This is a genomic window from Oceanobacillus phoenicis, from assembly GCF_047238145.1.
GTDB lineage: Bacteria > Bacillota > Bacilli > Bacillales > Amphibacillaceae > Oceanobacillus.
This window is the reverse complement of sequence record NZ_JBDFME010000001.1, coordinates 173,015-230,685: the sequence shown is the minus strand read 5'-3', so window position 1 is coordinate 230,685 and position 57,671 is coordinate 173,015. Positions and strand designations below refer to the sequence as shown.

The 57,671-nt window shown below is 36.3% G+C and carries 57 protein-coding genes, 1 pseudogene and 1 riboswitch (1 of these 59 cut by a window edge); of the genes and pseudogenes, 28 read left to right on the top strand and 30 right to left on the bottom strand.

Annotated elements, in window-relative coordinates:
* Positions 1-525 carry the 3' portion of an ABC transporter ATP-binding protein gene (locus ABC346_RS01220; RefSeq protein ID WP_413233160.1) on the top strand. The gene continues 1,209 nt to the left of window position 1, outside the view, so only the last 525 of its 1,734 coding nucleotides appear in the window; the start codon falls outside the window, past its left edge; the stop codon is at positions 523-525.
* 163 nt (positions 526-688) lie between these two features.
* Here the strand turns inward: ABC346_RS01220 and ABC346_RS01215 are convergent, their stop codons facing one another.
* The 3 genes from ABC346_RS01215 to ABC346_RS01205 are packed head-to-tail and all read right to left on the bottom strand — an operon-like array spanning position 689 to position 2,582.
* Positions 689-1,387, bottom strand: a complete 699-nt coding sequence (locus tag ABC346_RS01215) for a hypothetical protein (protein WP_413233159.1) — start codon at positions 1,385-1,387, stop codon at positions 689-691.
* Positions 1,384-2,259 carry an ATP-binding cassette domain-containing protein gene (locus ABC346_RS01210; RefSeq protein WP_413233158.1) on the bottom strand — a complete coding sequence of 292 codons (876 nt, stop codon included), beginning with the start codon at positions 2,257-2,259 and terminating at the stop codon, positions 1,384-1,386. The genes ABC346_RS01215 and ABC346_RS01210 overlap by 4 nt, the downstream gene beginning before the upstream one ends.
* Positions 2,256-2,582, bottom strand: a complete 327-nt coding sequence (locus ABC346_RS01205; RefSeq protein ID WP_413236492.1) for a GntR family transcriptional regulator — start codon at positions 2,580-2,582, stop codon at positions 2,256-2,258. The genes ABC346_RS01210 and ABC346_RS01205 overlap by 4 nt, the downstream gene beginning before the upstream one ends.
* 185 nt (positions 2,583-2,767) lie before the next feature.
* Here ABC346_RS01205 and aroD point away from each other — a divergent pair, with 185 nt between their 5' ends.
* From aroD to ABC346_RS01180, 5 genes are all read left to right on the top strand, one after another.
* Entirely contained in the window at positions 2,768-3,541 is a 774-nt protein-coding gene (gene aroD, locus ABC346_RS01200; protein WP_413233157.1) for a type I 3-dehydroquinate dehydratase, read from the top strand.
* Positions 3,542-3,700: 159 nt separating this feature from the next.
* Complete coding sequence (locus tag ABC346_RS01195) at positions 3,701-4,642, top strand: metal ABC transporter solute-binding protein, Zn/Mn family (RefSeq protein WP_413233156.1); 942 nt, start codon at positions 3,701-3,703, stop codon at positions 4,640-4,642.
* Positions 4,635-5,405 (top strand): metal ABC transporter ATP-binding protein, encoded by a 771-nt coding sequence (locus ABC346_RS01190; protein WP_413233155.1) that lies wholly within the window; start codon positions 4,635-4,637, stop codon positions 5,403-5,405. The genes ABC346_RS01195 and ABC346_RS01190 overlap by 8 nt, the downstream gene beginning before the upstream one ends.
* Positions 5,383-6,300, top strand: a complete 918-nt coding sequence (locus ABC346_RS01185) for a metal ABC transporter permease (RefSeq protein WP_413233154.1) — start codon at positions 5,383-5,385, stop codon at positions 6,298-6,300. Before ABC346_RS01190 ends, ABC346_RS01185 begins: the two co-directional genes overlap by 23 nt.
* Positions 6,297-7,181: a metal ABC transporter permease gene (locus ABC346_RS01180; protein ID WP_413233153.1), complete on the top strand. Its 885-nt coding sequence runs from the start codon at positions 6,297-6,299 to the stop codon at positions 7,179-7,181. Before ABC346_RS01185 ends, ABC346_RS01180 begins: the two co-directional genes overlap by 4 nt.
* Positions 7,182-7,635: 454 nt before the next feature.
* Here the strand turns inward: ABC346_RS01180 and ABC346_RS01175 are convergent, their stop codons facing one another.
* Positions 7,636-9,234 carry a catalase gene (locus ABC346_RS01175; protein ID WP_413233152.1) on the bottom strand — a complete coding sequence of 533 codons (1,599 nt, stop codon included), beginning with the start codon at positions 9,232-9,234 and terminating at the stop codon, positions 7,636-7,638.
* Positions 9,235-9,430: 196 nt separating this feature from the next.
* On the opposite strand from ABC346_RS01175, the gene yfkAB reads away from it, so the two are divergent.
* From yfkAB to metA, 3 genes are all read left to right on the top strand, one after another.
* Positions 9,431-10,555 (top strand): radical SAM/CxCxxxxC motif protein YfkAB, encoded by a 1,125-nt coding sequence (gene yfkAB, locus ABC346_RS01170; protein WP_413233151.1) that lies wholly within the window; start codon positions 9,431-9,433, stop codon positions 10,553-10,555.
* Positions 10,556-10,704: 149 nt separating this feature from the next.
* Positions 10,705-11,178: an NUDIX hydrolase gene (locus ABC346_RS01165; RefSeq protein ID WP_413233150.1), complete on the top strand. Its 474-nt coding sequence runs from the start codon at positions 10,705-10,707 to the stop codon at positions 11,176-11,178.
* A gap of 363 nt (positions 11,179-11,541) precedes the next feature.
* Complete coding sequence (gene metA / locus ABC346_RS01160) at positions 11,542-12,453, top strand: homoserine O-acetyltransferase MetA (protein WP_413233149.1); 912 nt, start codon at positions 11,542-11,544, stop codon at positions 12,451-12,453.
* Between the two features lie 22 nt (positions 12,454-12,475).
* Here the strand turns inward: metA and ABC346_RS01155 are convergent, their stop codons facing one another.
* On the bottom strand, positions 12,476-13,267 hold the full coding sequence (locus ABC346_RS01155) for a DUF3891 family protein (RefSeq protein ID WP_413233148.1): 792 nt from the start codon (positions 13,265-13,267) through the stop codon (positions 12,476-12,478).
* 75 nt (positions 13,268-13,342) lie between these two features.
* Positions 13,343-13,825, bottom strand: coding sequence for a QueT transporter family protein (locus ABC346_RS01150; protein WP_413233147.1), 483 nt, complete (start codon positions 13,823-13,825; stop codon positions 13,343-13,345).
* Positions 13,826-13,834: 9 nt separating this feature from the next.
* A riboswitch (PreQ1 riboswitch) is annotated at positions 13,835-13,879 on the bottom strand.
* A gap of 379 nt (positions 13,880-14,258) precedes the next feature.
* On the opposite strand from ABC346_RS01150, the gene ABC346_RS01145 reads away from it, so the two are divergent.
* The 3 genes from ABC346_RS01145 (at position 14,259) to ABC346_RS01135 (ending at position 16,805) form a co-directional block, all read left to right on the top strand.
* Positions 14,259-14,696, top strand: a complete 438-nt coding sequence (locus tag ABC346_RS01145) for a VOC family protein (RefSeq protein WP_413233146.1) — start codon at positions 14,259-14,261, stop codon at positions 14,694-14,696.
* 223 nt (positions 14,697-14,919) lie between these two features.
* Positions 14,920-15,780, top strand: coding sequence for a VOC family protein (locus ABC346_RS01140; protein ID WP_413233145.1), 861 nt, complete (start codon positions 14,920-14,922; stop codon positions 15,778-15,780).
* A 68-nt stretch (positions 15,781-15,848) separates the two neighbouring features.
* Positions 15,849-16,805: a calcium/sodium antiporter gene (locus ABC346_RS01135; RefSeq protein ID WP_413233144.1), complete on the top strand. Its 957-nt coding sequence runs from the start codon at positions 15,849-15,851 to the stop codon at positions 16,803-16,805.
* A 213-nt stretch (positions 16,806-17,018) separates the two neighbouring features.
* On the opposite strand, the gene ABC346_RS01130 is transcribed toward ABC346_RS01135, so the two are convergent.
* From ABC346_RS01130 to ABC346_RS01095, 8 genes are all read right to left on the bottom strand, one after another.
* Positions 17,019-17,615 (bottom strand): alpha/beta hydrolase, encoded by a 597-nt coding sequence (locus ABC346_RS01130; RefSeq protein WP_413233143.1) that lies wholly within the window; start codon positions 17,613-17,615, stop codon positions 17,019-17,021.
* A gap of 18 nt (positions 17,616-17,633) precedes the next feature.
* Positions 17,634-18,065, bottom strand: a complete 432-nt coding sequence (locus tag ABC346_RS01125; RefSeq protein WP_413233142.1) for a MarR family winged helix-turn-helix transcriptional regulator — start codon at positions 18,063-18,065, stop codon at positions 17,634-17,636.
* Between the two features lie 203 nt (positions 18,066-18,268).
* On the bottom strand, positions 18,269-19,204 hold the full coding sequence (locus tag ABC346_RS01120; RefSeq protein ID WP_413233141.1) for an aldo/keto reductase: 936 nt from the start codon (positions 19,202-19,204) through the stop codon (positions 18,269-18,271).
* Between the two features lie 286 nt (positions 19,205-19,490).
* A complete protein-coding gene (locus tag ABC346_RS01115; protein WP_413233140.1) occupies positions 19,491-20,258 on the bottom strand; it encodes an ABC transporter permease in 768 nt (255 codons plus the stop codon).
* Positions 20,255-20,995: an ABC transporter ATP-binding protein gene (locus ABC346_RS01110; protein ID WP_413233139.1), complete on the bottom strand. Its 741-nt coding sequence runs from the start codon at positions 20,993-20,995 to the stop codon at positions 20,255-20,257. Before ABC346_RS01110 ends, ABC346_RS01115 begins: the two co-directional genes overlap by 4 nt.
* A gap of 170 nt (positions 20,996-21,165) precedes the next feature.
* Positions 21,166-22,761, bottom strand: coding sequence for a Vga family ABC-F type ribosomal protection protein (locus tag ABC346_RS01105; RefSeq protein WP_413233138.1), 1,596 nt, complete (start codon positions 22,759-22,761; stop codon positions 21,166-21,168).
* Positions 22,762-23,156: 395 nt separating this feature from the next.
* Positions 23,157-23,990: an ABC transporter ATP-binding protein gene (locus ABC346_RS01100; protein ID WP_413233137.1), complete on the bottom strand. Its 834-nt coding sequence runs from the start codon at positions 23,988-23,990 to the stop codon at positions 23,157-23,159.
* A 431-nt stretch (positions 23,991-24,421) separates the two neighbouring features.
* Positions 24,422-25,387: an iron-hydroxamate ABC transporter substrate-binding protein gene (locus tag ABC346_RS01095; protein ID WP_413233136.1), complete on the bottom strand. Its 966-nt coding sequence runs from the start codon at positions 25,385-25,387 to the stop codon at positions 24,422-24,424.
* Between the two features lie 197 nt (positions 25,388-25,584).
* On the opposite strand from ABC346_RS01095, the gene ABC346_RS01090 reads away from it, so the two are divergent.
* On the top strand, positions 25,585-26,598 hold the full coding sequence (locus tag ABC346_RS01090) for a FecCD family ABC transporter permease (protein WP_413233135.1): 1,014 nt from the start codon (positions 25,585-25,587) through the stop codon (positions 26,596-26,598).
* A complete protein-coding gene (locus tag ABC346_RS01085) occupies positions 26,595-27,617 on the top strand; it encodes a FecCD family ABC transporter permease (protein ID WP_413233134.1) in 1,023 nt (340 codons plus the stop codon). The genes ABC346_RS01090 and ABC346_RS01085 overlap by 4 nt, the downstream gene beginning before the upstream one ends.
* Before the next feature lie 122 nt (positions 27,618-27,739).
* Here ABC346_RS01085 and ABC346_RS01080 read toward each other — a convergent pair whose 3' ends face one another.
* Positions 27,740-28,180: a YaiI/YqxD family protein gene (locus ABC346_RS01080; protein ID WP_413233133.1), complete on the bottom strand. Its 441-nt coding sequence runs from the start codon at positions 28,178-28,180 to the stop codon at positions 27,740-27,742.
* A 378-nt stretch (positions 28,181-28,558) separates the two neighbouring features.
* On the opposite strand from ABC346_RS01080, the gene ABC346_RS01075 reads away from it, so the two are divergent.
* From ABC346_RS01075 to ABC346_RS01035, 9 genes are all read left to right on the top strand, one after another.
* Positions 28,559-28,777 carry a GNAT family N-acetyltransferase gene (locus tag ABC346_RS01075; RefSeq protein WP_413233132.1) on the top strand — a complete coding sequence of 73 codons (219 nt, stop codon included), beginning with the start codon at positions 28,559-28,561 and terminating at the stop codon, positions 28,775-28,777.
* Positions 28,778-28,800: 23 nt separating this feature from the next.
* Positions 28,801-29,064 carry a DUF3219 family protein gene (locus ABC346_RS01070; RefSeq protein WP_413236491.1) on the top strand — a complete coding sequence of 88 codons (264 nt, stop codon included), beginning with the start codon at positions 28,801-28,803 and terminating at the stop codon, positions 29,062-29,064.
* Between the two features lie 63 nt (positions 29,065-29,127).
* The gene (locus ABC346_RS01065) at positions 29,128-29,688 is read left to right on the top strand and encodes a GNAT family N-acetyltransferase (RefSeq protein WP_413233131.1); all 561 of its coding nucleotides are present in this window, start codon (positions 29,128-29,130) and stop codon (positions 29,686-29,688) included.
* A gap of 35 nt (positions 29,689-29,723) precedes the next feature.
* Positions 29,724-30,905 (top strand): class I SAM-dependent rRNA methyltransferase, encoded by a 1,182-nt coding sequence (locus ABC346_RS01060; protein ID WP_413233130.1) that lies wholly within the window; start codon positions 29,724-29,726, stop codon positions 30,903-30,905.
* Positions 30,906-30,925: 20 nt separating this feature from the next.
* Positions 30,926-31,375, top strand: coding sequence for a DinB family protein (locus ABC346_RS01055; protein ID WP_413233129.1), 450 nt, complete (start codon positions 30,926-30,928; stop codon positions 31,373-31,375).
* Positions 31,376-31,674: 299 nt separating this feature from the next.
* On the top strand, positions 31,675-32,508 hold the full coding sequence (locus tag ABC346_RS01050; RefSeq protein WP_413233128.1) for an SAM-dependent methyltransferase: 834 nt from the start codon (positions 31,675-31,677) through the stop codon (positions 32,506-32,508).
* 223 nt (positions 32,509-32,731) lie between these two features.
* Positions 32,732-33,700, top strand: a complete 969-nt coding sequence (argF, locus tag ABC346_RS01045) for an ornithine carbamoyltransferase (RefSeq protein ID WP_413233127.1) — start codon at positions 32,732-32,734, stop codon at positions 33,698-33,700.
* A 194-nt stretch (positions 33,701-33,894) separates the two neighbouring features.
* A complete protein-coding gene (locus ABC346_RS01040) occupies positions 33,895-34,758 on the top strand; it encodes an AraC family transcriptional regulator (RefSeq protein WP_413233126.1) in 864 nt (287 codons plus the stop codon).
* Positions 34,759-34,900: 142 nt separating this feature from the next.
* Positions 34,901-36,064, top strand: coding sequence for an ROK family protein (locus ABC346_RS01035; RefSeq protein ID WP_413233125.1), 1,164 nt, complete (start codon positions 34,901-34,903; stop codon positions 36,062-36,064).
* Between the two features lie 52 nt (positions 36,065-36,116).
* On the opposite strand, the gene ABC346_RS01030 is transcribed toward ABC346_RS01035, so the two are convergent.
* From ABC346_RS01030 to ABC346_RS01010, 5 genes are all read right to left on the bottom strand, one after another.
* On the bottom strand, positions 36,117-36,581 hold the full coding sequence (locus ABC346_RS01030) for a DinB family protein (protein ID WP_413233124.1): 465 nt from the start codon (positions 36,579-36,581) through the stop codon (positions 36,117-36,119).
* Positions 36,582-36,641: 60 nt separating this feature from the next.
* Positions 36,642-38,117, bottom strand: coding sequence for a UDP-glucose--hexose-1-phosphate uridylyltransferase (locus ABC346_RS01025; RefSeq protein ID WP_413233123.1), 1,476 nt, complete (start codon positions 38,115-38,117; stop codon positions 36,642-36,644).
* 3 nt (positions 38,118-38,120) lie between these two features.
* Positions 38,121-39,116, bottom strand: coding sequence for a UDP-glucose 4-epimerase GalE (gene galE / locus ABC346_RS01020; RefSeq protein ID WP_413233122.1), 996 nt, complete (start codon positions 39,114-39,116; stop codon positions 38,121-38,123).
* Positions 39,113-40,300 carry a galactokinase gene (locus ABC346_RS01015; RefSeq protein WP_413233121.1) on the bottom strand — a complete coding sequence of 396 codons (1,188 nt, stop codon included), beginning with the start codon at positions 40,298-40,300 and terminating at the stop codon, positions 39,113-39,115. The genes galE and ABC346_RS01015 overlap by 4 nt, the downstream gene beginning before the upstream one ends.
* A gap of 173 nt (positions 40,301-40,473) precedes the next feature.
* The gene (locus tag ABC346_RS01010) at positions 40,474-41,595 is read right to left on the bottom strand and encodes an amidohydrolase (RefSeq protein WP_413233120.1); all 1,122 of its coding nucleotides are present in this window, start codon (positions 41,593-41,595) and stop codon (positions 40,474-40,476) included.
* Positions 41,596-41,723: 128 nt separating this feature from the next.
* Here ABC346_RS01010 and ABC346_RS01005 point away from each other — a divergent pair, with 128 nt between their 5' ends.
* A complete protein-coding gene (locus ABC346_RS01005; protein WP_413233119.1) occupies positions 41,724-43,520 on the top strand; it encodes an alpha/beta fold hydrolase in 1,797 nt (598 codons plus the stop codon).
* 135 nt (positions 43,521-43,655) lie between these two features.
* Entirely contained in the window at positions 43,656-45,245 is a 1,590-nt protein-coding gene (locus ABC346_RS01000; protein WP_413233118.1) for a glutathione ABC transporter substrate-binding protein, read from the top strand.
* Between the two features lie 66 nt (positions 45,246-45,311).
* On the opposite strand, the gene thrB is transcribed toward ABC346_RS01000, so the two are convergent.
* The 3 genes from thrB to ABC346_RS00985 are packed head-to-tail and all read right to left on the bottom strand — an operon-like array spanning position 45,312 to position 48,552.
* On the bottom strand, positions 45,312-46,196 hold the full coding sequence (gene thrB, locus ABC346_RS00995) for a homoserine kinase (protein ID WP_413233117.1): 885 nt from the start codon (positions 46,194-46,196) through the stop codon (positions 45,312-45,314).
* Positions 46,193-47,254: a threonine synthase gene (gene thrC, locus ABC346_RS00990; RefSeq protein ID WP_413233116.1), complete on the bottom strand. Its 1,062-nt coding sequence runs from the start codon at positions 47,252-47,254 to the stop codon at positions 46,193-46,195. The genes thrB and thrC overlap by 4 nt, the downstream gene beginning before the upstream one ends.
* Positions 47,254-48,552, bottom strand: a complete 1,299-nt coding sequence (locus tag ABC346_RS00985; RefSeq protein ID WP_413233115.1) for a homoserine dehydrogenase — start codon at positions 48,550-48,552, stop codon at positions 47,254-47,256. Before ABC346_RS00985 ends, thrC begins: the two co-directional genes overlap by 1 nt.
* Before the next feature lie 135 nt (positions 48,553-48,687).
* Between ABC346_RS00985 and ABC346_RS00980 the strand changes: the two genes are divergently transcribed.
* Complete coding sequence (locus ABC346_RS00980) at positions 48,688-48,852, top strand: hypothetical protein (RefSeq protein WP_413233114.1); 165 nt, start codon at positions 48,688-48,690, stop codon at positions 48,850-48,852.
* Between the two features lie 359 nt (positions 48,853-49,211).
* On the opposite strand, the gene ABC346_RS00975 is transcribed toward ABC346_RS00980, so the two are convergent.
* Positions 49,212-50,381 (bottom strand): MFS transporter, encoded by a 1,170-nt coding sequence (locus tag ABC346_RS00975; RefSeq protein ID WP_413233113.1) that lies wholly within the window; start codon positions 50,379-50,381, stop codon positions 49,212-49,214.
* 177 nt (positions 50,382-50,558) lie between these two features.
* Between ABC346_RS00975 and ABC346_RS00970 the strand changes: the two genes are divergently transcribed.
* Together ABC346_RS00970 and ABC346_RS00965 are read left to right on the top strand one after the other, a co-directional pair.
* On the top strand, positions 50,559-51,380 hold the full coding sequence (locus ABC346_RS00970) for a squalene/phytoene synthase family protein (RefSeq protein WP_413233112.1): 822 nt from the start codon (positions 50,559-50,561) through the stop codon (positions 51,378-51,380).
* Positions 51,381-51,748: 368 nt separating this feature from the next.
* Positions 51,749-53,299, top strand: a complete 1,551-nt coding sequence (locus ABC346_RS00965) for a BCCT family transporter (protein WP_413233111.1) — start codon at positions 51,749-51,751, stop codon at positions 53,297-53,299.
* 82 nt (positions 53,300-53,381) lie between these two features.
* On the opposite strand, the gene ABC346_RS00960 is transcribed toward ABC346_RS00965, so the two are convergent.
* The 6 genes and pseudogenes from ABC346_RS00960 to thiW form a co-directional block, all read right to left on the bottom strand.
* Positions 53,382-54,056 (bottom strand): hypothetical protein, encoded by a 675-nt coding sequence (locus tag ABC346_RS00960; RefSeq protein WP_413233110.1) that lies wholly within the window; start codon positions 54,054-54,056, stop codon positions 53,382-53,384.
* 141 nt (positions 54,057-54,197) lie between these two features.
* A complete protein-coding gene (gene thiE / locus ABC346_RS00955; RefSeq protein WP_413233109.1) occupies positions 54,198-54,818 on the bottom strand; it encodes a thiamine phosphate synthase in 621 nt (206 codons plus the stop codon).
* A 6-nt stretch (positions 54,819-54,824) separates the two neighbouring features.
* Entirely contained in the window at positions 54,825-55,598 is a 774-nt protein-coding gene (gene thiM, locus ABC346_RS00950) for a hydroxyethylthiazole kinase (RefSeq protein ID WP_413233108.1), read from the bottom strand.
* 28 nt (positions 55,599-55,626) lie between these two features.
* Positions 55,627-56,421: a bifunctional hydroxymethylpyrimidine kinase/phosphomethylpyrimidine kinase gene (gene thiD / locus ABC346_RS00945; protein WP_413233107.1), complete on the bottom strand. Its 795-nt coding sequence runs from the start codon at positions 56,419-56,421 to the stop codon at positions 55,627-55,629.
* A pseudogene (gene tenA / locus ABC346_RS00940) lies at positions 56,418-57,056 on the bottom strand (thiaminase II). Before tenA ends, thiD begins: the two are co-directional and overlap by 4 nt.
* 55 nt (positions 57,057-57,111) lie before the next feature.
* A complete protein-coding gene (gene thiW, locus ABC346_RS00935; protein WP_413233106.1) occupies positions 57,112-57,603 on the bottom strand; it encodes an energy coupling factor transporter S component ThiW in 492 nt (163 codons plus the stop codon).
* Between the last annotated feature and the right edge of the window lie 68 nt (positions 57,604-57,671).

Genomic DNA, 57,671 nt, shown 5'->3' with positions numbered 1-57,671 from the left:
GTATCCATGTTATCTTGGCGTGCTCAGTTAGGGTATGTTTCTCAAGAAAGTTCTATGATGTCAGGTACAATTAGGGACAACTTAACTTATGGGCTTCGAGATGCGGATAAAATAAGTGATAGTCAACTGTGGGAAGTTGCTGAGATGGCATATGCTGACCAATTTATTAAAGATCTTCCAAATGGTTTAAATACAGAAGTAGGGGAGCGGGGAACGAAATTATCTGGTGGACAACGACAGAGAATTAATATAGCAAGAGCGTTTTTACGTAATCCAAAGTTGTTGCTTCTAGATGAAGCGACAGCAAGTCTTGATAGTCAATCAGAACAAGTAGTTCAAAAAGCGTTGCAACGTCTTATGGAGGGGAGAACGACATTTGTTATCGCACACCGATTATCTACAATTGTAGATGCAGATCAAATTATTTTTATTGAAGATGGAGAAATAACAGGAAAAGGTGATCATCAAGAGTTGATAGGAACCCACCCATTGTATCGACAGTTTGCGGAACAACAGTTGACTTGATGAAATAAATACGGATTGAATATTACAGCGTAAAATGTGAGATGTCTTCCAGAGGCAAGAACGAAATTATCGGGAACGATTTTCGGAATTTTTTCCTGTTGGAGTCACTCACATTTTATTGCTGCAATAAATTTATAAACAATGTTAAGATCTAAAAAAGTTGTTACATCACAACTGTAATCTCTTTAATGAGTCGGTGATTAATGTACAACAAAATTCCTGCAAACACAATACTCAATACAATGGATAATGGGAAGGATTGTAAAGATAAATGTGGGAAGAAATTAATATGAGATAGCCCCCACAGTAAACCAGTAATATTTACAAATATTAGTGCTAGCGGTACAAAAGCTAATGTGCCGAGAACCCAACCAAATCGATAATAGCCTAAACCAATCATCCAACCAATCAAGTAGTATAGTGCATGGATTAGTGCGTAACTTATAAATACTTCCATAAAGGAAAAGAACCCTGGCGGTGATACCTCATTTGTCCATGTAATATTCCATCCAGTATTCTGAACTAATAGGTGCAACAATCCATTCATAAGAAATATGGTTATAGAAATTGCTATAGCAAGTAATACTGAGGCACCAATGGTTGCCTTGAAAAAGTTTCTTCGTGTAATACCTCGTTTTGCAAAGTAATCAAAAAAACTATAAGTGGATAAAATTCCAATTATTAACATAAATATAGATGACGATCCATTAGAAAACATGGAGAAATCTGTAAATTCGATTGCTTCTACATATACTTGATACAATAATACAGCAATATAAATAAGTAGAATTGTAAATGTGTACCATAAAGACCATTTGAGTTGCTCTCTGAATATGCCAAATCCTAGTTTTTTTGTACTCATTCTTCTTCCTCCTTTGTTAAATGAACAAATAAGTCATGCAAAGAGAGTGGACCAATATCTAAGTCTAATTCCTTTGCTTCTCTTTGTTGCTGTTCAGTTAATCTGCCATAAATCATTACTGACTTCGTTCCGCCTAGTACTTGGGTATTCAAAACTTCAAGGTTGATGGTGAAATCATCTACCTCTTGATGACTACCGGTAATCGAAAAACCTTTAGAAATAACATTTTCATTTGTGTCTTGTAAGAGAATTTTACCTTGATGAATGATGGTGACTTCATCAAAAAGATAATCCATTTCAGATACGAGATGTGTGGATACGATCATCGTTCTAGGGTGTTTTTCTTGATCAGCCAACAATTCTTTATAAAATAATTCTCTTGTTGGAGCATCCATTCCTAAATATGCTTCATCGAAAATGGTTAATGGCGTGCGGCTAGCTAAACCAATTGTTACTTGTAGCGCAGATTGCTTCCCTTTGGATAATTGATTAATCTTCTTTTTTAATGGAAGTTTGAATTTTTTCACTAATTCACTAGCATAGGATGCGTCAAAATTTGGACGAAAATCGATAAGCTCTTTTAACACGTCACCTACTTTTTCGTATTCATAGGTCTGGTCTTTATCATAGATAAAAGCAGTATCCTGCATAATACGTGGATGGTCGAATGGGTCTTCCCCATCAATGGTAATCGATCCTTCCTTTGCTTTGCGGAAGTTAGAAAGAATGGATAGTAAAGTTGTTTTTCCTGCTCCATTTCTACCAAGTAATCCATGAATTCTTCCACCGCTAAGTGTAAAGCTAACTTGATTAAGTGCTTTAAAATCTTTATATCGTACAGTTAAATCATTGACTTTTATTTCATAACTCATGATTGAATCCTCCTATTCGCTTGTTTTATTAAATCGAATATTTCTTGCTCAGTAACTTTTAACTTCTCTGCTTCTTGAACGAGACCGATAACATAGTTATCCATAAAAGATTCTTTTCGTTTTTGAATCAATTTCTTTTTGGCTCCTTCCATAACGAACATACCTACACCCCGTTTTTTAAATAAGATGTCTTCCTCAACTAACTGATTGATTCCTTTTGAAACAGTTGCATGATTTATTTTGTAAAACTGAACAAGTTGATTAGTTGAAGGAGCCTGATCTCCTTCTTTCAACTGATCATTCACAATTTGATCTTCAATCATTTCTCGGACTTGGATAAATATTGGTTTATCACTATCAAACTGATTCAATGTTTTCACCACCTACTACACTGTTATGGTTATACGGTTATATACTCATGTGTATAACTATAAAACTAAAAATGATTAAAGTCAATAGGCAAAAGAAATATTTTTGATATACTATGGTGATAAGAGGAGTGAGCGTAATGAAAAACGTTGTTCGTGTGAAGAATGTAGCTATCGGAGAGGGTAAGCCGAAAGTGTGTGTTCCGATAACAGGAGCTACTAAACAAGAAATAAGTGACGAGTTAGATTTACTACAAACAATCAACGTAGATTTAGTCGAGTGGAGAGGAGATTTATTCAAAGAAATTGAAAATGAAGTAGCCGTACAAAGCATTCTGCAAAAAATAAACGAAGAAATACCCAATCTTCCTCTATTATTTACTTTCCGAACAAGAGCAGAAGGCGGAGGAAGAGAAGTTACTCTGGAAGAATATCAGAGAATTAATCGTTTCGTTATCGAGTCGAAATTGACCAATATGATTGATGTGGAACTGTATCGGGGGGAGAAGTTAGTAAAAGAACTTGTGTCCTTTGCTCATCATCATAACCAAAAAGTGATTATTTCTAATCATGATTTTAATCAAACCCCTTCTTATGAAGAAATCATAGCGCGCCTGCAATTAGCGGTTGATTACGAGGCCGATATTGGGAAGATTGCTGTGATGCCTCAAAGTAATCAAGATGTGTTAACTTTGCTTTCTGCAACTTCTGATATGAATGAACGTAGCAGTATGCCAATCGTCACCATGTCAATGGGCGAGGAAGGAGTAATAAGTCGTTTAGCTGGAGAAGTATTCGGTTCAGCAATCACATTTGCTTCAGGTAAACAAGCTTCCGCACCTGGGCAAATTGAAGCTGAAAAATTACAGACAGTGTTAACTATTATCCATGATTCTGTGAATAAGTATTATTAAGGAGGTGTGCTTATACACCTCTTTTATTATGGTGAATAAGTTTCCCTAATGCAAAAAAGTATCCTTTGTAAAATTTACTTGACAAAATAAAAAACTAAGCATAAAGTAGGGATTAACGAATAAAGTTTACCTAGGGCAAAATAGAAAGGAGAATACAAAATGAAGACCTTCAAGAAAAAGATATGGGGCTTGGCAATGCTTGTTGGATTATTATTTCTAGCAGCATGTGGATCAAGTGAAGAGAATACAAGTAATGGAGAAGAAAAAATAAATGTAGTTACGACTATTGCACAAATCGGCGAACCTCTATCCGTAATTGGTGGAGAACATGTAAATGTTGAAAGTTTAATGGGACCTTCGGTAGACCCGCATTTATATAATCCGACTCAAAGTGATATCTCAAAAGTCGATAGCGCAGATATAATCTTTTATAATGGATTAAATTTAGAAGTGAATATGGTCGATGTGTTTGATTCAATCGGTACTGAAAAACCTGTTTTAGCAATAGGAGATACACTTTCAGAAAAACAATTGCTGGAAGACGAAGAAGGAGCGGTCGATCCGCATATATGGTTTGATATCGATCTTTGGGAAAGTGCTTTAAATAGAGCGGTCGAAGAATTAAAGGAATATGCACCGGAACATGCAGACGATTTTGAAGCAAATAAACAAGCCTATTTTGAAGAGTTAGATAGCTTACGAGAGAGAGCAGCTAAATTAGAAGAAATACCGGAAGAGCAACGTGTATTAGTTACAGCCCATGATGCCTTTGGTTATTTTGGAAACCAGCACGATATGGAAGTAGTTGGGTTGCAAGGACTCAGTACAGAAGGAGAAATTGGCGTTTCTGATATTAATGAAACAATTGGATTAATTGAGGAATACGAAGTACCAGCTATTTTTGTTGAAAGTAGCGTAAACCAAGATTCCATTAATGCAGTTATTGAAGGTGCATCGAGCAACGGTGTTGATGTACAACTAGGTGGAGAATTATTCTCCGATGCAATGGGAGAAGAAGGTACAGATGAAGGTACTTATATTGGAATGTATCAGCATAATATAGATATCATTCATGAAGCATTAACTAGAGGAGATGATTAAAGTGGGATCATCTGTCATCCGTGTAGATGATTTATCTGCTTCTTATCAAAAAAATAAAGTATTAGAAAATGTTCAGTTTCAAGTTGAAGAAGGTACGCTAACAGGAATTGTTGGTCCAAATGGTGCTGGAAAATCAACGTTGATTAAAACGATGCTTAGGCTTCATCCAATCTTAACTGGTAAGGTAAACTTTTGGGGACAGACGTTCAAGAAAGCGAAGAAAAAGATTGGATATGTACCACAGCGTGGTTCGGTTGACTGGGATTTTCCGACGGACGCTTTAGATGTAGTGACGATGGGTCTCTATGGAAAAATTGGTTGGCTCCGTACACCTTCAAAAAAAGACAAAGAGAAAGCCATGGAAGCATTGGATAAGATGGGAATGACTGCTTATGCGCATCGGCAAATCAGTCAACTCTCTGGCGGGCAACAACAGCGTGTCTTTTTAGCACGTGCTTTGGTTCAAAATGCTGATTTATACTTTATGGATGAACCACTGGCTGGAGTAGATGCGTCTACAGAAAAAGCGATTATGGCAATTCTTCAAGAATTAAAACAACAAGGGAAAACAGTAATGGTTGTACATCATGATTTACAGACAGTACCCGAGTATTTTGATCATGTATTATTTTTAAATCGTACCGTTTATGCGTATGGAAAGACAGACGAAATCTTTACGAAAGAGAACATTGCGAAGACATATGGCGGTAATATGCAATGGATTGGAGAGGGAGATCAGTATGTGGTCCACACTACTTCATAGTAATACAATGTGGGTACTTCTTAGTACTGCAATCTTAGGAATAGCGGCAGGAATAATTGGTTGCTTAGCTTATTGGAAAAGACAAAATTTAATGAGCGATGCGCTTTCTCATGCTGCTTTACCAGGAGTAGTTATTGCATTTTTAATCATTGGTGAGAAAAATTTATTATTACTAGTGATTGGAGCCGCTGCGAGTGCGTTGTTCGGTGCCTTTTTAATCCAATGGATAACAGGATCGAGCCGAATAACCGAAGATACCGCAATGGGGATGGTTCTTTCTGTGTTTTACGGTGTTGGCGTAATGCTGTTATCAATCGCTAACCGTTCTGCAGGTGGAAATCAAAGTGGGTTAGATAGTTTCATCTATGGTCAGGCTGCCGCAATGGTTCGTTCTGATGTATTGACAATGATTGTACTTGCTGGAATTGTTATATTTATCGTACTTATTGGATTTAAAGAATGGAAACTGTATTTATTCGATGCTTCATTTGCAAAAGGAATAGGGATGTCTATACGTGGAATGAATGTACTTTATACACTTATTCTCGTAACCACGATTGTAATCGGGATCCAGGCTGTTGGTGTTATTCTTATGGCAGCGATGTTAATTATTCCTGCTGTTAGCGCAAGATATTGGACGCATTCCTTTAGAAATATGATTCTACTTTCTGCAACTTTTGGAGGAATATCAGGAGCAGCGGGTTCTTGGATTAGTTCAACTGGAAGTGGTCTACCGACGGGGCCATTTATCGTTGTAATTTCAGCTGCATTCTTTATCTTTTCATTATTACTTGGAAAAGAGAAAGGAATAATTGTTCGTTATATTCAATATAAGATACAACAACGAAATTCCCATAATGAATTATTAGCTATAAAAGATGGTGATGCATCATGACGTATACAGCTTGGATTATTTTGACTGCTGCACTTGTAGGTCTTTCCTGTGGATTAATTGGTGTATTTCTGATTTTGAGAAAGCAAGCGATGATGGCAGATGCAATAAGTCATACGGTGTTATTAGGAATTGTGTTGGCCTATATGGTTACACAACAATTAAGTGGTACTTCGATGCTAGTCGGAGGGATCTTAGCCGGTATATTAACAGCATTTCTTGTACAAATGTTAAATTCACTAAAAGTACAACATGATGCCTCGATGGGGATTGTATTTACTACATTATTTGCGATTGGTGTCATATTGATATCAACTTCAGTTGGAAATGTTCATCTTGATGTAAAACACGCATTAATGGGTGAAATCACATTTATTCCATTTACAACTGTAAGTCTCCCGATAATCGGAGATGTTCCACGGGCGACGGCATTACTAGCGATAGTATTATTGATTGTTATTTTCTTTATCGTTGCTTTCTATAAGGAATGGAAAATAACTTCCTTTGATCCGGCTTTGGCTGCAAGTATTGGTATTCCTGTATTGCTACTACATTATGTGTTTATGACACTCGTCTCCGTAACCACTGTAGCTTCTTTTGATGCGGTGGGTGCGATACTTGTTGTGGCAATGCTCATTACTCCAGCAGCGGCAGCATATCTATGGACAGATAAGTTGGTTGTTATGCTACTGTTGAGTGGAAGTTTCGGTGTGTTAGCAGCTGTCGTTGGATATTGGATCGCAACATGGCTGGATACATCCATTTCTGGATCAATGGCATTTGCAACTGGACTTATTTTCTTAATAAGCTTCCTTCTATCACCAAAGCATGGTTTAGTATCGAAATGGGTGAAACCACCTGAAGTAATCGAACATTCGTCTTAAGAGGAAAAGTGCTGATAAGATGAGCGCCCGTAATACGAAGACCGAAGCAGAGATGGTAACTCATAAGCCAGATGAGTGCCCGTAATACGAAGAACGAAGCAGAGATGGTAACTCATAAGCCAGATGAGCGCCCGTAATACGAAGACCGAAGCAGAGATGGTAACTCATAAGCCAGATGAGTGCCCGTAATACGAAGAACGAAGCAGTAATGGTAACTCATAAGCCAGATGAGCGCCCGTAATACGAAGACCGAAGCAGAGATGGTAACTCATAAGCCAGATAAGTGCCCGAAATACGAAGAACGAAGCAGTAATGGTAACTCATAAGCCAGATGAGTGCCCAGAATACGTAGTCCAACGCAACCATGGTAACTCATTAACATGGTCATATAAAAAAACCGAGCCACAGAACTGAACTCCAATCTGTGGCTCGAATTTTCATATATTATTTTAACTTAATATGGGTCAGCGTCATGCCCCTTATCTATTGCTTTTTTCGGAGCTTGTTCAGCATCTTTTGCTCCTAAAGGATTATGTGGTGTACCCATTTTCTTCGCTTCTGCTAATCCTTCACGTAAACGTCTTCCATATTCCTCATCTGCTTCTTCTGCTAAAGCAATCATTTTATCTTGAATACGTTGATCACTTACAGATAGATCGCCGACTAGATTGGAAATTAAATCTGCTTTTTCCCATTCTTCAAATTCACGGAATGTATGTCCAGCTTGCTTGGTATTATCATTCCGATCAATGGATTCGCGCACAAGATTCCCCTCAATGTGAGGCGTGTATTCTTTACCGGTTTGTTCAGTCTCTTCTAGGCCACCAAGTACAGATGGCTCATAGTTAATATGTGGATTTTGTCCAGGAGCTTTATCATTTTTTTGACGTAGCTGACCACCCTCATGATTCGTTGCCACGCGTTTCTTAGATTCATTGACTGGTACTTGCAGATAGTTTGCTCCAACACGATAGCGTTGAGTATCGGAATAAGAGAACGTCCTTCCTTGCAGCATTTTATCGTCAGAGAAGTCTAATCCATCCACTAAAACACCCGTACCAAATGCGGCTTGTTCTACTTCTGTAAAATAATTCTCAGGGTTTTTATTTAATACCATTTTACCGACTGGATGCCATGGGAACTGATCCTCTGGCCATAATTTTGTATCATCTAACGGATCAAAATCAAGCTCTGGATGTTCATCATCACTCATAATTTGAACAAATAACTCCCATTCTGGATAGTCCTCATTTTCAATCGCATCATATAAATCTTGTGTTGCATGATTGAAGTTGGTAGCTTGAATTTCTTCAGCTTCTTTGGCAGTTAAATTCTTAATACCTTGCTTTGGCTCCCAGTGATACTTTACAAGTACAGCCTCGCCATCTTTATTAACCCACTTATACGTATTCACTCCAGATCCTTGCATCATACGATAATTTGCCGGTATTCCCCAAGGAGAATATATAAACGTTACCATATGAAAGGATTCAGGCGAGTTTGCACAAAAATCAAAGAATCTTTCAGAATCTTGAATGTTAGTTACCGGATCCGGACGAAAGGCATGAATCATATCCGGGAACTTCATTGCATCTCGAATAAAAAATATTTTAATGTTATTTCCTACTAAATCCCAGTTCCCATCCTCGGTATAGAATTTCACCGCGAACCCACGTGGGTCGCGAACCGTTTCTGGGGAGTGGTTTCCATGAACTACTGTAGAAAAACGTACAAATACAGGAGTTTGTTTACCTTTATCTTGAAATACTTTTGCTCGTGTATATTTGGATACTGGATCATTCCCAACTGTACCATACGTTTCAAAATATCCATGAGCTCCAGCTCCGCGTGCATGTACGATTCTTTCTGGAACTTTTTCACGGTCAAAATGACTAATCTTCTCAATAAAGTCATAGTTTTCTAATGTAGCAGGTCCACGGTTACTTATTGTGCGTATGTTTTGATTGTTAGTTACAGGATGACCTTGACGATTTGTAAGTGACATATCTTTTTCTAAGTTACTTTTATTCATGGATTCATCTTTTTTTGCCATGTGTGTCCCTCATTTCCTTTGGTTTTTGTCAATACCAACAGATATATTCTTTTTTATCTTTTCCAATGGGACTAAAAATAATCGGAATTTAAACATTTTTTCTTTGTAAATCTCATCAATTGTAAATGAGGGGTAAGCAAGTAATGGTATACATGTTAAAATAAATAAGGTAAATAGAAAGGAAGTTTTGTAAAAAATGAGTGTACGTACAATGAATCAACCGATGTCGCCAACCAATGATCCATGGGAAGCTTACATGGACGTAAAGCAACACGGGAAAATGACATTATCGAATATTGAATTTACAACGACATATATGTGCAATATGCGTTGCGCACATTGTGCTGTTGGATATACCTTACAACAAATAGATCCGGATGCACTTCCAATGGATCTGATAGAGAAACGATTAGATGAAATTCCGCATTTGCGAACGTTAAGTATTACAGGAGGGGAACCGATGATGAATAAAAAATCGGTTCGTCAATATGTTTTGCCTTTACTTAAATATGCCCATGAGCGTGGTATTAAGACACAGATGAATTCCAACTTAACCTTGCCATATAATCGATATGAAGAAATTGTTCCCTACCTAGATGTATTACATATTTCACATAACTGGGGAACGGTTGAAGAATTTGCGGAGACAGGATTTGCATTAATGGAACGAAAACCTTCAGAAGAAAATCGTGCTAAGTATTTTGAACGTATGGTGGAAAATGCACAACGGTTATCGAAAGAAGGTGTAATGGTTTCGGCTGAAACCATGTTGAACAAACGAACATTCCCACATTTAGAAAGTATTCACGACCATGTACTGGAAATGGGCTGTGCTCGCCATGAAATTCATCCAATGTATCCAGTAGATTTTGCGGAAAATCTAGAAATTTTATCTTTAGATGAGATGCGAGAAGGGATTACTCGATTGTTAAATCATCGAAACCAAGACTTATGGATGTTATTTGGGACTTTGCCATTCTATGCATGTAGCGGGAATGATGAAGATATCGAATTACTTAAGCGTCTATACAAAGAACCAAATGTTTCTGTTCGTAATGATCCAGATGGTCGTTCTCGATTGAATGTAAATATTTTCACGGGTGATGTAATTGTTACAGACTTTGGTGATGAACCGAAGCTAGGAAATATAAAAACAGATTCTTTAACTAGCGCATACGATCGTTGGATGGAGACAAAGACAGCTAAAAGCTTAAATTGTCATTGTCCGGCAGTATCTTGCTTAGGGCCAAATGTACTCGTGAAAAATGCATACTATAAAGATGTTGATTTCCAAAAGCGAAAGGCACGAATAAGTCAATGATGGTAGGAAGCGTTATAAGAGGAATATCACATTTTAGCATTTCGCTTCTTTAATTCCCTATTATCTTCAGATACTTCAAAGCTTAAACCATCTAGAAAAACAGATAGAAGAGTTAACACATTTTCAAAGTAAAAAGGTGGCTCAATCTAATGGAGTTATGGGATTTATATGATATAGATCGAAACAAAATAGGAAAAACACATCAAAGAGGGATCGAGATTCCGGATGGGTGTTTTCACCTTGTGGTTCGTGCATGGGTAAAAAATGATAATAATGAAATTTTGTTATCAAAACGGCATCCACAAAAGCCTTTCGGAGGTTTCTGGGAGAATACTGGAGGATCAGCTATTCAAGGTGAAAATAGTCTCCAAGCAGTATTACGGGAAGTTTCCGAAGAGATTGGGTTGCAATTAACTCCAGAAGATGGGGAGTTGATTCTTCAGCAAACTAAAAATGTTTCTCATCAAGATATTTGGTTATTTCATTCGAATGTAGTTGTTGACGAGCTATCTTTTCAAGAAGATGAAGTTATCGATGCGATGTGGGTGAATAAAGATAAATACTATGATATGCAAAATAAAGGTTTAATTGTACCTACTATTTCAGTATTTTCAGCTTGGTAGGATAAATCATACATCTGAAGTTGTAGAAAATGCTACTGTCCTAGTAGCATTTTTTTGTGCTATAAAATCAGTCCACTAGCCGACGACGAAAGTGTCTCGACTCAATAGAATAAAGAGTGTCAGAAATATTTGAGGAGGAACAAACGCATGTTTATTTCAATAGATGTATATAAAAGTTATGTAGACTATAAAATGGAGGACCTTCGTAAAACATCAGAAGTCATAAAGAAAAATAAAAAAAGTGATTGAATGAAAGGTTAATAATTTGTGACTTTTAGATAAAATTTTCCAAATAGGGTTGAACTTTTCACGTGAGCCTTTACAATAAAATTAACTTAGTTGTAATTGTGGAGGGTACGAGAGATGCCGATTAAAATACCGTTACACTTGCCTGCAAAAGATATATTAGAAAAAGAGAATATTTTTGTGATGGATGAACAACGTGCGATTACGCAAGATATACGACCACTGAATATATTAATCCTCAATTTAATGCCAGAAAAGCAAAAAACAGAAACGCAATTATTGCGATTTCTAGGTAACACACCTCTGCAAGTTCATGTATCGTTTTTACGAATGTCCTCACATGAATCAAAGAATACGAGTAAGTATCATTTGGATACGTTTTATAAGAAGTTTGAAGAAGTAAAATCCAAGAAATTTGATGGAATGATCATAACCGGATCTCCTGTAGAGCATTTGCCCTTTGAGGAAGTGGATTATTGGAAAGAATTACAGGAAATAATGAATTGGTCCAAAGAAAATGTTACGTCAACACTGCATATTTGTTGGGGGGCACAGGCTGCCCTTTACCATCATTATGGTATTAATAAATATCATTTGCCACAAAAATGTTTTGGAGTATATGAGCATAAACTGTTTCATCCGCATGAACGTTTAGTACAAGGATTTGATGATTACTTCTTTGCACCACATTCTAGGTATACCGATGTATCTATAGATGAGATTAAAGCACATCCAGATCTACAGTTGTTAGCTAAATCGGACGATGCGGGTGTATTCTTGCTCGCTTCAAAAGATGGAAAGCATATTATGGCAACAGGGCATCTGGAGTATAGTGCAGAAACTTTAGCAGAAGAATATCATCGTGATCATCAACGAGGTATTGATACGGCTATTCCGGAGAATTATTTCCCTCATGATGACCCTGAACAAGATCCGAAATATCGTTGGAAAAGTCATTGTAGTTTACTATTTTCCAACTGGTTAAATTATTACGTTTATCAAGAGACTCCATATCAATGGGGGGAATAGCATAGAGAAAAAGGCTTTCGAATTACTCGGAAGCCTTTTCGATATGGTTTTGAGAAGTAATAAGTACTGGGTGCTGTTCTAGAGTTGCTTGTTCATAAGCTTCTACAAGACCATGATGTTGAATTTTTTGTCTGGATATTTGCTTATATGGAATAGAGATAGAGAAAGGTCTATCAAATGGAAAATTATCCATAACAATGGTGTCTTCATTTTGCCAGCTTATTTGCATCTGTTCATCTAGTACATAGTGTAAAGTATGATTCGTTGGGATTCCTTTTTTGAAAAATGGATGTTGATTATCACCGGTTGCACCAGGCTCATTCATACAAGCGTATAATGAAAGGTTATCTGAAAGTTGAAGCAGTCCGTAATGAAATTCAAACAAACGTTTGTTGAAATTCGAAAGTGTCCCTATGATACGTTCTTGTCTTGTTTCTTCATGTTCTACAAAAGCTTGAGCTTCAAGAGAAGTGTTATTAGCTAAAAATCTTTTGTAATGTTCACTACACAGTAATGCAGCGTATAAATCAACTTTTTCTACTTCATTAATTCCATACTTATATAATACGGTTTTAGGTACATTTGGAAAATCGGCAAATGTATAGGGTTGATTGGTAACATCATTCCAAAATGGTTGACGATCAAATTCTTTCCAACCCAAATCATGTTGGTAAGCAGCATAAAGAACGGAATCTCTCCATTCTGTACCCTGAAAGTAATCTAATTTCCAATTATCAAGTATATCTCCTGATATTTGAGCATGATCATCTTGTGTGATTAATATCAACTCATCTTCTCTTTCTCTAACAATCATCTGTCCCATCCTCTCTAATGGTAGACTTTCAAAAAGAACCTTAGACAATTGTCACTGTCTAAGGTTCTTCATACTTTATATGAGCTTATCAAAGCGTAAGCGCTTGTGCAATGCATAGAATATAGGAATACCAATTAATAGCACACCGAATTCCCCAATTGCAGTTGTTAACCACGTAAACCAGAATGGAAGTTCTAGTGCAAGGTTTAATGCAAACGCAATGATAAACATGTTAAACGTAAATACAATCGTATTTAGAAATAGTAGCGTTAATTTGTCCTTAATAAATTTAGATAAGAAAATAATAATTCCTAGTGAAATAACAGAGTGAGCAACCCCGAATACGAGGTCGTACCAACCAAGTGGTGAATTGAGGTTAACGATAAACACTCCAATTACAATTCCAAAGAAATAACGCTTATCAAATACGACTAGATGATTGAACATCTCTGAAATGCGAAACTGTATATTTGTAAAGCCAAATGGCGCAATAGCTATAGAAACAACAACATATAAAGCCGCTATTAAGCCATTAATTACTAACGTTTTTACGTTCATATTTAATTTTCCTCCCTAGTTTTTTTGCGTGGGATGGTTACGAACCACGGTGATCAAATCACATTAGATTAGTATAATTGAAGGCTTGTAATCTGTCAAAATGAGTGAATATAGCATATGAAAACTTTTGCTGTTAACATTGAAGATAATGGTGATTCCACTAATACAGACGTTGACAAGGTAACAAAAAACCAAAAATTGCCTGATACATCAACCAACATATATATACTAGGTAGTACTTGGTCTTATGTTAATATTGGTTGGGGCTAGTATATATTTATTCGATAGAAGAAAAAATAAAAAGGAAATTAAGTACAAATCATAAATCGTATGTATTGGATGTAGCTGTGGTTTTTTAAAAGTAAAGATATAGACTGTGTAAAAAGTATAATAAAAATAAGAGGAAAATTAATAAATAAAAGGAGCGATAAAAATGACTGGAGTAGAAATTGATTTAGTAGTATCAGACAGCTTAAAAGCATTGGAGTATTATGAGAAGATATTTGATATTGAGCGAGTTGAGGTTTCCGATTTTCCTAAGGGTGAGAACGAGGTTATTTTTAGTCTTTATGGAGTGCGTTTTCATATGCTGGATGAAAATCCAAAATTTGAATTGATAGCACCAAGCCAGGATGATCCTAAAACGATTTGGTTTAATGTAATCGTTCCTGATATTAAAGACACATACACTAAAGCAATGGAACTGGGATGTATTGAAGTACAAGCCGTGACAGACCTTCCTGACTATGGTATTTCGAATGCCATGTTTATTGATCCTTTTGGGTACTTATGGATGTTACATCAAGTATACAAAGAAGTATCTCATGAAGAACGCTTAAAACTTTGGGAGGAAAAAAGAGATAGTATGTAAAAGTATTTGTTTAAAGAGTAACTATAGCTTTTAGACATGAATGATATCGAATAAAAACAGACTTTTCAAATGAAGGTCTGTTTTTATTATATGGAGCAAGTTATTTATCTATCTGGTAACAATAGATGGTAAGCTGATCATATTGACTATCTTCAATTATAAAGATATAATCGATTACATAAAGTAAGTAACTATTAAAATATAATGAAAGAGGGATATTAATATGGAAAAGAAATTCTTTGAAGTTCCAACAATGTATATACAGGATGTTACACTTCAAGTAAGTGATTTAAATAAATCAATTCAATTTTACGAACAAGTCCTGGGGTTACACGTATTAAGGAAAGTGGGTAATCAAGTAAAGCTTAGCGCCAATGGTCAAGATGTAATTCTAACCTTGGAGCAACCAACGAATGTGCTCACAAAACAAGGGAGAACAACAGGTTTATATCATGTGGCAATTTTACTTCCTACGAGAGAAGACTTAGGAGCATTTTTACGTCATTTTATGCAGTTGGATATTGCAAATCAACTAAGAATCGGTGCCTCAGATCATATAGTTAGTGAAGCTATTTATATGTCTGACCCTGATGGGAACGGTTTAGAAATTGCAAGAGACCGTCCTTCTTCTGAATGGTCATGGAGTGTGGAAAATAAGGTTGAAATGAGCACAGAAGCACTTGATGCGCAAGGTTTATTAGAAGCGGCTAGTCAACATGAATGGAATGGTGCTCCAGATAATACCATTGTTGGCCATCTTCATTTACACGTTGACAATTTAGATAAAGCGCAGCAGTTCTATGTGGATGGATTAGGATTTCAAGTTGTCACTGAATACCCAGGAGCATTGTTTTTATCTGATGGAGGTTATCATCATCACTTAGCGGTTAATATTTGGAATGGAGAAGACGCAGCTTCCCCGAAAAAATATGAAGTTGGGCTAAAATACTATACACTTCGTTATCCTACTGAAGATAAAAAGCAAGCTGTTATTCACCGATTGTCCCATTTAGGATATGAGACACAAGATGATATTGTCGAAGATCCAGCTGGGAATACGATTTTACTAAGTAGTGAACAATAGAAATGGACGCGATATCCATAAGAAGATAGAATATATACAAGACTTTTAAAATAGAAAGGGTGGAATACGTGGAGTATGTATGGTTAGTAGTAGGATTTGCATTATTAGTAAAAGGAGCGGACTGGTTTGTGGATGGTTCATCTAATATAGCAAAACTACTCCGGGTACCACCGATATTAATTGGGTTAACGATTGTTGCATTAGGTACAAGTGCACCAGAAGCGACGGTAAGTATTATAGCTGCATTAGAAGGAACAGCAGATGTTTCTATCGGTAACGTAGTAGGTAGTAATATTTTTAATATTACACTTGTAGTTGGTTTGGCGGCATTTATTTTCCCACTTCGAGTACAAAATGAGACAATTAAAAAAGAGATTCCATTTACGTTACTAGCAAGTGTAGCTTTACTTGTACTTATGTCCGATGTTTTTCTTCAAGGTCTATCATCGAATATGATAACGAGAAGTGATGGAGTTATTCTATTGCTATTCTTAACTATATTTATGTACTATATCATTGAAGTTGGCTTAAAAAGTCGGAAAGAATCCAGTGAAGAAGATTTTTCAAATGAAGGTATTTCATGGGGGAAGAATAGTTTAATTACCATTATTGGATTAGCTGGAATCATTGGTGGAGGGCAACTTGTTGTCACGAATGCTACCGAAATTGCCTATTCACTAGGAATGAGTGAAACACTTGTTGGTTTAACGATTGTGGCAATTGGAACTTCACTGCCTGAATTAGTTACTTCGATATCGGCTGCGTTGAAAAAGGAAAGTGAAATCGCACTTGGTAATATTGTTGGAAGTAACATCTTTAACATTTTATTTGTATTAGGTGCATCATCAGTGATTACACCTCTTGCAGTTAACGAAAAGATATTTACAGATATATGGCTTATGATTATCTTAACGGTCTTACTTCTTATTTTCTCAAGAACGAAATATCGAATTGGAAGAAAAGAAGGATTGATTTTAGCCTTATTTTACATTGCCTATATGGTCTATATCATTATCCGAAATTAAAGTAGAGGGTGACATATTAAAAGTATTGGTCAAGACGAATAATAGCTAGAATAAGCATAAGAAATTTACGGAGACTAAAGCGCGGCTGGTGAGTTCCAAATGTATAAGCATCTGGAGGCTTACCAGCCGCTTTAAGATAAGCGAAGTATATTTCAAAAATCATCATTCTGAGCAACACTTTAGGTATACCCCGACTTCTTCTATTTTTATCATTTAGTTGTACCAGCTAGCTGCCGTTCTAACTTCACTAATAGTTAACTGATGTCCATGATTTTCCCAATGAAGCTTTGTTTGGGCACCAGCATCTTTGAGTAATTGCTCTAACTCCTCTGATTCCTCTGGAGCACAAATTGGATCATTGGTGCCAGCTGCAATAAATACTCTTTTACCACTTAAATTTGGAAGTGTAATTCCTCTTCGTGGCACCATCGGATGATGGAGAAGCGCTTGTTCTATAGAGTTTTCATAATGAAATAATAGACTTGCTGCTATATTTGCCCCATTAGAGTAGCCAACTGCTGTTATTTTATTGCGGTCAAAATTATATTTCTCGCTTGCTTCATCGAGAAATTGATGCAATTCTTCTGTTCGATTAATCAGGTCTTCCTCATCAAATACACCTTCTGCTAGTCGACGAAAGAATCGCGGCATTCCATTTTCTGACACGTTACCTCGCACACTGAGTATGTTTGCTTCGCTATCAATAATTTCAGCTAGTGGTAGTAAATCGTTTTCGGTTCCACCTGTACCGTGTAATAGTAGAAGAGTAGGTTTATTCTGATCCGAACCTTGTTTGAAAATATGTTGCATTCTTTCACTTCCTTTCATTTATCTTTTCATATTTTTTGTTCCTACTTGTTTTAATACATCAATGACGGTTTGTTTTTCTTCTTCTGAAATTCCGTCAAATATTTCTTCGATGACTCGCTGGTGTTTTGGGAAAATATCATCCATAATCTCTTTTCCTTTATCGGTAATTTCAATATAAACCGCACGACGGTCATCGGGACTATCTGAACGAGTGAGTAGCCCGTTTTTTTCTAATTTATCAATGACATAGGTAATAGAACCAGTATTAATTAATACAGCCTCTGAAATTTCTCGAATAGTTTGTTTTCCTTTATGATATAATGCTTCTAATATTGTAAAATCTGAAGTGCGCATTCCGTGCTTTTTGATATCTTTTTTTGTAATTTCCTCTAATGTTCGGGAAGCCTTCATAATGACTACAAATGCTTTTAATGAAAAGTTCTCAGACATTATTTTCCCTCCTTAATAGTTTTAATTAAACTATCTTTAATTAAGTTTATTTTAACGAAATTATGTTATCTTGTCAACTAAACGAAAAAGAAGCTTGTACAATGATACATGCGGCTCTTATGATATACAGATTACATACAAAATCTGATATGCAAGAGTGCAGTACATTTTGTACAAGCTTCTCACTTTTTATACATTAACAATTATTTTGCAAAAAGCTCACTAATCACTGTAAATTCTTTCTCGGTAAGTGTTACATCAAGCGCCTTAAGGTTATTAATCACTTGTTCAGGTCGTTTGGCACCCGGAATGACAGCACCAATTGCATCATGCTTTAAATACCAGGCTAGTACAATATGAGCTACTTGGGTATTTTTATCAGAAGCAAGCTGTTTTAATTGATCTACTTTGGTAAGTATTTGTTTAAATTGATCGCCTTGATAGTGAGGCATATCAGAGCGGAAGTCTTCGAACGTACTGTTTACAGAATATTTACCTGCTAAAATTCCAGATGCGAAAGGGAAGTAAGGGATAAAAGTAATATTATTATTTGTAGTGTAAGTAAAATAATCTGTCTCTGCATCTCGTTTTAGTAAATTGTAATGTCCCTGTAGTACATCAACATAACCGTCTTTATTGGCTTCTTTCACTTGTTCTGGTGAAAAATTTGATATTCCAATAGCTCTTATTTTTCCTGCATCTTTTAATTCTTTTAATGCCCCGACCGCTTCGTCTTTAGGAGTTTTTTCATCAGGGAAATGGATATAGAATAAATCAATATAATCGGTTTGCAGTCGTTTTAGACTGTCTTCAACAGCCTGTTTTAAGAAGGCTGGAGAATTGTCAACTCCTGCTTCTCCATTTATGACTGTTTGTGCAGCTTTAGTAGCAAGAACAACATCTGATCGATTTCCGAGACTTGTTAATACTTGCCCAATTAACTCTTCTGAGCGGCCATTTCCATAACCATATGCTGTATCAATAAAATCAAGTCCGTTTTCTATTCCTGTTTGAATTAGGGATTTACCAACTTCTTCATCTAAATTTGGATAAATATTGTGACCACCAACTGCATTAGCGCCTAAACCAATCGGGTTAATATCTACATCTGACTTTCCGAGTGTTACTCTTTTGGTCATTTTTATCTCTCCTTTAGGTTGTGATATTTCCATTGTAAAAGTCTACCAGCGCTCATACAAGTAAATGAACTTTAAGAGGTGTTCAAAAAGTCCCGTGAAAATGACACATATCAGGGGACCTTCTGCTAAAACGCCCACATCCTGTGGTTCAACCCTGAATCCACCATATCCCGTGGAAGCTCGCTGGCTTGCTTTTTTAGTTCCTCCTGTATGAACTGCATACGTTCCGGTAGTCAAGCTACGACGCTTCGATCTTCTCGGTCGTTTCTATATGAACACACTTTAATTAATTTTCTTTTTTGGTACGTAATTTTACCATTTGCATTCTTTCATTGAAGAGCGTCGGGTACGATAAGAAGCCGAGCATAACACTAGTTACAGAAGCTGTTGTTAATAATAAGAATAAGATAAGTAATTGAAATTGAACCGCTTGAATTGGGTCAGCACCAGCAATAATTTGTCCGCTCATCATACCGGGTAATTGAACCAATCCTATCGTTTTTTGACTCTCAATCGTTGGAATCAGGCTAGCTTTAATAGAATTAATTAATGAAGTGTGGATTGCTTGCCTTGGAGTACCCCCAAGAGAAAGAATTAATTCCGTTTCGTTCTTTCTAGTCTGGATTTCAGATGTAAATCGATTTAAAAATAAAATTGATAATACCATAGAATTTCCAATCATCATTCCGCTTATTGGGATAATGTATTGCGCAGTTGCAGGTGTAATTTGAAATCCTAATAATATTGATTGCGTAATAACTTCAATAAGGACAAATGTTGTCACTAGTTTCCAGGTAATTCCTTTTATAGAAGCTCCTTTTTTTCTGGCGTTATGTGTGGCAGCTGTAATCATTAATACAACCATAAGTATTATAAAAATGTAGTTCTCAGCTTCAAATACTAAAGAAAGTACATATCCAACCGCAAATAATTGGATGATGGAACGAATTGTTGCTACAAGCGTATCTTTTTCTAATTGTAAATTTAATGATTTAGATAATATCAGGGGAATAAGGACGAAAATTAATGATAGTGCCAATGCTGTTAAGCTCATGATAGTTCTCCCTTTACAAATTCACGGACTGCTGGATTCTTAGGATTTTCAAGCAAGTTACTATTACCAGACTCCAATAATGCCCCATTCATCATTACCCAAGTATAGTCTCCGATAGATAGAGCTTGTTCAATACTATGGGTAATCCAAGCAATCGTAACATCGTTTTCTTGGTTAAGTTTTTTAATTAATTGCTCAATATCTCGCTTAGATACACGATCCAATGAAGATGTGATTTCATCAAGTAAAAGAATACTCGGTTCATTTACCAACGTTCGTGCGATCGATATTTTTTGTTTCTGACCGCCGGATAAATCTCCTACATGGCGATGTAATAATCCCTCATCTAATCCAACTTGTTCAAGAAGAGAAAGGGCTGTATCCTCATCTAGCGATTCTCCTTGAATCGTTTTAGGTAAAGCAAGGTTTTTCATAACAGTACCACTAATCATGGTCGCTTGTTGCAAAGCTAGTCCTACATTTCTTCTTACGTTAGTAGGCTCTAATGTGGAAATGGACTCTCCAAAAAGACGGATAGTACCTTCATCTGGTGAAATGAGTCCATTACATAGTCGGAATATAGTTGTTTTTCCGGCTCCAGATGGCCCGACTAAAGTGGTAATTTTACCCTTTGGAATGATTCCTGAAACTTGTTTTATAATTGATATGTCTCCATCAGAGAAGCTTACATTCTCTAATTGGAGGGCTGTTTCTTTATGATTATTTGGATCCGTCATCGTACAATCCTTCCTAGTTTAGTTTCGGTGTATATGCTTAGTTATACCCTAATTATAATTTATCAAAAGTAAAAAGAAAAAAGTTGGGAAATAACAAAAAGTATTAGTCAAAAGCCAACCACTCGGGTTTATCTTTTGCGTAAAATACTTTTATCCCAACCTCTCAGATATTACATTTTATTATTGATTTGCTCAATAACTGTTTTTTTCTCTTTGAGTAGTTCTTGAAATTGTTGATCTAATTCTTCATTTGGGTTAAGGCTAAGTTTTCCTAATACTTCTGTGATTTTATTTTCAATAACCAATTTTTGTTGTTCAAGTGAATCCTCTTGTTCATGAGTTTTAGTGGGGATATCTTGATAGGCCTTATAACTCCCATCGAAAGAGTGTAGCTGTTTTCCTTTGATTTCCACTATGCGAGTAGCTATTTGATTAATAAAATGGCGATCATGAGATACAAATAGGATCGTTCCAACGTAACTTTGTAATAAACCTTCCAGTGCCTCAACTGCTTCAATATCAAGAAAGTTTGTCGGTTCGTCGAGGATAAGCATATTGATATCACTCACAAACAGTTTTGCAAAAGCTACTTTGACTTGTTCTCCGCCACTTAATACATGGACCGGTTTATGCACATCTTCATCGAAAAAGTGCAGTCGAGCTAAAACGGTGCGAATCAGTGATTCTTGCTGCTTCGATGTTTCTTGAACATTTACAAGAATGGATTTATCAGTATCAAGCACTGATAAGTTTTGACTGAAATAACCTATCTTTATGGAAGGATTAATAGTAATGCCTGTATGATTACTACTGATAATCTTTTTAATTAGAGTTGTTTTTCCAGTCCCGTTTTCTCCTATTATTGCTAATTTATCGCCACCTTTGACATAGAGGTTTGTGGATTCCCATAATAGTTTTTCTGGTACCTTTCCTTCTACATCTTCCATGCGTATAATGATTTTCCCAGCTATCTTATCTTGCATGGGCAAAGCCATTTTTATAGGGGGGATATCATTTACTTTTTCTACTTTATCTAGATTTTCTAACCTAGTTTCCAATGCCTTTGCTGTTTTTTGTAATTTTTTTTGCTTCTTCGCAAAGTAAGGTTTTGCCCCTGTGATTTTAGCTTCAGAACGACTTACTTGTTTCGGTTTTTTAGTAGCTCTTTGTGCTCGTTGTTCTTTTTTTTCGATCGCATTTTCAAGTTGTTGTTTCTTTTGTTGATATTGTTCGTACGCTTGTTGTTGTTGTTGGATTTCAAGGTCTTTTTGTTCTCGATAGTCAGAATAATTTCCTTTGTAGATTTTTAACTTACTATCTTCTAGTTCCCAAATACTCGTACATAGCTTATCTAAGAAAAAACGGTCGTGTGAGACAATAATTAAGGCACCTTGCCAAGTAGATAATTTTTTCTCTACCCATTCGATATGTTTGGTATCAAGGTTCGTTGTTGGTTCATCTGCTAAGAGAAGACCTGCCTTAGATTTTAATGAATTAGTAATATATTCTTGGGTGACCTCGCCGCCACTTTTTGTAGTGTCTTTTCTTTTCATTTGAGGTAAAAGTTCAACTTGAGTATACGTTTTTATGCTCCCGGAATCAGGGGTTCGCTTCTCTGCTAATAACTCTAAAAGTGTTGATTTCCCAGTTCCGTTGGGACCTACTAAACCAATTCGGTCATTCTCTGAAATGGACAGTTGATCAATATTTATTAGTGTTCGATCTTTTATCGTATACTGAACATGGTTAATTTCCAATATTGTCATATAATCATCTCCATTTTTATTTTTGGAGACAAAAAAGCCCCCGTTCTTTTCCAGAACAGGGGATAGCAACGGGTATTTGTCTATAGGAAATAAAGCTATCCCATAGCACATATACAAGGAAAGATAGAAGCTAATCCTGTTCTGGAAAATCCAATTAAACATAACAAAACATATCGATGATATTTCCATACGATAGTCTTTATGCCAATATGAATTTTCTTTGATTAATAACAGGATTAGTACTTCATGTTCCCTTGATTCACCCTTTCGATTCAAATGTTATTGTCATTATAACGGAAAGAAAAAAGAATGTCATCCTTATTTTTAATAATAGGCAAGATAAAAAATAAAAGACACCCCCAAAATCGATGAGTTCACAATGGGGGATGAGTAGCTTATAAAGCTGTTGAAGCAGGGGTGTTCGTAGACTCTTTCATAGCGCAATTTCTACCTCTTCCATGTGGTATACACATCGGTGTTCCAAAAATTGGATCACAAGCAATATTACAACGCATACGAAATACGTCAGAAACCAACTCACTTGAAATTGTGTCTTCAGGCTTACCTTGTGCATAGACCTTTTTATCTTTTATTGCGATGATATGATGAGCATAACGACTGGCAAGATTCAAGTCATGCAGTACCATTATGATCGTACGATTATCTTTTTCGTTTAATTCAAATAATAAATCTAAAACATCAATCTGATGAGTTAAGTCTAAATAAGTAGTTGGCTCATCCAAAAGAATGATATCCGTTTCTTGTGCAAGCGTTAAAGCAATCCACGCACGTTGGCGTTGGCCGCCGGATAAAGAATCAACTGGTTCATTCATTAATTCACGCATATTCGTATCTTGAAGTGCTCGTAGAACTGCTTCTTCATCTTCTTGAGACCATTGTTTCATCATTTTGCGATAAGGATGCCTTCCTTGTTTTACTAATTCATAAACAGTAAGCCCCTCAGGACTTGTTGGTGACTGTGGCAATATAGAAAGGTTTTGTGCAACCTCTTTTGTTCGCATTTTTGCTATATCTTGGCCGTTTAGGACAACCGACCCGTTTTTAGGCTTCAATAATCGAGCTAAAGAGCGTAATAACGTTGATTTTCCACATCCATTTGGACCGATGAATACAGTGATTTCTCCTTTAGGTATGGAGATATCTAGTTCATCGATGATGATGCGATCACCGAATCCGAGTGTTAAGTTATTCGCTGTTAGTGTATCCAACGTAATCGCCTCCCGGTTCAAAACACGTACACTATGACGTTACTCTCATTTTATTGGTTAAAAAGTCATTCGTCAATGATAATAATTTTCAATTAAGGCTGTGTCAAAAGTATTTAGTAAAAGATGAATTTGAATAGGCTTTGAAAACCCGCTTTTAGAAATATACTAACACTTACCGTGGGCGGCTAGGTGAGCATCCGTTTGCTAATGCAATCCAAGAGTATCTTGTTGATTGTAATGTTCCACCCCCCCACATAAATGCATTAATGGAGTAGTAATGGAAAAGAAAGAGGCTAAAAACAAGTAATGAATTAAAATTCCAATAAATGATGTTTAAAATTGGCTCCACATCTCTTAAGTGTTGGAGAATTTCTTAAACTATCTTTTGTATTTTAAGCAATACTTTTTGTTTCAGCCTCTTGTAAGTTTTCTTATTTAATGGTATTCATTAATTCATCAATTGTTTGTTCATACGCTATAATACCACTGTTTGTCCAGTTACTTTGGTCTTCAATGTGGTAAACTTGATTGTTTTGAACAGCTTCTGTATTTTGCCATACATTACTATTGTTTAACGTTTCAAATCCTTCGTCGTCTTCAAGCCCAAGAGTGATTACATGATCAGCATCTAGCTCAGATAATTTTTCTAGAGATATCGGATTCCAAGTAGCTTCTGTCTCACCTAAGTCTTTCACTAGTTGAGGAACTTCTACCCCTAATTCTGAGTAGATCATGTTTGCAGAGTGACGATTTTCTTCAAATAAGAAGAATTGTCCGCCGGTTACCCACATAAATGCTACTGATTCATCTCCTAAAATATCTTGAAGCTCCGTATTTGCTTCTTCTACTTTAGATACATAATCAGCATTTGCTTGCTCCGCTTCATCTTCTTTACCAAGCAGCTCTCCAAAACGAGTTAATTGAGCTTGCCAGTCAGATGTTTCTTCTTGGCTCATCACGTAGGTAGGAGCGATTGCTGAATAATCTTCATAAGTTCCTTCATAGCTATCTAAACTATTTTCTAATATAATGAGGTCAGGTTCATAGCTTAATACTTGCTCTAAAGGCATTGTCCATTCGATTGTATCTACACCCTGAAGATCTTCTTCTAAGTAGTTTTGTACACTTTCACCAATTGCCCATTTTGCTGTAGGAGTGATTCCAAGCGCTAGCAGGGTATCTTCGTGGTAAGGTGCTAATATCTTTTCTGGATTCGCCGGGATGGTTACTTCTCCCATTTCAGAATCTACGGTTTGTTCTGTATTCTCTTCGGTACTAGTATTCGAACCGTTATCTGCAGCATCATTATTGTCATCGCTTCCACAGGCAGCTAGAAGCAATATTATAGCAATAAATAATACGGCATATAGTCTATTTTTAGATAGGTATTTTTGCATGATTCAATCTCCTCTATGTTATAATGTTCATCTAACGCTAATGATAATCACTTTCAATTAGAAAGTCAATGTAATCTACTGTTGTTAGAATTGCGGTTCATCACTAGGTTAAAATCTATTAGATACCTAGCTAAATATAGCTGTATGGATCTTTAAATATATAGATCTACATACTTATCTTCTTTAGGAGTATTTATATGAAATCTATTACAAAATCTCCCATATCAAAATTGGGACTAAATTTAATTGGCCTATGTTTAATCGTTTTTTCAATCGGAGTATCTATTTCCTATGGTTCCACTAATATAGATTTACATACAGTTTGGAATGCCGTAGTACATTTTAGTCCAGATAATCAATCGCACCAAGTTATCCAGGAGCTACGTATTCCTAGAGCATTATCTGCTGCCTTAGTAGGTGCTTTTTTAGCAGTATCAGGTGCTGTAATGCAAGGGATGACTCGAAATCCATTAGCCTCTCCGTCCATTATGGGTGTGACTGATGGCGCTGCATTTGCACTAGTTATAATGATGGCTTTTTTTCCTTCTGTATCTAGTGCAGGACAAACGCTAGGATCATTTATTGGAGCCGGTGTAGCTGTTACGCTCGTGTTTTTAGTTGGTTCGTTCTCAAGTAGTGGACTCACACCGGTTAAGTTAGCTTTAGCAGGAGTAGCTATTGGAACGTTATTACGATCTATGTCATCTGTTATCTCATTACATTTTCAACTGGAAAAAGATATTGGCTTTTGGCTCGCAGGTGGATTGGATGGGACAAACTGGGGATCAGTTCAGCTGTTAGTTTTGATTGGGATTTTAGGAATGCTGATTGCACTATCTATTTCAAAATCTATTACAGTACTAAGTCTGGGTGATGATCTGTCGACAGGTTTGGGTCAAAATAATACGGTAATTAAAATAATGGGTATCATTTCAGTATTACTATTAACAGGAGTGGCAGTATCAATAGCAGGCTCTATCGGGTTTGTTGGGTTAATTATTCCTCATATCACACGATTTATTATTGGCACAGACTACCGATGGATCATTCCAACTTCAGCAGTGTTTGGCTCGCTTCTCTTAGTAAATGCAGATTTAGTTGCTAGAATGATTAACGCACCGTTCGAAACACCAGTTGGTGCGATTACATCTATTATTGGTGTACCATTCTTCCTCTACTTAGCAAGAGGTAGTGGGGGTGACAGGAAATGAATGAATTAGAACAAATAAAGTGGAAACGTTTTTGGACGATTAGTGGAATATTGATTGTATTATTGATTGGGTTTTCGTTTCTCAGTTTAAATATGGGAGTAATTTCTATATCTCCAAAAGAGGTCATACAGACATTAATGCAAAATGGTACGGATCAGCAAGAACTCGTGTTATTTAATTTTCGGTTACCTGGAATTATTCTTGCATTATTAATTGGAGCAGGATTAGCAGTATCTGGAGCTATTATGCAAGGAATCACCCAAAACGGGTTAGCTGATCCTGGGATACTAGGAATTAACACAGGTGCAGGATTTGCGATTGTATTATTCTTATTTTTCTTTCAAGGTGTTATACCGAGTTCAAGCCCGCTGTCTATTTTTGCGATGCCATTTATTGCTTTAATTGGAGCATTAACAGCTGCAGCAATTATTTATGCGTTAGCTTGGAAAAAAGGAGTTACAGCTATTCGTTTGGTGCTAGTTGGAATCGGTGTAAATGCGGCTTTTAGTGCATTACTGACCATTATGCAGTTGAAAATGGATCCGCAGAATTATCGACAAGTAACTATTTGGTTATCAGGGGATATCTGGAATGCGAATTGGAATTTTGTGTTTGCCTTATTACCATGGATGCTAATACTCATTCCAATTGCCATTAAAAAGTCAAAATCGCTTAACGTTTTTAACTTAGGTGATGATGTAGCTTCTGGTTTGGGCATCAAAGTGGAAAAGGAAAGAGGGTTGCTTTTACTCATTGCTGTGGCGTTAGCTGGAGCGTCTGTAGCTGCAGGAGGAGCAATTGCTTTCTTAGGATTAGTAGTACCTCATATTGTAAGAAAAATCGTTGGGCCTATGCATCAATATGTAATACCTATCTCAGCTTTACTTGGTGCAGTTTTATTAGTGGTAGCTGATATAATTGGAAGCAACTTATTAGCGCCAAGCTCCATTCCTGTAGGTATCGTAGTTTCGATCGTAAGTACACCATACTTTATCTATTTATTAATGAAAACAAAGTAGGATAAATCAGATGACCGAATAGATATCAAGGAAGGTTTAAGTACGAATATGGGAACGCCTTTATTGTTGGCTCATACAGTAGCCAACTATAGAGGCGTTTTTTTCTAATCAATTTGGTTGAATTACTTAGTAATATACTGAAGAAATAATTGATTGAAATTCATTCGATCTTCTTCCGTTAGTGCTTTAGGCCCTTTCGTGCGTTTCCCGCTTTTTCTTTCTTTAGCACTTAAATATCGAGATTGTAATAATTGATCGATATTATGATTTGTATAGGCAAATCCTTTATGATGAAGTACATAACAACCTTTTGCTAAGGCTAGAGAAGCTAATCCATAATCTTGAGTGACGATAATATCTCCTTTTCGTGCTAATTGCATAATGCGATAGTCTGCAGCATCTGCACCAGTATCTACATAAATGGTTTCGACATGAGACGGATGTTCATGAAGGGAATAATGAGATAGACTGGTTACAAGAGTAACGGATATATTATGGTTTCCAGCTTCTTTAATAATAATGTCTTTTACTGGACAAGCATCTGCATCCACATATACTTTCATTTATTTCGCTCCCTCATATATACTAAATATATTGTACCGAAATCATCGCTTTTTGAAAAATATAATCAAAGAAGATTTGAGGTATCGTTGTGACCATAGTAGAAAACATGAAAAAATCGGAATGAAGTATTGAATATATATATATTCAAGGCATGGAAGCAAAGAATGCAACCTTTGAAACAACAAAACCAGAGTGGGAAAGCTGGAATGAATGGGACAAGGATCATCTATCGACTTGTCGATTAGTTGTAAAAGAGGGGACCAATATATTAGGTTGGGCAGCATTATTACCTATATCATCCCGGCAATTTTACTCAGGCGTAGCTGAAGTCAGTATTTACCCTAGATAAAAATAGCGTTGGAAAAGGGATTGGTTCTATGTTGTTGAAATCATTAATTGAACAAAGTGAGAAAGACGGCTTTTGGATGTTGCAATCTGAAATTTTTCCTGAGAATATAGGCAGCATCAAGTTACATGATAAATTTGGTTTTCGTAAAGTAGGGGTTAGAGAAAAAATTGGGAAGATGGAAGGAATGGATAACAGCTGGCGAGATATTGTTTTAATGGAAAGAAGAAGTGAAAAAGTAGGAGTATAATAGGAGGCGATACCTTGGTAATTGTGTTAAACAACCAAGAATTAATTGCTAGAGATGTTAAGTTAAAGGAACAAAATGAAAAAACAGAGTTGTCGTTTTACTTTAAAGTGACGAGTGAAACCTATCATGATATTACGGTATTATTATATGAAAATGATTTTCGAGTACAAGTACCAGAAAAAAATATAACTTTTTCAGCTACAATCAAGCAATACGCAACATCGATTACCAATTTATATGAAGAAGGAAAAGAAGGGGACTTTTTCTTGCTATTAGTTGAAAAATAAATTTCATATTACCTGATAGCAAACCGATATAAGGCTAATAACTATATAGAGTGGGGGATGGGGATGGAACCGATTTTAGTGGAGTTTCCCGATTATGTGGAGACAGAAAGATTAGTTATTCGAGCACCAAAGTTAGAAGATTGGGAGGCATTACATGAGGCAGTGCGTGCTTCCAAAGCAGAGTTAGAACCATGGCTTCCGTTTGCACGAAACGATGAGTCAGAAGAAGATCGTAAAGCAAATACGAAGGAAGCATACGTAAACTTTATTGCGAGAAAAGATTTGCGTTTTCATGTTTACAGTAAAGAAACAGGACAATTTATAGCTTCAACCGGATTACATCGAATTGACTGGAAAGCAAGAAAGTTTGAAATTGGTTATTGGGTAGATTCCCGTCAAAGTGGGAAAGGATATGTAACAGAGGTTGTCCATGGATTAACCGAGTTTGCATTTGAACATTTAGAAGCGAATCGCGTAGAAATTCGTTGTGACTCTAAAAATACCAAAAGCAGAGCAGTTGCTGAAAGAGCTGGATTTGAACTTGAAGGAATTTTGAGAAATGATGAGATTGACCATAAAGGAAGTTTGCGTGACACATGCGTGTTTTCAAAAATAAAACAATAAAGAGATTTCCTTTAGAGGAAAGTTAGGATGAAAATATGAAACAATTAAAAGTTAAGCAAAACTATGTGAAGAACTTTAAAAATCAGACCCCATTAATTTTAAGTGAGGCGGTAGAGAATACGAACCACCTTAAAGAAGGAGATATTATTGAATTAGTAGATCCTCGTGGGATTTTTTTAGGGAAAGGGTATGTTGGTTTTCAAAATAAAGGAATGGGTTGGGTACTAACTTTTAAAGAGAACCAACCGATTGACCAGTTACTATTCAAACAAAAGATACTTACAGCATTAAACAAACGTACTTCCTATTATCAGGATGAAATGACAAATGCTTTTCGTATTTTTAATGGAGAAGGAGATGGCATAGGTGGCCTAACCATTGATTATTTTGACGGATACTATGTCATTCAGTGGTATAGTGAAGGCGTCTATCAATTTAAGGAATGGGTAATTGAGGTGTTTGAAGAACTTGGTGACTACCGAGCAATTTACGAAAAGAAACGCTTTGATACTAAGGGTAAGTATATTGATGATGATGACTTTGTAAAAGGAGAGCGTGGAGAGTTTCCAATTATCGTGCAAGAAAATGGGATGAACTATGCTGTTTATTTAAATGATGGCGCTATGGTAGGGGTTTTCCTTGATCAGCGCGATGTCCGAAAGGCATTGAGAGATAAGTATGCAAAAGACAAGCATGTATTAAATACATTTTCGTATACTGGTGCTTTTTCTGTAGCTGCAGCTTTAGGTGGGGCGAATAAAACAACTAGTGTTGACTTAGCAAAGCGCAGTAAAGCTAAAACGATTGAGCAATTCAGTGTAAATGGAATCGATTTTGAGCAGCAAGACATTATTGTGATGGATGTGTTTGATTACTTTAACTATGCGAAGCGAAAGAACTTTGGTTTTGATGTAGTGGTATTAGACCCACCTAGCTTTGCGAGATCCAAAAAACGTACGTTTCGAACGGCAAAGGATTACCCAGAATTAATTAAAAACTCCATTGATATAGTAGAAGAAGATGGGATAATTATTGCTTCTACGAACACAGCATCGTTTGGTATGAAAAAGTTCAAAGAAATGATTGATCGAGGGTTTAAGGATAAAAATAAACAATACACAATTGTAGAAGAGTTTACATTACCTGGAGATTTCATGGTGAATAATCGTTATAAACAGGGCGATTATCTGAAAGTGGTTGTATTGCAATTGAAATAGATATTTGGGAGGGAATATTCTTGTCTAACATTCAGGATTTAGAAAAGATGATTGAAAACGTGGAAAGCATTCGGTCTTTGAATAATAAAGTCCTTCAAGAGCCAATTAAAGAAGGTAAGTGGTCGATACGGGAAATTATCGGGCATCTCTATGGATGGGATCATTTTAATGCAGAAGAAATGGTACCTTTGATGAAACATGAGGGAAGACTACCTGAATTTCCGGATCATGATTCATTTAATGCACAAGTGATTCAAGGTTTAGAAGGCGTTTCTGTAGAGGAAATAATAACTATGTTTATCAAAGAACGCAGAAAACTGGTGGAAAGACTGAAAAATGTAGATCCTAATGCGAGATTTTCGATTGGGACAGGAAAGAGACGTTTTTCTCAAGAAAGTTTTGCTAGAATATTTGCAAGTCATGACAATGATCATTTGAAACAAATACAACAAAAACTAGGTGAAGTATAAGTATTCTATATTTTTGTAATAAATTTATAGTTGTATCTTATTCTATCTATTGTTATTATGAATTCAAACACAAGAGGATAGGTGAATTTATTCGGCATGGTAGAAGTTTGATTTTCAGGAACTTTACGATGACTGGAAAAGAGTAGAATAATCAATTTAACGCAAAATGAAATAAGGATAATAACATGCTTATTTTGTGATGCCTACATTGATTGTTTTGCTCTTCGGCTTATTTTTTAATTTTACCCGTAGAGGCTTAACTCTACGGGTTTTTGTGTTTTCCAAAAGGAGGAATATTTATGTTTCATCATTTAATCAACCAATTGCACAATCCTGTTAAGTTTACGGAATCAGAAAAGATGTTTTGGAAAGACCCTCATATTGCTAATTATTTGTTGGAGGCTCACCTCGACTCTAATCATGATGGTGCAAGTAGAAGTTCTAGTTTTATTAACAAATCAGTTGAATTTATTTTAAGGGAAGGAATGAAAAAAGAGAGTAAAAAGATAATCGATTATGGCTGTGGGCCTGGTTTATATTGTGAAAGACTTGCTAAGAAGGGGTTGAATGTAACAGGTATCGATTTTTCTGAGAACTCTATAGAATATGCGAAGAAAAGTGCTAAAACGAAAGGATTAGCTATTACCTATCGATACGAAAATTATTTGGATTCTATCGAGAAACCTCAATATGATTTTGCAACACTAATATATTGTGATTATGGAGCTATCTCATCTAACAACCGTAAGAAATTATTACGTAATATCTGGAATAGTTTACAAGAAGGTGGAAGATTTTTGTTAGATGTTTTTACAGAACATAAATTCCATGATTTTAAAGAAGGTAATACATGGTACGTACGCCAAACAGGAGGATTTTGGTCTTCTAAACCATATATCGAAATGAATCAAAATGTAAAATATGATGGTATAGTTTCTTTAGAACAAACAACAATTCTATCCGAACAGCAAGAAATAGAGACGTATTACATTTGGAACCAATATTTTACAAAAGAAATGATTGTAGGTGAATTAGAAGAAGCAGGCTTTACCATAGTATCGATTTATAATAATGTAGCAGGTGAATCGTTAATAGAGGGAAATGATACGATTGCACTGTTAGCTGAAAAATAATTATCATACGAAGGAGATAACATAGCCTCAGTTTTGAGGTTGGTTATCTCCTTGTATTGTTGTTGGCATAAACTTATTTTATTTCGATTGAATGCTGATAAAACTATCCATTCACTATATCAACTTCATAAAAATCATAAAAAATATCTTAACACTATTGTATATTTATTCTTTTTGTTGCATAATAATTCATACAACCAATTTGGAAAGGTGTGCGTGAAGAATGACAACGAATACTCAGGAAATTCATTTTCAGCAACAAGAGTTAAAAGGAAAGGACTTCTTAACTTTAGCAGATTATACAAAAGATGAAATTGAATACTTAATTGATTTAGCGGATTACTTGAAAAAACAACAAAAAGATGGAGTTATTTTTGAACCATTAAAAGGAAAAACATTAGGTATGATCTTTGAAAAATCGTCTACAAGAACAAGGGTATCTTTTGAAACGGGAATCTATCAGCTTGGAGGATTAGGAATTTTTCTTAGTTCCAAAGATATTCAGATTGGCAGAGGGGAAACAATTGCGGATACGGCGAAAGTTCTTTCTGGATATTTAGATGGTATTATGATTCGAACGTTTGCCCAAGAAGATGTGGAAGAATTAGCTAAGCATGCTAGTATTCCTGTTATTAATGGATTAACGGATTTGTATCATCCTTGTCAAGTATTAGCCGATTTACAAACGATTAAGGAAGTTAAAGGTAAGCTTCAAGGAGAAAAATTGGTCTACATTGGCGATGGTAATAATATGACACACTCTCTAATGATAGGATCTGCATTAACAGGCATGCACATGGTAGCTGTAACACCAGAGGGATACACACCTAATGAAGAAGTATTAACAATAGCCAAAAGTAAAGCTGAACAACACGGAGCAACTATCGAGTGGACATCAGATATAGAGGCGGCAGTACAAGGTGCCGATGTTATATATACAGATGTATGGGCAAGTATGGGGCAAGAAGAAGAGCAACAGCAACGAGAAAAAGACTTTGAAAACTATCAAGTAAATGAAAGTTTGTTAGAAAAAGCGAAATCAGATGCGATTTTCATGCATTGCTTACCAGCTCATCGTGGAGAAGAAGTGACTGCAGGAGTAATCGATGGGAAGCAATCTGTCGTATTCCAGCAAGCTGAAAATCGTCTGCATGCACAAAAAGCATTAATGACAGCATTAATGGCTGATTAATAAATACGTATCTTACATTATAGAGCACCTTCTAAATTACCTAGGGAGTTTAGAAGGTGTTTTTTATGGTTTCGTAATTAGTACTAATCACTTTTGATATAATTACTATAGAGAAAGTCCCTGTCTTGTTTAAGCACAAAATGACAGGATTATACTTCATTCTTTTAATATAATTTGATTAAGGAGTGAGTGATATGGCATTGGTCGATTCATTGCAAAAGGCATTAGAATATATGGAAGATAAGATGTTGGAAGATATCACGATAGAAGATATTTCCCAACATGCACATCTATCTCCATTTCATTTTCAACGGACTTTTACGATTCTAATGGATATATCAGTTGCAGAATACTTACGAAGACGTCGGTTAACATTGGCTGCTAAAGAGGTATGTTCTTCTGATATTAAGGTAATCGTTCTAGCATTTAAATATGGCTACGATACTCCGGAATCTTTTTCTAAGTCCTTTAAAAGGCAACATCATGTTAATCCCAGCGAAATGAGAAAAGGGCTAGGAAAGATTCAATCTTATCACCGCCTGACTATACAGGTGAGTTTGAAGGGAGAAAAACCAATGAAGTATAAAGTAATAGAAAAAGAGGCGTTTCAAGTAGTCGGTATCAAAAGAGAATATTCATTAATAGATAATGAGAATCTTATTGAGATACCGAAGTTTTGGCAAGAGGTCCATCAAGATGGCACCCATGATTCACTTATTCAGTTAAATAAAGGAACAATTCAGGGAGTAATGGGAGTTTGTGTGGATGGTAGTGATAAGTACTCTAATCGAATAGAGTACTGGATAGCTACAGAAGTTGAGGTTGATACTAGTTATACTAATTTGTTATCCCTATCTATTCCTGCTTCAAAATGGGCTGTATTTGAAGTACATGGTCCTATGCCAAATGCAATGCAAGAAGGTTGGAAGCAAATTTATTCAGAATGGCTCCCTTCCAATAAGTACGAGTTCGCAGATTTACCTGAACTTGAAGTGTATCTGAATGAAGTTCCAAACAATGAGGTTCTATACTCCGAGATATGGATTCCTATAAAATAGAGTAATTGGATAGGAAATTTACAACATCTGGCGATAAGAATCTTTTGGATATATTGCTCGATGTTTTTCTTTATCTGTTTATAAATTAAGTTAACTAATTATGTTATAATTACTGCAAACCAAAGGTGACGGAGGACTTTTCATGCAACGTGGAACATTTCAATTAATGAAGTCAGTGAATAAATCAATTGTATTAAATACCATAAGAATAAAAGAACAAATTTCAAGAGCCCAAATAGCAAAAGATACTTCCTTAACACCACCGACAGTAAGTAGTATCGTTAGAGAATTAATGGTAGAAGGATTAGTAGTGGAAAGCACGTTGGGGGATTCAAGTGGAGGAAGGAAACCGACTTTACTACATATTAATAGAGAATTGTATGTGATAGGAGTCGATGCAGGGCCGGAAACCATAGACTGTGCAATAACGGATGTAACTGGGAAAATCATTACACGAATATCCAATGTCTTGTCCAAAAACATAAGCAAGGAAGATTTTCTTTCGCTATTAGTGTCATCTATACAGTCTGTAGTCAATCCTAAACAAATTGATACATCAAAAATTATTGGTATTGGTGTAGCCATGCACGGTGTGGTCGATGTGGACACGGGAATGTCATTAATTGCGCCAAACCTTCATTTACATGATATTCCGATCAAATCTCGCTTAGAAGAAGTATTTCCATATATGGTAAAAGTGGAAAATGATGCACGGGCGATGGCGCTTGGGGAGGCGTGGTTTGGTGAACATAATGATACAGATAGTATGCTGGCGATTAATTTTGGTAATGGCGTAGGTGCGGGTATTGTAATTAAAGGTGAACTGTTACATGGCGCGCAGGATATTGCTGGAGAAATAGGGCATATGACAATTGATTTGAATGGGGATAGATGCTCTTGTGGTAATCGAGGTTGTTTTCAATCTTATGCAAGTGGTCCAGCAATTGCGAGTCGATTTTCCAATAGGTTTCATACTAAAGAAGCTCTTACTGCTGCAGATATATATGAACATGCAATCGATGGAGATAAACAAGCAGTGGAACATCTGGAAAATACAGGAGAAATTATGGGGATAGCAATTGTTAATGTTATACATACCTTAAACCCAGAGAGGATTGTTCTAGGTGGAGGCGTTATGAAAAGTAAACGATTTATACTACCATCTTTGATTCAAACGGTAGAAGAAAGAGTATTAACAGAGAGGGCAAAGAACACACGAATTGTAGTTTCTGAATTAGGGGATGATGCAACGATGTATGGTGCGGCTTCCTTAGTATTAGTAGAGTTATTTGATCAACAAACATAGGAAAAGCGTATGAGTTCATAATCAAATTTGAATTCATACGCTTTTAATTTTATTATTCCTCAATCAAGTCGGTATCGGGTGGAATATATCCGAGCTTTCTACCTAATTTAACGATCTGTCCTTTATGATGAAATTCATGTGTAACTGTGTGGGTATATAGCCAGAGTGTTGTAAATATTGCTTGATCTCCATTACGAAACGTCACTGGTATCTCTTTATCCCAGTTTTCATTAAACTCCGATAAAAATTGTTCTACAATACAATCTGCTTCTGTAAAGACTTCACGCATTTCTTTTACATTTTGAATAGATTTATTATCAATAGAAAGATAAGGATTGCCTAGTGCTCTATTTCCTAGCCATACATGATAACATTCTGCTACATGGGCATGTAAACTACAGATAGAGTCACCATCAATTTCTGCCTTATAGTCGCCGGTAGACATCGTTTCACAGTAATTAAATAGTATTTCTCTTGTTTTTGTCACCCATTGATATTGTTCTAATAATAGATTCATATTTTTCACTCTCCACGACAACATTTAGTAATCTAATTCTATATCTAAATTAAAGAATTGTCAGCTATTCATATGATTAATAAAGCGGCTAAAATCTGCTTGGTTTTTAAAAACACCTGCATCTTTTAACACTTTCACAAATTTATTCCCAAGCTCTTGTTTCATAACTTCATCTAATTCATTCGTATCAGATAGATTTGTATATTTCTGTTTTAGTTCATTGGCCCATTCCTGGTGGTATGATGTTACGGATGCAGTGTTACCAACGATAAAATCTTTTATTTCGTTTAGTTCATCAATTAATCTTGGCGGCAGAACAGCTAACCCCATGACTTCTATTAAACCAATATTTTCTTTTTTGATATGATGAACATCTTCGTGAGGATGGAAGATACCCATTGGGTGTGTACTGTCAGTGCGATTATTTCGCAGGACGAGATTCAGTTCAAATTGATCTTGTCGTTTTCTTGCAATAGGTGTGATTGTATTATGTGGTGTGTCCTCAGTATGTGCTTGGATTTTTGCGTCTTCATCCGAATAATACACCCACTTCTCCCTTATAAATTCAGCAGCTTTGATGAGTTCTTCCTTCCTTTCTCCTGTTAGGCGAATCACCGACATTGGCCATTTAATGATAGCTGTTTTGACGGTTGGAAAAGCATCAAGTTGAAAAATAAAGTCATCTTCGGCATTGGGCATCGTAAATTCATAGTTTCCACCTTGATAATGGTCATGGCTTAATATAGACCCTCCTACAATAGGTAAATCCGCGTTTGATCCCATAAAATAGTGAGGAAACTTTTCAGTGAATGTAAGCAAGCGACGGAAAGTATCTAGATTTATTTTCATATCGCGATGCGTTTCAGATAGTAGGATGCAATGCTCGTTATAATATACATACGGTGAATATTGTAAGTACCACGTTTCATCTTGAAGTTCAATAGGAACGATACGGTGGTTGGACCTAGCAGGATGTCCAATACGGCCACCATAACCTTCATTTTCGATACATAGAAGACATTTCGGATAATTAATATTGGATTGGTTTTCCTTTTCTCTTTTAATTTGTTCTGGATCTTTTTCAGGCTTTGATAAATTTATCGTTATATCCATATCCCCATACTCCGTATTCACTTTAAAGGAGATATTTTTATTAATACGGTTCATTTGAATATAATTGCTGTTCTTACTAAGTTCGTAAAAATAGTCAGTAGCGGCTTTTGGTGATTCAGTATAATATGTTTGAAATTTTGCCTTGATTTCAGATGGCTTTGAAAGAAAACAATTCATAATATCGGCAGTGAGTATATCTTTTTCGTCCAGTACATCCGCGATTATATTTTCATTTACTGCATAATCTATCATTTGATCTAATAAGTTTGGTATAGAGTCTTCCTTTGGATCTATGTGTTCTGGAAAAGATTCTAATTGTAGAAGATGAAGGACTTGATTCCTCACATAAATCCAATCTTCTTCTAAGATTAAACCTTTATTCACACCTTGTTTGAGTAATCCAGAAATCAATGAAAAGATCATCGTTTAATCTTCCTTTCCATAACCATGCGGGTGTTTTTCGTGCCAATTCCAAGCATCGGTAATAATTTTTTCAATTGAAGTTCTTTTTGGATGCCAATGAAGTTCTTGTTGAGCTTTGGATGCACTAGCAATTAATTTACTCGGGTCTCCAGCACGGCGGACACCAATTTTTATTGGTATGTTTTTACCAGTAATTTTCCTTGCTGTTTCGATAATTTCTTTTACAGAAAATCCATTATTACTACCTAGGTTGCAAATAAGGCTATTACTACCTTGATTTAGATATTTCCAAGCAAGCAGATGTGCATCAATTAAATCCTCTACATGAACATAATCCCTTATACATGTTCCGTCAGAAGTGTCATAGTCATCGCCAAAAATCGTGATATTTTCTCGTTGTCCTAAAGCGACTTGTAAAACGATTGGTATTAGATGTGTTTCAGGGTAATGGTCTTCGCCAATCTCACTGTTTTCTTTTGCCCCAGCAACATTAAAATAGCGTAAAGAAACATATTTGATATCATGCGCTTCTTCTGCCCAACGCATCAACTTTTCCATCATTCGCTTTGATTCTCCATAAGGACTAGTAGGCATAGTAGGCATGTCTTCCGTAAGAGGAATAGATACTGGTTCACCGTAGGTCGCCGCAGTAGACGAGAAGATAATTTTACCTACATTCGCCGCAACCATCGCTTTTAGTACTTGCTGTGTTCCATAGACATTATTATCAAAATAATCTAGTGGCTGTTCCATCGACTCACCTACAAGTGAACTTGCCGCAAAATGGAAAACAACTTCAATATCTTCTTTTTCAAAAACGGTGTGTAGAAAATGCAAGTCACGAATATCACCGTAATAAAAAGTAGCATCCCTATGGATGGCCTTCTTATGTCCTGTGATTAAATTATCGATAACAATGACTTGATGACCTTCTTCGATAAGCTGATAAACTGCATGAGAGCCAATATATCCCGCACCACCTAAAACTAATACACTCATGCTTTCACTCCTTTAGTGATTTCTTTTGCTCCATCATGCATGGTGACATTATAAAAAGTAGCATCTAATCCAGTTCTTTCATGATAGATTTGTTGAACATATTGTTGGAATTGTTCTATCTGACTGGTCTCTACAATGGCGATCGCACAACCTCCAAACCCAGCGCCAGTCATCCTTGCTCCAATCACACCTGACTGTTCCCAAGCTGCTTCTACAATCGTATCTAGTTCCTTTCCAGTTACTTCATAATCATCACGTAATGAAATATGAGATTCTTTCATTAATTGGCCGAATGCTTGTAAATCATGTTGTTTAAGCTTTTCAAGAGCTTGTAACGTGCGCGCGTTTTCATAAACAACATGTTCGGCTCGTTTTCGGTGGATTGGATTGTGAATAAGGTACTTATTTGTTTCATAAGTATCTGGTGTTAGTTCTGCTAAATTATCGATGTTTAAGTTAGTCTGGAGATCTCGTAGTGCGTTTTCACATTCTAAACGACGTTCGTTATATTTAGATCCAGCCAATGTACGAGCTTTATTTGTATGGATAATTATAAAATCATAACCATCTAAGGGAAGAGGAGCGTAATTATATTGCATAGTGTCACAGTTTAATAGAATCGCATGATCTTTCTTCCCCATACCAACTGCAAATTGATCCATGATACCACTGTTTACACCTATATATTCATTTTCTACTTTTTGTCCGATTTTTACCATTTCAAGTCGATCGATTTTTTTGTTATACAAACCTTCAAATACTGTGCCAGTAGCTAATTCCATTGATGCAGAAGAGGATAATCCCGCGCTATTTGGGATATCGCCATAAAATAATATGTCCGCACCAGTATTGATTCCGTATCCAGCGTTCATTAAATAATGAAACATTCCTTTCGGGAAATTTGCCCAACTATGCTGATCATTATAAGTAAGATTGGAAAGATCACAATTGATAATCCCTTCATCCGGGAAGTTAACAGAGTACATGTTTAATTTATTATCACTACGTCTGGCTGCTAATGCATACGTTCCCATATTAATGGCTGCAGGAAAGACATGACCACCGTTGTAATCTGTATGTTCACCTATTAAGTTGATCCTGCCGGGTGAAAAAAATATACGTGGTTGTTGTGTAGTGTTAAAAATGGAAGAAAATAATTGCTGCAATTGAATTATAGATTTCAATGAAAAACCTCCTCAATTAAATGGTATTTTTTAATATACTAAACTTAATTAAATTAATTAATTAAGTTTATGTTAGTTTACTATTGTAAACAAATAATTGCAATAGGCTGGGCCAAAAATTTAGATCCCTTTCAGTATCAAAGAGTGATAGGAAAGGGATGAGTAATTATTTATTATGAAACTTTTACTCCGTCAATATAAACATCAAGTAAGTTGGTTTTCAAGTCAAATGGGTTTCCATCCCAAATAAGAAAATCAGCATCTTTTCCAGCTTCTAATGTACCTACACGATTGTCTACACCTAGATGTTTAGCAGCGTTCGAAGTGATTGCTTTTAAAGCTTGTTGTTCTGTAAGTCCATTTTTAATTGCATGAACCGCGCTAGTTAATAAATATTCAATACCCACAACTGGGTGATCGGTCGTAATAGAACATGAAATTCCAGCATCTGTTAATGTTTTAATGGTTTTCCAATCTTTATCCTTTAATTCCACTTTAGATCTTGTAGACATCGTCGGTCCTACAGAAACCATGACATCATGTGCTGCAATATAATCGGCAATAAAGTGTCCTTCTGTACAGTGTTCAATTGTTACATCGATGTCAAATTCTCTTTTAATCCTTAATACGGTAAGAATATCATCTGCTCGATGTGCATGAACGCGTAGCGGAATTTCTTTATTTATAACTTTTGCTAATTGATCCAATCCAAGATCAAAGGAAGTACTATTGTTTGAATAATGCTTTGCTTCAAATAATTTCTGCCTTAAGATAGCAGCTACTCCCATACGCGTAGTAGGCATTTTTCCTTTAGATCCGTGGAATATTTTAGGGTTCTCTCCAGTAGCTGCTTTCATTCCTGAAGTTGAACGAATGACCATCTCATCAATAATGGAACCAGATGTTTTTAACACTGACATCTCACCACCGATGACGTTCGCACTTCCAGGCATTACTTGAACAGTAGTAATTCCTGAATCTCTTGCTACTTGGAATCCATATTCTCGTGGATTGATTCCATCAATTGCACGAACTTCGGGTGTTGTTGGGTTCGAAGTTTCATTAAAATCAGCACCTTCTTTGCCAACACCCTCTTCAGAAACACCTAGATGCGTATGGACATCAATAAGTCCCGGAGTAATCGTTAGTCCATTTCCATCAATAGATTGATAGTTAGAAGGAATGGTAATGTCTTTAGAAATTTCCTCAAGTTTACCGTCTTTAATAAGTATCGTGTGTCCTTCTAATACTTGTTCTTTCCCATTCCAAATCGTTGATCCAGTTATAGCAATCACCTGTTTTTCCTCCTGTAAGACGTATGATGAAATTGATTTATTATTTTAATTCATCTATACTTTATTTTTATATTAACAGTTTTAAAAATACAACAAAAAATTAGAATATTCAACATGGAGGTATCAACATGTCAAAAAAACAAGATGAAAGCGAGCTATTATCATTCTTGAATGCAAAAGGTGCTTACCAACCAAGAAAAATTGGGAAGAGTACAGATTTTACGTTTTTAGCAAACCTTACAGGAAGACCACAAGTTTGGATGTTAGATAAACACGGAGAAGTGTCATCCTTTCATGAATTAAAGGATAGAGTATTGCAGGTTTATCATTCTCCTTCAGGGAAGCATACAGTATTAGCATCTGACTTTGAAGGGAACGAAAAACAACAATTCTTTTTAACATCAGACAACGGAAAGACAATAGAAGATCTAGTAATATCTCCTGAGCATTTTCATCAATTTGGAGGTTGGTCTCCTGATGAGAGTAGAATTACGTACGCAAGCAATAGGAGAAATCCTGGATATTTTGATATCTTTACATTAAACATTGAAACAAAAGAAGAAGTCACTGTGTTTGAATCACAAACCAATTGTACTCCACTAACTTGGACGGCAGATGGAAAAAGAATTATCTTTACGTACGCTGTTTCTAATATTGACAATCAATTGCATATTTTAGATATTGAATCTGGAAAGACGACCCCAATTGGCGATGTTAATATACCAGCTAGATATCATTCTGTACAGTTAACAAAAGATAATATGTCAGGGTATGTTGTAACGGATGAAGGCCGAGATACATTAGCAATTGCAAAATTCGAACTTAAAAAACCGGATTCATTAGATTTTATCTATAAAAGTGAGCGATGGGACATTGAGGAAGTAAAGATATCTGTTGATGAACAATATCTTGCGTTCTCACTAAATGAAGGTGGAAGTTCGCAATTAGGAATCTATTCTTTAAGGAAAAACACAGTAACAAACATCAAAGATTTACCAGTAGGAGTCTATCAATCATTACAATGGTTAACTGATCGAGAACTATTAGTAGGAGTAACAAGTTCAACATTACCAGGTGACATATGGAAAGTAGATATAATAGATGATAAGTCAGAGCGATTAACGAACATTGGTGTAAGTCCTGAGGTTAGTCATCTGTGGGTGGAGCCTGAGTTATGTCATTTTTCTTCCTTTGATGGACTAGAAGTTCCATATTTTTTATATGGAAAGAAATCAGCAAATCAACCAGTAATGTTATATATTCACGGTGGACCTGAAAGTCAAATTCGCAATGAGTATAACCCTGTGATTCAGTATCTTGCTGCTCAAGGATATGCCGTTGCAGCTCCTAATGTTAGGGGAAGTATGGGATATGGAAGGGAATATGTTCAGCTAGATGATGTTCGGAAGAGAATGGATTCTGTGGCAGATGTGAACTATCTTGTAGAAGATTTGGTATCTACACATCAGGCAGACAGAGATCGTGTTGGAATTATGGGGAGAAGTTACGGTGGATTTATGGTATTAGCTGCTATTACGCATTATCCTAAAGTATGGTCTGCAGCAGTAGATATTGTAGGTATTAGTCATTTTCGTACATTTTTAGAGAATACTGGACCATGGAGACGGAGACTACGTGAACAAGAATATGGCTCGTTGGAGCACGATAGTGATTTCTTTGAGGAAATTGCACCACTGAACCATACAGAAAAGATTCAAGTACCATTACTTATCTTTCATGGAAAGAATGATACTCGTGTGCCAGTTTCTGAGGCTGAACAGCTTACTAAAGATTTAGAGTCTCAAGGAAAAAATGTGGAGTTAATTATTTTTGAAGATGAGGGGCATCAAACGGAAAAACTCGAAAATCATGTGCTGATGAATAAGAAAACGGTAGAATTTATGGACCAATGGTTGGATAAATAACGCAATATTTTCCAATTGAAAGAAAATTCCTTCAAATATATTGAAAATCTATTATTTTTTGTGTATATTTAAAATTAATATTTTCGTCATTTTTTGACAATTTAATCAACATGAAAAAACAAGGAGGAATTTCTAGTGGGAAAAAGAAGTATCTGGCTTATTTTCAGTATGGTTGTAATTGGATTTATTTTAGTTGGTTGTGCAAGTGAACCAGATGAATCTGGAGCGGAAGGTGATGGACAGGCTCAACAAGAAGGCGGAGATTTAGTGATTGCAACTGTTTCAGATGCTGTTGCTCTAGATCCTGCAGGAGTAAATGATGTACCTTCCTTTGATGTACAATATAATATTTTTGAAAAGCTGGTGAAACACGATAGTGATATGAATTTACAACCTAGCTTGGCTAAAAGTTGGGAAGCAGTAGATGATAATACCTGGCAATTTGAACTGCAAGAAGGGGTAACTTTTCATGACGGTGAACCATTTAATGCAGAAGCTGTCAAAGCCAATATAGAAAGAATGTTAGACCCAGAAGTTGCTGCGCCGCATTCGTATTTACTAGATGGAGTGGAAGAAGTTGTAGCAGTGGATGAATATACTGTTCAATTTAAAACCGAGTACCCAATTTCTGGACTACCTTCTAATTTAACGCATCCAGTTGGAACGATGATTTCACCAAAACAGATTGAAGAGGATTATGCAGCTATGGAAGTTGGTGAAAATCCAGGTTCTGTAATCAATGAAAATCCAATTGGAACTGGATATTTTAAATTTGATGAGTGGAAAACAGGGCAATATATTCGTTTAGTAAAAAATGAAGATTATTGGGACGGAACTGCTAATGTAGATACAGTTACATTTAAAGTAGTATCTGAGGACCTAACACGAATTGCAGAACTACAAACTGGGGATTCACATATATCGAACCCGCTTAGTGCATCTGATGTAGAGCAAATTGAAAGTTCTGAAGAAATGTATGTAAACGAACAAGGAAGCGTTTCTTTAGATTACTTGGGATTTAATATGGAAATGGAGCCTTTTGATGATAAGCGTGTTCGCCAAGCGATCTCCATGGCGATTAATAAAGATCAAATCATTGATGGAATTGCCAATGGTTATGCGAAGAAAGCTGTTGGTCCATTAGCTCCAGGAGTAGTTGACTATATGGAAGACTTAGAAGGGTTAGAATACGATGTAGATACAGCGAAAGAACTATTAGCTGAAGCGGGTTATCCTGATGGTTTTTCTGCAACCATATGGACGAATGAAACGAGAGAGCGTTTAGATATTGCAACAAATGTTCAAGCTCAATTGCAAGAGGTCGGTATAACCATAGACATTGAAGTGTTTGAATGGGGAGCGTATCTAGATGAAATTGGTAAAGGTAACCATGACATGTTCATCTTAGGATGGTCAAATAGTACAGCAGAAGCGAATAACGGTATAGCACCATTATTCCATTCAGACAATATTGGACCTTCAGGAAACCGTTCATTTATGAGTAATGACGAGTTGGATCAGCTTTTAGATGAAGGGCAAACAGAAATTGATGAAGATGCAAGATTCGATATCTACAAGAAAGCGCAAGAAATACTTGTTGAGGAAGCTCCAGTTGTTTATCTAATGCACAAAGATTATTTAATGGGTGTGCATGAAAGTGTAAACAACTTAGAAATGTTACCAACAAAAATGCTGTTATTAAAAGATGTTACGATTCAGCAGTAGAAAAAAAGATTCTGAGGATTTCCCTCAGAATCTTTTTTTGAATGCATATTTGTTATCAACCTTAACTTAATCTTGAATGGAGATACCTTGGTAGTCGATAGGTATGTATTCAATTTGGTAATCTGCTAGTAAAGGCAAATTAGACATATACTGCCGTAACATCGGCCCGTTTCCTTTTGAAGTTACTGATAGCATAGTCGGTCCAGCTCCACTTAGGATAGTTCCATATGCACCATTCTTTTTCGCTTCCTCTCGAATATAAGAGAAATTAGGAATTAATTCCGAACGAAAAGGCTCATGAAAGAGATCTTCTTCCATTAATTTTCCTGCTAACTTATAATCCTTACTGTATAAGGCAGCTATAGTTAAATTACTAATGGCACTTGCTTTAGCTGCATAATCTCGTTTGTAACTATCAGGTAAGCAATTTCTAGATATAGATGTCTTTAACTCTACATTTGGAATATAGACAACAATATCGACGTCAATGTCTTTCAATTGAATATGTTCAATTTCCTCTGCGAATACAGTTGAAATAATTAACCCACCGTATATAGAAGGAGCAATATTATCAGGATGCCCTTCGATCTCCGTACCATATTGTAGTTTTTGTTCTGGTGTTAAATGTAGATTTCCTAATTGATTGGCAAGCTCGATTCCTGCAACAATTGCAGAAGCACTGCTTCCTAAACCGCGAGCCAAAGGAATCTCGTTTACTTCCTGTATTTTACAAGCTGGGAGAGTAATATCATGTTTTTTTGCAATACTTTCTGCAATGTTCCATATAAAGTGGTCTTCTGTAGGGATGGACTCGCCGTGGGAATAAAAGAGTAAGCTATTTGCATCCTCTACATATAGGTGTAAATATAAGCCTAATGCAAGCCCTGTTGAATCAAAACCAGGGCCAACATTGCCACTGCTTGCTGGAACAGAGATACAAAAAGGCGTCATGATGTGATCAGCTCTTCAAGATAGTCCATAACTGCTTTTTCGTTGTTTGGTAAGCTTACAGGATCAATTGATAATTGATCGATTGCAGTTTGTGGGTCCTTTAATCCATTACCAGTTAATACAGCAACAACTTTACTACCTTTTGGAATGGTTCCACTTTTAACTTGTTGGATCACACCAGCGATAGATGCTGCCGAACCTGGTTCTGCAAAAATACCTTCTTTTTTGGGTAACAGTTTGAATGCATTTACGATCTCATCATCCGTTACATACCCAATACTCCCATTTGATTCTTCTTTTGCATTTAAAGCAAGTTGCCAGCTTGCTGGATTGCCAATACGAATCGCAGTGGCTATTGTTTCTGGTTGTTCAATGACTTTATTTTTAACGATAGCAGCAGCACCTTCTGCTTCAAATCCCATCATTTTTGGTAATCCGGATTGGTGTTTTTCGTTATATTCTTTAAAACCTTTCCAATATGCACTAATATTTCCTGCATTACCGACTGGAATAGCAAGAATATCAGGAGCTGAACCTAATTGATCGCAAACTTCGAATGCGGCAGTTTTTTGTCCTTCAATACGATATGGATTAACAGAGTTAACTAATGTAACGGCTGATTTTTCACTGATTTTACGAACCATTTGTAGTGCCTCATCAAAATTACCATCAATCTCAACAATCTCTGCACCGTACATGACTGCTTGAGCTAATTTTCCTAGAGCAACTTTTCCTTTCGGAATGACAATAATCGCACGTATACCAGCACGAGCAGCATAGGCAGCAGCTGCAGCTGATGTATTTCCGGTAGAAGCGCAAATAATTGATTTGCTTCCTTCTTCAATTGCTTTTGCAACTGCCATAACCATACCTCTATCTTTAAATGAGCCAGTTGGGTTTAAACCTTCAAATTTCCCATATAACTCTATCCCCAATTCTTTTGATAAAGTTGGAAAAGATAATAAAGGAGTGTTTCCTTCCATGAGACTTAATGATGGTGTCTGGTCTGTGACAGGTAATAATTCCGCGTATTCCTTTAATAATCCTTGCCAAGTCATTACATCACTTCTCCTTCCACTTTATAATAGCTTTTGACTTCAATAACAGCTTCAAAACTTCGCAACTTCTCTAACGTATGTTGGAAATTAGACAAAGATGTATCATGGGTTACGACGACAATTTCAGCAGCCTCATACTCGTTAACAGGTGTTTGTACAATTCGTTGGAAGCTTATATCTTGTTCATGGAATAATGATGATATTTTAGAAAGTACGCCAGATTCATCTTTTACACAAAGCCGTACATAGTATTGGCTATGCCGTTTATTGACAGGTGTTAATGTTTTGGTGAACTGCATTTCATTCGATTGATTGCCAGATACACCGAGACGTAGACCTTTTATCGCTGCACTGACATCAGAAAGTATTGCTGTAGCAGTAGGTAAACTGCCGGCTCCTGGACCGTAAAACATGGTTTCACCTACAGCCTCTCCATAAACATAAACAGCATTGTATTCGTTCTTTACACTTGCTAGTGGGTGATTTTTTGATAAGAGAGTAGGTTGCACATTTACTTCCAGCTCTTGATCGTTGAAATTCGCAAAACCAATAAGTTTCATGGTATAACCGAGTTGTTTCCCGTAACGCAAATCTTCCAATTCAATTCCTCGAATTCCATTTACTTCTACATCACTTAATTCAACAGGAGTTGAGAATGCGAGTCGACCTAGAATGGCCATCTTCCGTGCAGCGTCTAAACCGTCAACATCTGAAGTAGGGTCCGCTTCAGCAAATCCTAAGCGTTGTGCTTCTGAAAGTGCGTCCTCATAACCCATGCCTTCTTCATCCATTTTCGTTAGAATGTAGTTTGTTGTACCATTCACAATACCCATAACACGTTGAATATGGTCTGTAGATAATCCTTCCGTAATCCCTCTTAGAATAGGAATACCTCCAGCAACACTAGCCTCATAATAGAAGTCACATCGATTTTTCGTTGCTTCAGTTTGTAATTCAGGTCCATGTAATGCAACTAAGTCTTTATTTGCAGATACGACATGTTTTTTGTTTTGAAAGGCACGTAATATATACTCTTTTGCTTGGTCAATGCCACCCATTACTTCTATTATAATATCGATGGATGGATGATCTAATACTTCACTTGGATTTGTTGTGAGCAGATCACCATTAATATGTATATTCCTTGCTTTATCTAAATTTCTAACTAACACTTTTGAAACTTCTACTTCGCAACCAAGTTGATGAGTTAATTTTTCACGGTGATCATTAATTAGTTGAATTACACCAGACCCAACAACTCCTAAACCTAATAAACCAACAGATACTTTCTCTTTCATACTCTCACCCCTCTACGATGTTATATTTAATACATTTAAACACGAAAAACATTGAATGGCAATAGTGAAATATTTGAAATTAACAAATAAATGTTGTGTTAATACACTAATAGAAAGAGATTAGGAGGAAAGCAGATGAGAGAAGCAGTGATTGGAGCAATATTTCTTGTTTGTTTAACAATCGGTTGTATGCTTGGATATTTATTTGGAAACACAGAAACTGGGGGAACCATTGGCTTAGCATTTGGGCTAGGGAGTATTTTATTCTTTCGAAAACGTAGAAGAAAAGATGGAACATAACTAAGTACATTTGTAACAAATCATAGAAGCAGCCCCTAAAGTTGAAAAAGAAGTATATAAAGAGATTAGGACAAAAGCATTTACGAAAAAGATAAATCCGAATGAATAGGTGTTGAAAACCTGCTTATTCTAAGGCGGCTGGTGTGCCCTCGGATGCTTATGCACCGGGGTCTACTCTTTAGCCTCCTTCCCATAGGACAAGGAAGACCTCGACAGCATTACATCGCACGCTGAAAAATCAATTGTTGATTTTCAAGGAGTCTCCGTATATTCTTACGCTTAATCTATCTATCATCCGTCATTTAGCGAAACTTTTTGTTGATGCCCCAACCTCCTTTGCTTTTTTAATATGAGATTTATTAAGATGAAGATACCGGCGATTGTTTATCTTTATAACCTTTTAAAGCAATAATCGATACGATAAGGCCGATAAAAACAATTGCTCCGCCTACAAATGCATTGAATTGTACATGTGACTTTTCAATGACGAAGCTACCTATAAATGAACCAATTGCTATACCAAAGTGTAATGCAGAGTTATTTAGACTAACTAATATATCTGCATTTTTAGGTGCTGTTTCAATTAAAAAGCTCTGAATTGGTGGTGACACCGCCCAACTCATCATGCCCCAAATTATTAATACAACAAAGAAGATAATGATATTAAATGTAGCAAAAGGTAAAGTGACAATCGCTAAAATAAACAGTGTAATCACTGTAAGTATAGTTCGTTTTGGACCAAAATGATCTGATAAAGCTCCACCAGCACCACCGCCACTAACTGCAGCGATTCCAAAGGCTAAATAAACCACACTAAGCCAGAAACCACTCATATTCATCATTTCGCCAACGAAAGGGTTTAAGTAAGCATATAACGTAGTATGTCCAGCCAATACAAAAAGGGTAGTTAGTAATGCAAAAAAGACGGATTTACTACTAACCATTTTAAGCTGGGATTGTAATGGTAAAGGTTTTTCAGATGTATAAATTTTCGTCATAAAGAAATATACGCCTATCATAGAAAAAACGGTTAATATTGCTATAAGTACAAATGGCGCTCTCCATCCGAATGCTTCTCCAAGTATTAAACCAAATGGAATACCAAATACTAATGAACCGCTTACGCCCATGCTGACAATTCCAATGGCTCTGCCGCGGTATTCAGGTTGAACAATGGACGACGCCATCATGATACACAGCACAATAAGTATCGAAGCACTTGCAGCAGAGATAATTCTACTTATAAATAGCATTGTATAGGAAAAACTAAATACAGCAATTAAATTACCAATAAAGAAAGTACTTAAAGCAATTAATGTTAATTTTTTCCGTTCAATTGAAGCAGTTAGAAATAATAAAATTGGTGCTGAGACTGCAAATACTAGTGAAAAGATGGTAATAAGAAAACCGGCCTGTCCCATCGTAACACCAAGATCATTGGCTACTAAATCTAAAATACCACTGATAATTAATTCTACCATTCCAACTACAAAGGAGATGGTCATTAATAGATACACTCGTTTATCCATGTTAACACAGCCTTACATAAATTTTCGCAACATGACTATCGTAGACTTATTTTTACAGAAGTACAAGAGAATAGTATTTATTTACATTTTTTTTACACAACACAGTTAAAAAGGAAAAAAAGCGTTGTCTTTGTTATACTTGTACTATCGCATGAGTCGGACAAGGAGGAGTCTTTGGTGAGTAATCAAGCAACATTAGATAAAAAAGCAATGAAGGTACTCAAAGAAACTAGTCGAACATTTTACATTCCAATAAAACTGTTGAATAAAACGTTAAGAAAAACAGTGGGTTCAGCATATCTCTGTATGCGTGCGATTGATGAAATGGAAGATCATGAAGCATTGGATCCTACTAGTAAGCAAGAATTACTAATTCAAACAAGTCAATTATTACAAGCGGAATCGTTTGATAATGTTGCTTATCAATCATTAATTGAACCCTACCGTAATATTCTCCCGGAAGTAACAACTAGATTAAATGATTGGTTACAATTTTGCCCTTCAGACATTGTTACGAAAGTTAAAGCTTCTACTAGTGAGATGGCGGAAGGAATGGCGAAGTGGGTAGCTAGAGACTGGGAAGTAAACACCAAAGAAGACCTAGATGAATATACGTATTATGTAGCAGGACTAGTCGGTGTTATGCTATCAGATATTTGGCAATGGTATGATGGAACTAAAACAGATCGTGAATTAGCTATTGGGTATGGTCGAGGATTACAAGCTGTAAATATATTAAGGAACATTGATGAAGATGCTGAACGCGGAGTAGGCTTCTTCCCGGATGGATGGACCAAAAAGGAAATGTTTGAATATGCAGAGATGAATTTACATATGGGAGATCGCTATATGGAGCAAATTTCCACAAAGAATATTTTGTTATTCTGTCGTATCCCATTAGCACTTGCGCAAAAAACATTGGCTGCATTGAAAAAAGGAAAAGAAAAAATATCACGGGATGAAGTTGAGAACACTGTTGATCATATTATAAACTCGTAAATGAAGCTTTTTAAGTTAGTGAATAAATTATCTATGATTGAACGGATTTTAAAATTAATCCGTATAGAATAAGAATTCTGCTAAAAATTGCAGGATTCTTTTATTTTTTTGTAAATAAAGTGATTAGAGCAAGGATTTGATTCTAATTCTTCACTTTCCTTCTGTATTTAACGAGAAACTATAGGGGATATTATTTGTATGAACAAAAATAAAAAACTATAATTAAAAACTGTGTTTTAATAAACGAGCAAGTTGGTGGAATTCTGTTGTGATTCACGTTCTCTGTTTTCATTTATCCATCCAACGGTCTTTAAGAACAGTTAATACTAACTTTAGGCGACTTGCTGTAAAAAAACAGGAGGTAAAACGTGAGATCCAAAAATAAAAAGGAACTCGATTGGCCCGTTTTTTATATAAGCGGCGGTTTTTTAATACTATTTATCATCTTTTCGTTAATAAGTAAGGAGAAAGTTGGAGAGTGGGTAAATACTTTATTTACCTACTCGTCAGATTGGTTCGGGGCATATTGGCAAATACTTTTATTACTTAATTTCTTAATCGGACTAGGATTAGCTGTATCTAAATATGGAAAAGTTCGTTTAGGAAAAATGGATAAACCAAAGTATAGTTATTTTGGTTGGGTAAGTATGATCTTGGTGACATTACTTGCGAGTGGCGGTGTCTTCTGGGCAGCTGCTGAGCCGATGTATCATTATATGGATACACCGCCTTTGTTTGGTGGCGGAGAGTTTAACTATTTAGACGGTGCAATGGCTCAAGCTTTTGTTCATTGGGGATTCCTAGCATGGGCAATTCTCGGAACTTTAGCCGTAGTAGTCATGATGTACGTCCATTATCACAAAGGATACCCATTAAAACCAAGAGGATTACTCTATCCAATATTTGGTGAAAAGATTTTTGAAAAGAATGTGATCGGAACACTTGCAGACAGCTTTTCAATTATAGCCACCGTAGCAGGGACACTTGGTCCATTAGGGTTTCTAGGTTTACAGATTTCTTACGGATTAAATCATTTATTTGGAGTTCCTAATACACTTGTGATCAGCATGTTAGTAGTACTTGGATTAGTCACAGTTGCTGCTATATCTGCTGCGACAGGTGTAGATAGAGGGATTTACCATTTAAGTAATTGGAATGTGCAATTTACTATTCTTCTAGCATTAGTTGTATTTCTTATAGGACCAACAACATTTATTATTGATGCTTTTATCGGTGGAACAGGGGTTCATTTACAGAACTTCTTTACAATGAATCTGTACCGTGGAGATGAAGGTTGGCTATCCGGTTGGACGATATTTTTCTGGGGTTGGTTTATCGGCTATGCACCAATGCTTATCGTATTTATTAGTCGTATTTCCAGAGGTAGAACAATTCGGGAACTAATCATTGCGGTATCCATTGTTGCGCCATTAGTTACAAATTTTTGGTTCTCTGTTGTTGGAGGAACGGGAATATTCTTTGAAAATGAAAATTCAGGTTCTGTTTCCAATGCTTTAACAGAAGGTGGAATGCCTGCGGCTGTTATGGCAATAACGGATCAATTACCTATGGGAGTCATATTTGGAGTAGGATTTCTATTGGTATCAATTATATTTGTAGCTACTACTACGGATACAATGTCATACACCGTAGCCGCAACTTTATCTGGTCATGATAATCCGAAACGTTGGTTACGTGTGTTCTGGGCAATCATTTTCGGTGCTACAACAGCTGTAATTTTGACGATAGGTGAAGACAGTATTACATCGATACAAAATTCAATAGTTATTACGGCGGTACCTGTATCCTTCTTGTTATTACCGCCTTTATGGAATGCGCCAAGAATTGCCAAAAAAATGGCAATAGAACAAGGGTTAATATGGCAACGTGAAATGAATAAAAAAGTGGATAAAGATTAAAAAATAAATATAAAAAAGACGGTCTCACAAAGGCCGCCTTTTTTGCTATAATCGAATTTTTTCTTAAAGAAATACTCAGTTGTTAGTAACATTGAAATGATTCAATTCGATCTAAATCTATTCCAAAATATACCCAACGGAATCCAGTCCAGCGGAAACCTGCAATTGAATTTCTTCCTACAAAAGTAGGGAAATACCAAAAACCTCTTCCTCTTTCTGGCCAAATGAAAGTGAAGCGGAAAAGACAACGTCTAATTCCCCCAGGATCTACTGCAAAAGTTTGGAAGGCCGGTTTTTCTGGTGTGAAATTTGGTGGAGCTGAAGTTGGTGCTTGTTGCCCATCTTGGCCACCGCCGCCAGGGAATCCACCACCAGGGAAACCATCAAAAATTCCTCCAGGAAATCCTCCAGGAAATCCACCAGGGAAACCACCTCCGGGGCCACCACCAGGGAAACCGCCACCAGGTCCACCACCAGGGAATCCGCCAGGGAATCCACCACCCGGACCACCAGGGAATGTTCGATCAGGTGCGTTAGGATCCTCATTGAAATATCCATATGGATTATTCATATCTGACTCACCAACTTCATGATATCTTTCTGAACTTTCATAAGGTGCTTCAGTGAATTGCTGTTGATTATAGTCATCGCGCTGTTGATCAAAATACTGATTTAACATATCACCAGGTAAGTTGTTATTTTGTCTCTGATCTTGTTGATGTTGCTGATGATATGGATGATTATTATAGTAATCCATTATTTTCCTCCTCATATGCTAAGTTTCATCACATTAGCATATGGGATAAAAGCACAATTTGGGATACATAATTATAATATTGGGCTTATCCATGAGAAAATAAATGAAGAAAGGGAAAAACCAACTACATGAAGTTTCAAATTATAATTGTTGTACTGCTTGTAAAATATGATTTGTTTCTGTGATTGCGGTAATAAAAGATACACCATCAGCTCCAGCTTGAATCACTTCTTGTGCATTTGTAGTATTAATTCCTCCAATTGCGACTAATGGTAGAGAAGGGTGTTGTTTTTTTAAATGTTGAATCCATTCAAGTCCAACCGCTTTTTTAGCATCCTCTTTTGTATTTGTATCAAATATTGGTCCAGCTCCAATATAATCGACCATTTCTAATGGGCTATGATTCAATTCTTTATTCGTTGATATGGACAATCCGATTATCTTATTTGGGAATTGTTCCCGCACAACCTTCACAGATTGATCATTTTGACCGACATGAATACCATCTGCATCCAATTGTTTTGCTAAATCTACATCGTCATTAATAATAAAAGGGATCTGAAAATCATAGCAAATACTCTTTAAATCTTTTGCAAGCTCAACTTTTGCAGTTCCTGTTAAAGAATTCTTACCTTTTTCTCTGAATTGAAAAGCAGTGATTCCTGAAGCTGCTGCCTCTTGTAAAATCTCTCGTGGGTCTCTATGGCAGTTTTGACTTCCCATAATAAAATATTTCCGAAGCATTTGTTTTTCGAATTTCATAAGGAATTAGGCTCCTTTCGTTAGGTCTTGTGGTAGTTTTGAAAGAGAATCAATGAATACAGGTAAAAAACTGCCTGGGCCATGAACATTTTCTTGATCAGCTGCATAAGAAGCTGAAAGTCCATAGAATGAAACAGCTGTAATTAATTGGTCTTTCAATGATGCTTTTGTAGTTAGACATGCTGCAATTATGGAACCTAATAAACAACCAGAGCCTGTTATGGATGTTAGGTAATGATGTCCTGTACCATTATGAATCAAATGATTATCCACATAAATAACATCAGTTTCTCCGGTGACAATAACAGCAGTGTTATATTTTTCACTTACTCTTTGCGCAATTTCATCTAAATTACCCTTACCAATAGAGTCAACTCCTTTTGCTTCGAGTTTGATATCCACTAGACTTGCTAATTCTCCACCATTTCCCTTTATAACAGTCGGTCGAACTTCCTCTAAGATTTTATCAATAGCTTTGCGTCTAAAAGAAGTGGCAGCAACACCTACAGGATCTATTAATACAGGAATGTTATGTTTATTTGCTGTTTTTCCAGCAGCTATCATCGATTCCAATTCAGTGGAAGTTAATGTACCGATATTAATTAAAATGGCATTTGAGATTGCTGCAATTTGTTCTACTTCTTCTATCGCTTTTGCCATAATTGGTGAACCGCCGAATGAAAGTAACCCATTTGCTGAGAAGTTCATTACTACTTGATTGGTTAAGTGATGCACGAGTGGTTTAGTATCACGAACTTGTTTAATAATATCGACTTGCATATTTATCTCCCTCTCCTTAGTTTCTTATTTATCTTTCCCGAATTGCCCAATGATTTGTCGGTCCATTCCCGGCACCAAGTTCAAACGATTTGGATATTGCAGCAGTAACGAATTCCTTTGATTCCTGAACTGCTTTTACAACAGGGTATCCTTTAGCGAGATAACTAGTAATAGCAGCAGAATAGGTGCACCCCGTACCATGAGTGTTTCTTGTATTGATTCGTTTAGCTGAAAATGTATGAATCGCAGATCCGTCATATAGAAAGTCTACTGCTTCTCCTTCCATGTGGCCTCCTTTTATAAGTGCGGCATCCGCATTAAAATGATCGACGATATACTTTGCAGCTTCCTTCATATCTTCGGTTGTTTTAATCGAAAGACCAGTAATAAATTCTGCTTCTGGAATATTAGGAGTCACTAGTGTTGTTTGTGGGAGCAGACATTCTCGTAGAAATGAACGAGCTTCTTTATCAATGAGTGAGTCACCACTTGTTGCAACCATAACTGGGTCCATAACATAAGGAGCATCTATTTTCTCTATCTTTTTAGAGATTACCTCCATCATTTGTTTATTGGCAATCATGCCCGTTTTAAGAGCATGAATCGGCATATCGCTCATAATGACTTCAAGTTGATCTTTAATCATATTAATAGGCATATGATGGACAGAAGTTACACCAGTAGTATTTTGAGCAACTACGGAAGTAATCACTGACATGCCATACGTTTGTAGTTCTTGAAATGTTTTTAAATCTGCTTGTATTCCAGCTCCGCCACTAGGGTCAGTGCCAGCAATCGTTAATGTACATGATACATTATTCATTTTTTTATATCCTCCTTCAGTGTCGGCCACTTCTCAGTGGACATAGCCATTTCCCAAAATAAGTATTCTAATTGACAACTCTTTCGGAAAGCAATTTTCATATTCGCCTTTTCTTTTTCAGAAGCATGTAAAGCGTGTTGATCAAGCCGGGAACACATTTCCTCTATATCTTGTTTCGTATCTGCATAACATTGAATCCATATTTGAAACGAGTGATCATCTGTTGGTCAATACATATCTTTTAAATGTTTGCCAATCTCATAATATGTCCAAGGACATGGCAATAGAGCGCTAAGTGCTTCTCCAGTAGATCCTGTTTGTGCATGATACATCATGTGTTTTACATAATGGTCTCCTGTAGGTGGTAAAGGATGTCCTTGTAAATCTTCATAATTCTCATCTATATAATTACAGAAACAAAGATGTGCTTGAATTTCATCATGCAATGAGAACTGTATGAGTTCATTGAAATAGGCAATATCATCACGATCATCAGCATTGGCGATAGCCATGCCAATGGTTTTCATAAATCCATTTAAATAAGCGTAATCGGCTTGGATATAATTTCTAACTGCCTGTAATGGTAGTATTCCCTTTCCTATCCCATCTACAAACGGGTGCTGCTTAATTAACATAAATACATCATCATTTTCTTGTCTTAGCTCCTCAGTAAATTTCATTCTATTCCTCCTACGTATGGATTTGCATGAAGTTTGTTTTATGAACCCGAGATAGAATAAACCAACCTATACAAGCTCCAGAAACACTGCTAACAAAAAATGCCGGAAGAAAGGCGATTGCACCTACACTTGATCCCATAAGTAAATTCGCAAAGGGAACTGCGAGTAAAGAACCAATAATTCCTGTACCAAGAACTTCTCCGGTAACCGCTAAGCTACGATAGCGCCACTTTCGGTAGAGTATCCCAGCAAATAAAGCGCCAATCATTCCTCCTGGGAAAGCTAATAATGTTCCTAGACCTAAAAGATTCCGAAGTAAACCAATCATTAAAGCAACCCCAACAGCAGGTCCTGGACCAAGTAACACTGCTGCGATAACGTTTACTGCATGTTGTACTGGATATGCACGGGCGACACCAGCAGGGAACCATAATAACTGCGAACCAATTGTACCGATGGCAACAAGGACAGCCATCAATGTTAAGACGCGGGTGTTTCTCACTTTATCTCTCCTTTCCAAAACACAAAAAAACCAAGCCCAACTAAAGGACCTGGTTTTGGTATACTGAG

Bases quoted from the DNA above. Each gene is read 5' to 3' on its own strand.
- ABC346_RS01150 (WP_413233147.1), bottom strand. From the start codon at position 13,825: ATGAACGTAAAAACGTTAGTAATTAATGGCTTAATAGCGGCTTTATAT.
- ABC346_RS01075 (WP_413233132.1), top strand. From the start codon at position 28,559: ATGTTGTTGAAATCATTAATTGAACAAAGTGAGAAAGACGGCTTTTGG.
- ABC346_RS01190 (WP_413233155.1), top strand. From the start codon at position 4,635: ATGATTAAAGTGGGATCATCTGTCATCCGTGTAGATGATTTATCTGCT.
- ABC346_RS01090 (WP_413233135.1), top strand. From the start codon at position 25,585: ATGAAATCTATTACAAAATCTCCCATATCAAAATTGGGACTAAATTTA.
- argF (WP_413233127.1), top strand. From the start codon at position 32,732: ATGACAACGAATACTCAGGAAATTCATTTTCAGCAACAAGAGTTAAAA.
- ABC346_RS01195 (WP_413233156.1), top strand. From the start codon at position 3,701: ATGAAGACCTTCAAGAAAAAGATATGGGGCTTGGCAATGCTTGTTGGA.
- ABC346_RS01030 (WP_413233124.1), bottom strand. From the start codon at position 36,581: ATGAATCTATTATTAGAACAATATCAATGGGTGACAAAAACAAGAGAA.
- metA (WP_413233149.1), top strand. From the start codon at position 11,542: ATGCCGATTAAAATACCGTTACACTTGCCTGCAAAAGATATATTAGAA.
- thiM (WP_413233108.1), bottom strand. From the start codon at position 55,598: ATGCAAGTCGATATTATTAAACAAGTTCGTGATACTAAACCACTCGTG.
- ABC346_RS00960 (WP_413233110.1), bottom strand. From the start codon at position 54,056: ATGGATTACTATAATAATCATCCATATCATCAGCAACATCAACAAGAT.
- ABC346_RS01155 (WP_413233148.1), bottom strand. From the start codon at position 13,267: ATGATTGTTAGAGAAAGAGAAGATGAGTTGATATTAATCACACAAGAT.
- thrC (WP_413233116.1), bottom strand. From the start codon at position 47,254: ATGACTTGGCAAGGATTATTAAAGGAATACGCGGAATTATTACCTGTC.
- ABC346_RS01085 (WP_413233134.1), top strand. From the start codon at position 26,595: ATGAATGAATTAGAACAAATAAAGTGGAAACGTTTTTGGACGATTAGT.
- ABC346_RS01165 (WP_413233150.1), top strand. From the start codon at position 10,705: ATGGAGTTATGGGATTTATATGATATAGATCGAAACAAAATAGGAAAA.
- ABC346_RS01035 (WP_413233125.1), top strand. From the start codon at position 34,901: ATGCAACGTGGAACATTTCAATTAATGAAGTCAGTGAATAAATCAATT.
- ABC346_RS01210 (WP_413233158.1), bottom strand. From the start codon at position 2,259: ATGAGTTATGAAATAAAAGTCAATGATTTAACTGTACGATATAAAGAT.
- ABC346_RS01050 (WP_413233128.1), top strand. From the start codon at position 31,675: ATGTTTCATCATTTAATCAACCAATTGCACAATCCTGTTAAGTTTACG.
- ABC346_RS01140 (WP_413233145.1), top strand. From the start codon at position 14,920: ATGGAAAAGAAATTCTTTGAAGTTCCAACAATGTATATACAGGATGTT.
- ABC346_RS00985 (WP_413233115.1), bottom strand. From the start codon at position 48,552: ATGAAAGAGAAAGTATCTGTTGGTTTATTAGGTTTAGGAGTTGTTGGG.
- ABC346_RS01040 (WP_413233126.1), top strand. From the start codon at position 33,895: ATGGCATTGGTCGATTCATTGCAAAAGGCATTAGAATATATGGAAGAT.
- ABC346_RS01115 (WP_413233140.1), bottom strand. From the start codon at position 20,258: ATGAGCTTAACAGCATTGGCACTATCATTAATTTTCGTCCTTATTCCC.
- ABC346_RS01180 (WP_413233153.1), top strand. From the start codon at position 6,297: ATGACGTATACAGCTTGGATTATTTTGACTGCTGCACTTGTAGGTCTT.
- ABC346_RS01215 (WP_413233159.1), bottom strand. From the start codon at position 1,387: ATGAGTACAAAAAAACTAGGATTTGGCATATTCAGAGAGCAACTCAAA.
- galE (WP_413233122.1), bottom strand. From the start codon at position 39,116: ATGAGTGTATTAGTTTTAGGTGGTGCGGGATATATTGGCTCTCATGCA.
- ABC346_RS00975 (WP_413233113.1), bottom strand. From the start codon at position 50,381: ATGGATAAACGAGTGTATCTATTAATGACCATCTCCTTTGTAGTTGGA.
- ABC346_RS01065 (WP_413233131.1), top strand. From the start codon at position 29,128: ATGGAACCGATTTTAGTGGAGTTTCCCGATTATGTGGAGACAGAAAGA.
- ABC346_RS00980 (WP_413233114.1), top strand. From the start codon at position 48,688: ATGAGAGAAGCAGTGATTGGAGCAATATTTCTTGTTTGTTTAACAATC.
- aroD (WP_413233157.1), top strand. From the start codon at position 2,768: ATGAAAAACGTTGTTCGTGTGAAGAATGTAGCTATCGGAGAGGGTAAG.
- ABC346_RS01080 (WP_413233133.1), bottom strand. From the start codon at position 28,180: ATGAAAGTATATGTGGATGCAGATGCTTGTCCAGTAAAAGACATTATT.
- ABC346_RS01120 (WP_413233141.1), bottom strand. From the start codon at position 19,204: ATGACCAAAAGAGTAACACTCGGAAAGTCAGATGTAGATATTAACCCG.
- ABC346_RS01025 (WP_413233123.1), bottom strand. From the start codon at position 38,117: ATGATCTTTTCATTGATTTCTGGATTACTCAAACAAGGTGTGAATAAA.
- ABC346_RS01205 (WP_413236492.1), bottom strand. From the start codon at position 2,582: ATGATTGAAGATCAAATTGTGAATGATCAGTTGAAAGAAGGAGATCAG.
- ABC346_RS01175 (WP_413233152.1), bottom strand. From the start codon at position 9,234: ATGGCAAAAAAAGATGAATCCATGAATAAAAGTAACTTAGAAAAAGAT.
- thiE (WP_413233109.1), bottom strand. From the start codon at position 54,818: ATGAAATTCGAAAAACAAATGCTTCGGAAATATTTTATTATGGGAAGT.
- ABC346_RS01110 (WP_413233139.1), bottom strand. From the start codon at position 20,995: ATGACGGATCCAAATAATCATAAAGAAACAGCCCTCCAATTAGAGAAT.
- ABC346_RS01145 (WP_413233146.1), top strand. From the start codon at position 14,259: ATGACTGGAGTAGAAATTGATTTAGTAGTATCAGACAGCTTAAAAGCA.
- ABC346_RS01060 (WP_413233130.1), top strand. From the start codon at position 29,724: ATGAAACAATTAAAAGTTAAGCAAAACTATGTGAAGAACTTTAAAAAT.
- thiD (WP_413233107.1), bottom strand. From the start codon at position 56,421: ATGAATAATGTATCATGTACATTAACGATTGCTGGCACTGACCCTAGT.
- ABC346_RS01005 (WP_413233119.1), top strand. From the start codon at position 41,724: ATGTCAAAAAAACAAGATGAAAGCGAGCTATTATCATTCTTGAATGCA.
- ABC346_RS01125 (WP_413233142.1), bottom strand. From the start codon at position 18,065: ATGTCTGAGAACTTTTCATTAAAAGCATTTGTAGTCATTATGAAGGCT.
- yfkAB (WP_413233151.1), top strand. From the start codon at position 9,431: ATGAGTGTACGTACAATGAATCAACCGATGTCGCCAACCAATGATCCA.
- ABC346_RS01130 (WP_413233143.1), bottom strand. From the start codon at position 17,615: ATGCAACATATTTTCAAACAAGGTTCGGATCAGAATAAACCTACTCTT.
- ABC346_RS01105 (WP_413233138.1), bottom strand. From the start codon at position 22,761: ATGACAATATTGGAAATTAACCATGTTCAGTATACGATAAAAGATCGA.
- thrB (WP_413233117.1), bottom strand. From the start codon at position 46,196: ATGACGCCTTTTTGTATCTCTGTTCCAGCAAGCAGTGGCAATGTTGGC.
- ABC346_RS01095 (WP_413233136.1), bottom strand. From the start codon at position 25,387: ATGCAAAAATACCTATCTAAAAATAGACTATATGCCGTATTATTTATT.
- ABC346_RS01185 (WP_413233154.1), top strand. From the start codon at position 5,383: ATGTGGTCCACACTACTTCATAGTAATACAATGTGGGTACTTCTTAGT.